The following is a 56,485-nucleotide window of genomic DNA, read 5'->3' as shown; positions in this document are numbered from 1 at the left end:
GCATGCTGCGCCAGCTGGAGGAGGAAGGGCTGATCGCACGCAATTCGGGTCGCGTCACGCTGCTCGACGAACGCGGGCTCGCGCGCGCCGCCAACTATGTCGATCGCTATGAGGGGCTGGACCTCAGCTGGCTCCCGCGGGCGGACTAGGCTCAGGCCCGCGTCCCGCCCCGGGCAGACGGGTCAGACTTCGACCACGCCCAGCTGCCACAGCACGAAGGCATTTTCTTCGGCAGTTTCCTTCAGGCTCTCCCACCGGCCCGACTTGCCGCCATGCCCGGCGCCCATGTTGGTCTTGAGCAACAGCAGATTGTCGTCGGTCTTGGTCGCACGCAGTTTGGCGGCCCATTTCGCCGGTTCCCAATAGGTAACGCGCGGATCGTTGAGCCCGCCCGAGATGAACAGCGGCGGATAGGCCTGCGCCGTGACATTGTCATAAGGCGAATAGGAGCGGATCAGCTCGAACGCAGCCTTGTCCTCGATCGGATTGCCCCATTCGGGCCATTCGCCCGGCGTCAATGGCAGGCTGTCGTCCAGCATTGTGTTGAGCACATCGACGAACGGTACGTCCGCGACCACCGCACCCCACAGCTCGGGATCGGAATTGATCACCGCGCCCATCAGCTCGCCGCCCGCCGATCCGCCGGCGATGGCAATCCCGCCCTGGTGCGTGAAGCCTTGCTCGATCAGCCCCCTTGCCACGTCGACGAAGTCGTTGAACGTGTTGGTCCGCTTGTCCAGCTTCCCGTCGTGATACCATTGCTGGCCCAGATCGTCGCCGCCGCGGATGTGGGCGATAGCAAAGGCGACACCGCGGTCGAGAAACGACATGCGGCTGGTCGAAAAGCCGGGCGGGATCGCGATGCCGTAAGCGCCATAGGCATAGAGGTAGAGCTTGCCCGACCCATCGCGCGGAAAGTCCCTGGGATAGACGATCGAGCATGGCACCTGCGTGCCGTCGCGCGCGACGATCTTCAGCCGCTCGGTCGCATATCTGTTCGCGTCGTAGCCCGACGGTATGATCTGGACCTTCAGCGTCTCCAGCGCGCCAGTGGCCACGTCATAGTCATAGACCGTGCCCGGCGTGACCATCGAATTATAACCGATGCGCAGCTTCTCCATCCGATATTCCGGATTGTCGCCCAGCCCCGCGACATAGCTTGCCTCCGGAAACGCGATCCGCTTGCCTAGCCCGCCGGCATAGGAATGGATCTCGATCTGATCGAGCCCGTCCTCGCGCCCCTCGACCACGAAATAGTCGGCAAAGGTCGTGACGCCGGTCATGTAGAAATGATCCGATGGCGCAATCCGCTCGACCCACTCGCCCGGACGCTCAATGCTCGCGGTCACCAGCCGCCAGTTGGTGTGCGTGTCGTTGGTGTGGATGAACAGCGTGCCGTCATGCTCCTCCACGTCATATTCGCGCCCCGGCTGGCGCGCGGCGACCAGGATCGGCTCCGCCGCCGGATTGTCGGCGGGCAGCAGGCGGACTTCGCTGGTCACATGGTCGCCGGTCGAGATCACCAGCCATTTGCGCGACTGGGTTTCGCCCACACCGACGCGATAACCTTCGTCATCCTCATGATAGAGTTCGACATCCTGGCTGACCGGCTGGCCGAGCCGGTGCCAGCGGGCATTGTCGGTGCGCCACTGCGCGTTCGCCACGCCATAGAGGAAGCCCTTGGAATCGGCCGTCCAGACGAGGTCCGAAAGCACGTCCGAAATCGTGTCGGGCAGCAGTTCGCCAGTGCTCAGGTCCTTGACCCGCACCGTGAACCGCTCGGACCCGTTATCGTCGATGGCATAGGCCAGCAGCCGGTCGTCCGGGCTGATCGAAAGCTCGCCCAGGCGGAAATATTCCCTTCCCTCGGCCAGTTTCGGCTCGTCCAGGATCAGTTCGTCGGCGCCACCTTCGACCGGCCGGCGCCACCAGCGGCGGTACTCGCCCCCGGTCTCGTGGTCGCTCCAGTAAAGATAGGCGCCGTCCTTTTGCGGCACGGTCGCATCGTCTTCCTTGATCCGCCCGCGCATCTCCTGGAACAGCGTGTCGGCCAGCGGCTTCAGCGGCGCCATCACCGCTTCGTAATAGGCGTTCTCCGCCTCAAGATAGGCGAGCACGTCCTTGTCGGTAACGTCAGGATAGCCCGGATCGCGAAGCCAGGCCCAGGGATCCTCGATCCGGACGCCGTGGCGGTCGAAGCTGTAGGGACGGGTCGCGGCGACGGGGGGCTTGGGAAGATCGGTCATCGCGCTGACTTAGCGTTACGCAGGCCCGGCACAAGCCTAGCTCGTGATCGCCCCGCCCAGCCCCAGCCGCTTGCCGCGCGTGATGATCACCCGATCGCCCAGCCTGGCCTGCGCGAACAAGAGCTTTGCAAAGGCCAGCGGCACGCCGATGCAACCATGCGTGGCATAGCGGGCATCGATCTTCGCCGACGCATGGATCGCCACGCCGTCATTGGTCAGCCGCATCATGTAAGGCATCGGCGCGCCATACAGGTTCGAGATGTGGTGCACCTTCTTCTGCGTGATCTTGTGCTGGCCGAGCGGTGTCGGATGGGAGTCCGCGCCATAGAGGATCGCCGTGGCGCCGATCTCGTACCCATCGCGAAACACCGACAAGGTCTGCGCTTCCAGATCGACCGTGATCACGAGCGGGCCGTCGGCAGGCACCCCTTGCGTATCCCAGAAATAGCTGCCGAAGCGGATCGGCCCATCGATCGGCAGCACGCGCTTGACCACCAGCGGTTCGGGGGTGGCGGGGGTCTCCCGCAGCGCAGGCGCAGCAGCGACCTTGCCCGGCGCAGGCTGCGGCAGGGCAGGCGTTCGGGCCGGTCGCGTGCTGACCGGCTGCGCGAGGACGGGCTGCTTGGCGACCGCGTGCGTGGCGGTGGGCGCATCGCGCCCGCCCGACGCGATCAGCGCGCCACCGCTCGCCGCCAGCACGATCGCGGCGGCAATGCCGCTCACTGCCAGTCCGGCACGCGACAGCCTGAAGCGATTCCAGTTCCACATGCGATTGTATCTCGCGCGCACCACTAGCGCTGACCAGCCGTCAATTTCGTCCGTCCCACCCGGGGACATGGCCGGCGCGTGCTAACGAATGCGGTTAGAAGCCGTCTTCCTCCGGAACGGGCTCGCGCCGCCGGCGGTCGCGCTCGGGCGGCGGCTCGTCGAAACCGGGATCGTCCTCCGGCCGCGTCATTTCGAAGCTGCCATCGGGGTTCAACCGCACGCCCAGACCCTGGCCGCCAAAGCTGCCCTCGATCTCGATCGGCCGGTCGATGAAATTGCCGTCACCCTCGTCCAGCACGTCGCTGGCATTGTCGAACGTTTCGACTACCGGCTTGGGTTTTGCCGCGACGCCCAGCGCCTGAGCCATGAAGTCGCGCCACACCCGCGCCGGCGCACCTCCGCCGGCCAGGCCCGGATTGGGCGTATTGTCGTCATTGCCCATCCACACCGCCGTCACGATCCCTTCGGCATAGCCGACGAACAGCGCATCGCGATTGTCCTGCGTCGTGCCGGTCTTGCCAAACGTCTCGACCGACAGCGCCGCGCTGCGCCCCGTGCCCTCGTTCACCGCCGCGGCCATGAGGTCGCGCATCCCCTCCAGTTCGCGCTGGCCCAGCGAACGGCGGATATTGGCGATGCGGTCGAACCAGCCCGGCTCATCGGTCTGCGACAGGCCGCGCGGCACCACCGGCGCATCGCCCTGCGCGATCGCGGCATAGGCGGCGGTCAGTTCGAGCAGCGAGACGGTCGACGTGCCCAGCGCGATCGAAGCCTCGCTCGCGATCGGCGTCGATATGCCAAGGTCGCGCGCCGCGCGGATCACCGCCGCCGGCCCAACCTGCTTGGTCAGCCGCGCCGCCGCGACGTTGCTCGACCGCGCAAATGCCTGGCGCAGCGTGATCTCGCCCAGATAGCGCCCGTCGCTGTTCCTGGGACTCCACTCCCCGATCGTCACCGGCTCGTCCAGCACGGTCGAATCCGGCGTCATGCCACTGCGCAGCGCGGCAAGGTACACGAACAGCTTGAACGTCGATCCCGGTTGCCGCCGCGCCTGAGTCGCGCGGTTGAACGGCGACTTGGCGTAATCCTTCCCGCCGACCATCGCGACGACGCGACCGTCGGGCCGCATCGCGACGATCGCGATTTGCGCCTCGCGCAGCCCGGCATTGCGCACCGCCCGCTCGGCGGCGCGCTGCATCCTTGTCTCCAGCGTGGTCGTGACGGTCCGCTCAGCGGTCAGTTCGCCTTCCATGTCGCGCGCCTGCGGCAGTACCCAGTCGGCGAAATAGGTGCCGGTCGGCAGCGCCTTGCTTTTGCTGAGCCGCAACCGCGCCGGGCCGATGTCCGCCGCCTCGGCCGGAGTCAGCAAGCCCGCATCGACCATCGTGCCGATCACCACCCTCTGCCGCGCCTGCGCGCCCTTGAGGTTCCCCGACGGCGCCAGCCGCGAGGGCGCCTTGACCAGGCCCGCCAGCATCGCCGCCTGACCCGTCGTTAGGTCGATCGCCGGTCGGCTGAAATAGTGCCGGGCGGCCGCATCCAGGCCATACTGGTTGTCGCCGAAATAAACGTTGGAGAGGTAGCGCGACAGAATCTCGTCCTTGGTCAACCACGCCTCCAGCCAGAATGCGATCAACACCTCCTGGAACTTGCGGCCCATGGTGCGCTTGCTGCTCAAGAACGCATTCTTGGCCAGCTGTTGCGTGATCGTGCTGCCGCCCTGCGAACTGCCGCTGGTGAACAGGTTGTGGAAGAAGGCGCGCGCGATGCCGCGCGGATCGATCCCCCAATGCGTGCGGAAGCGGCGGTCCTCGACCGCGATGAACGCATCGACGACATGTTGCGGCAGCCTGGTCGCATCGACCGGCTTGCCCACGATCGCCCCGGTCCGCGCGATCGGCGTGCCCTCCGCCGACAGCAAGGTGATCGACGGTGGCACCGGCGGCTCGAGCGATTTGGAGAGCGGCGCGGTGAAGATCAGCCACGCCACCGCCACGATCAGCAGCACGATCAGCGCGGCAAGCCCGCGGCTGATCCAGCGCCAGCTCAGCCACCAGCGGCGCGGCCGTTTGGGCGGCTCGGGCGGATCGCCGCCACCCATATCGTCGAAGGAAGCATGGGGCGACGCCGGATCGGGCGCGCCAAATCGAGGCGCCATGGGATCGGCGACGGGCGGATAAGGGGTATCGTAGCGCATCGGGGCGTTAACTGTATTAGCCCGATATTACAGCCGGAGCAAGCGCCCGCCGCTTAACCATGAGCCAAAGCGGCGGGCGGGCTGCTCAGTTGTCCCCGATCACTTCTGAGCCGTCACCTTGGGCGCCGCCTCGGCCAGCCCCGGCACGAAGCTCGCCCCTTCCAGCACCTGCAGGCTCGATCCCTTGAAGTCGTCGCCGATCGGTTGCACCCGGCCGCCCAGGCACTTGCCCAGGAAGCCTTCACTGATCCCGAAGAAGCTCAGGCGGTTCTCCGGCCGGACAAAGCCATGCCCCTCGTCGGGATAGTTGATATAGGTGACCGGCAGCTTCTTGGCCTTCATCGCCGCGACGATCTGGTCGCTTTCGGCCTTCACCACGCGGGGATCGTTGCCGCCCTGTCCGATCAGCAGCGGCTTCTTGATCGCGTCGACCCGGCTGATCGGCGACTGCGCCATCATCCGCGTCACGTCCTCGGGCTTACCGGGATCGCCGATATGCTTGTAGAAGGTGCCTTCCAGGATCGGCCGCCAATAGGCCGGGAAGCTTTCCATCAGCGTCTTGAGGTTCGATGGCCCCACGATATCCACGCCGCAGGCAAAGGTGTCGGGGGTAAAGGTCAGGCCCACCAGCGTCGCATAGCCGCCATAGGATCCGCCCATGATCGCGACCTTGTCCTTGGTCGTGACCCCGCCCTTGATCGACCAGTCGACCGCATCGATCAGGTCCTGGTGCATCTTGCCCGACCATTCGCCGATCGCCGAATTGACGAAGCCCTTCCCGAACCCGGTCGAGCCACGATAGTTGACCGACAGCACGGCATAACCGCGATCCGCCAGCCACTGATGCGCACTGTTATAGCCATAGGCGTCGCGCGCCCACGGGCCGCCATGCACGAACAGCACCATCGGCACTGCCTTGTCCGCCTTGCCGTCATTGTTCGCGTCGGCCGCGGCGGGCAGCGTCAGGTAGCTGACCAGCGTCTTGCCGTCGCCGGTCGGAATTTCGACCGGCCACATCGGCCGCAGCTTGTAGACGGCAAGATCGGGCCGCGTGTCGTACAATTTGGTGAGCGACTTGGCCTTGCGGTCATAGATATAGGCGCTCGCCGGCTGTTCGGCCGCGCTCGCCGCGACGATCAGCTTCGATCCGTCATCGGTGGACGAGATGATGCTCACCTCGCCCGGCAGCTTGGACTTGAGGAAATCGAAATCGGCCTTCGCGTCGGCACGCAGCGGGGTCCACTCGTTACGCAGATAATTCACCGAATAGGCGATCGGCTCATAGGTCTGCGGGTCGGTCAGCAGGCCCTGGATATCCGCGCGGTCGCTCGCCGCGATCACGTCGGTCTTCAGGCTCGTGACATCCATCTTGACCAGCGCCGCCTTGTCGCGGCCGCGGCTGTCCACCCAATACAGGGTGCTGCCGTCCTTGTTGAACCCGATCGGGGTGGTGGTCAGCGCATCCTCCACGCCGATCGCGGCGACCTCGGTCCCCTTGCCCTGCGCATCCAGCCGGAACAGCTTCGTGCCCCCGCCCGGCACCTGGCTCATGGCAAAGCGCGGCTTCAGCTGATTGTCGGTGACCCACTGGCCATATCCGGGGTTCTGCATCACCATCTTGCTCGCGCCGGTCCTGTAATTGACCTCGTACAAGTCGAAGAATTGTGGATTGCGGTCGTTCAGGCCGACCAGCACCACGTCGGGCCGGTCCTTGCTCACCCCCTCGATCTGCGCGCGCACCTTGTCGCCCGCCTTGGTGAGCGCGATGTCCGCGCCGGTCGCGATCGCCACCGAATGGATGCGAAAATTCTCGTTCCCGCCGGCATCCTGCTGATAGATGATGTGCTGCGCATCCGGTGCCCAGAAATAGCTTTGCAGGCCGCGCTTGGTTTCCTTGGTCAGCGGCTTGCCGGCGGCCAGGTTTCCAATCGGCGCAACCCACACGTTCATCACGCCGTTCACCGGCGCCAGCCAGCTGACATGCTTGCCGTCCGGGCTGATCTGCCCGCCCGACCGGCTGGGATTGCCGAAGATCTTCGCACGGGGGATCAGGCTGTCGCCCCCTGCCTGTGGCGCCGCCGTCACGCCGGCCGTGCCCATCAATGCCGCGCCCAGCAGCAGTGCGGCGCTCGCTCTGGCAAGCGCGCTCATGTTCCGTTTCATCGTCAGTCCTCCCGTTGAAGTCGTACAGCTATCTCCGTTGGTGTGTTATTACAATAACACGCTTACTCAACGCACCGGCACGAACTCGAGATGATGGAAGTCGTAGCTGAAATCCGCGAGCGGCGAGAGCGCTTTCATCGTGACGCCGGCGACCTTCCCGTCCTTCACGTCGAACGTGACGACCGCATCCTCGCCTGCTCCCGGCTTCATCCGCGTGCGGAACGCGTCGCTCCCCCATGGCTCGAGTTTGCTCGCAAATTGCGGTGTCGGCACGAAATCGATGTGCAGCGCCCCGCCCCGCACGCTGACCACGATGTCGCCATACCAGGCGTCGCGATAGCGCCCGGCATAGCTGGCGAGCGGCAGGGTCGGCTTGCCCGCGGGCGGCGCCTGACCGCCCGCGTTCGAGGCGATCGCATTCTCCTGCGCCAGCTTGTTGCGCGCGACATAGCTTGCCACCCAGTCAAAGGCCGGCGTGACGCCCAGCAACTCGTCCAGGATCGCGTTGCGGATGCCGCTCGACACATTGTCCTCGGTGTTGCTGAACACCGCGACGCCGATGCCCGCCGACGGGATCATCGCGGTTTGCGTCACCTGTCCAGACAGGCCGCCAGAATGGCTGATCAGCCGCTTGCCCCGGTAATCCTGCACCTGCCAGCCCAGCGCATAGCCGGCGATCACCGGGCGCGCCGGGTTCAGCTCGGTGCCGCCATCGCTCGACGACATGATGACTTGCGGCGTCCACATCTCGGCCGCGCTCTGCGCGCTCCACAGCCGCTTGCCGTCAGCCAGCTTGCCCTGCGCCAGCTGCGCCTCAAGCCATTTTGCGATGTCCGTGACACTCGCGTTGATCCCGGCGCCGGCGTCGATCAGCGGCGATTCATCGGGCTGAATGACCTTCAAGGACCCCACCCCGCGCACCGGCGGTCCTAGCCGCGCATGCCGCCCGGCGACATTGGCGGTCTTCAGCAGTTCGAGCGAGGGGACCGCGTCCACCATGCCGAGCGGCGTCAGCAGCCGCGCCTGCACGAAATCGCGCCAGCGCATCCCCGACACGCGCTCGATCAGCACGCCCGCGACGATGTAGAGGATGTTGTCATAGTCGTAGCCGGTCCGAAAACCGCGCACCGGCTTCAGATATTGCAGCCCGCGGATCACCTGCGCCGCGTCCGCGCTTGACCGTGGAAAGTACATGAGGTCGCCGGCACCGAGCGGCAGGCCCGAGCGATGCACCAGCAGGTCGCGCACCGTGAACATCGCGGTCACCGCCGGATCGGCCATCTTGAACTCGGGCAGATGCTTGGTCAGCGCATCGTCCCAGTCCAGCTTCTTTTCCTCGACAAGGCAGGCGATCGCCGCGGCGGTGAACGCCTTGCTGTTCGACGCGATGCCGAACCGCGTGTGCGCGTCGACCGCGCCCGGCTTGCCCAGTGTGCGCACGCCATAACCCTTCAGCCACGGCGCCTGCCCCTTGCGAACGATGGCGACACCGATGCCTGGCGTGTCGAAGGCGCGCATGAACCGCGTGACGATGTCGTCCACTGCCGCATCGATCGGCGCAGCATTCGCCGTCTGCGCCCAGCCCGGCAACGCTAGCGCGCTCGCCCCGCCCACGCCCAGTGCCAGCACATGCCGCCGATCCACCAAACCGCTCATCGCAATCTCCAAGAATGCGAATGGCTTAGTGTCGATCGTGAGATTGTCGAGCGGCGCGCGTCAGGCGAGCAGCTCGATGTCCCAATACAGCCAATCGCGCCACGTCTCGTGCAGGTAATTGGGCGGAAAGCTCCGACCATGCTCCTGCAGCTGCCAGCTGGTCGGCCGGATCGGCGCGACGTGCAGCGGCATTGCGGCCTGGCGCGGCGTGCGCCCGCCCTTTTTCAGATTGCAGGGCGCACAGGCGGTCGCGACATTCTCCCACGTCGTGCGCCCGCCCTGCGCGCGCGGTACCACGTGATCGAAGGTCAGGTCCTTCCCGGTCCCGCAATATTGGCATTCGAACTTGTCGCGCAGGAACAGGTTGAAGCGCGTAAAGGCGGGGAATTGCGAGGGCTTCACATATTGCTTGAGCGCGATCACGCTCGGCAGCTTGATCGCGGCGGTCGGACTTCTCACCTCGCGCTCGTAATGGCTGACGATATCCACTCGATCCAGGAACACCGCCTTGATCGCGGTCTGCCACGGCCACAGGCTCAGCGGATAATAGGACAGCGGCGTATAGTCGGCATTGAGCACAAGGGCGGGACACCCATCGGGATGGCGGATCAGATCGGGATGGTACATGGTCCCCCTCAAGTCCGTATCGTGCCAACGCTCCTCGCCACGAAGCATTACGTCGTCATGACACCATATAGGATGAGTCACGGTCAAGAGCGCGCATGACCATCGTCACCCGATTTGCTCCCAGTCCCACCGGCCGCCTCCACGCCGGCCACGCCTTTTCCGCGATCCAGGCGCACGACTTTGCGCGATCGCGCGGCGGCCGGTTCCTGCTGCGGATCGAGGATATCGACGGCACCCGCTCGCGCCCTGAGCATGTCGAGACGATCCTCGCCGATCTGCGCTGGCTCGGCCTCGCCTGGGACGGGGCGGTGCTGTTCCAGTCGCAACGGCTGCCGATCTACCAGGCCGCGCTCGACGATCTGCGCGCGCGCGGCCTGCTCTATCCCTGTTTCTGCACGCGCGCCGACATCGCCGCCAGCATGACCGCCCCGCACGGGCCGGAAGGCGCGATCTATCCCGGCACGTGCCGCGCGCGCGCCGCGCCCGACCTTGCCAGGCCGCATTGCTGGCGGCTCGACATGGCAGGCGCGCTCGCGGCCGTCGATCAGCCGCTCTTCTTCCACGATTCCCGGCGCGGCCTGGTCGACGCCGACCCGCTCGCGCATGGTGACGTGGTCCTCGCCCGCAAGGACGCGCCTGCCTCTTACCACCTCGCCGTCACGCTCGACGATGCGGCGCAAGGCGTGACCGACGTGGTCCGCGGCGCGGATCTGCTGCCGGCCACGCACGTCCATCGCCTGCTCCAGGCCCTGCTCGGCCTGCCGACGCCGCGCTACCACCACCACGCGCTGCTTGCCGGCACCGATGGCCAGCGCCTGGCCAAGCGCCACGGCGCGCCGACCCTGTCCGCGCTGCGCGAGCGCGGCGTCGATGGCTCTGCCTTTGCCGATGCGCTGCGACAGGGCGAACTGCCGGTTGGATTCGGCGTCACGAGCGCCTAGATAAGCGGCATGCCGCCGCCTGCGCAGCGCAGCCGGGGGCGCATTGGAAAGCCACCATGAAACTGTTCCTCGTCCTGCTCCTGGTCGCCGCGATGATCGCGACCGTGGTCGCCCTCGTCCGGGGCATCGTCGCGTTCCTCAAGGTGACTGAAGCCGATCTGAAGGGCACCGGGCCCAGCCAGGCTGCGCTCAAGTCGAACAAGATGATGCAGCAGCGCATCCTGTTCCAGGGCGTCGCCATCGCCATCGTCGCCCTGCTTCTGCTGCTCGCCAGCACGAGCTGAGCGTGCGGTCGATCGCCCGCGCGGTAGCGGCGGCTGGGCGCTGCTGAAATGGTCAAGCTCAACAGGATCTACACCCGCACCGGCGATGACGGCACGACCGGGCTGGTCGATGGCTCGCGCCTGCCAAAGTGCGACCCGCGCATGGCCGCGATCGGCGATGTCGATGAATTGAACAGCGCGATCGGCGTCGCCATCGCTACCCTGGGCGACGCCGATCCGGCGCGCCTGCTCGCAACGATCCAGAACGACCTGTTCGACCTTGGCGCCGACCTCGCCACCCCGGGCGAGCGCTTCGAGCCGACCGAAATGTCGCTGCGCATCGTACCGGCACAGGTGGCGCGCCTCGAACTCGCCATCGACGCCGCGAACGCGGCGCTGGCCCCGCTCACCAGCTTCATCCTGCCTGGCGGCACGCCAGCCGCTGCCGCGCTGCACCTTGCCCGCGCCATTGCCCGCCGCGCCGAACGCAGCGCCGTCGCCGCCGCGCAAACCGTCGCGCTCAACCCGCAGGCGCTCGCCTATCTCAACCGGCTGTCCGATCTCTTGTTCGTTCTTGCCCGCGAAATGAACCTTTCGCGCAGCGGCGACGTTCTGTGGGTGCCGGGAGCCTCCCGCTAACATAGATCGGTTTGCGCGGCACCGTCCTGCCGCGCTGGGACAACCATGCGAACGGATGTGAGCCTGTCCGTGCGTGAGTCATCGCTGTCGTCGCGGTACCGGCAGGTCCGCGATCTCAGCGTCGCGCTCGTGCGACCCCTGTCGGACGCGGACGCCACCGTCCAGTCGATGGACGACGCCTCGCCGGCCAAATGGCATCTGGCGCACACGAGCTGGTTTTTCGAAACCTTCGTGCTGCGCGACTTCGTCGCCGGTTACCGGCTCCACGACGACCGCTTCCCGTTCCTGTTCAACAGCTATTACGAGGCCGAAGGCCAGCGTCACGCCCGCCCGCGCCGCGGCATGCTCACCCGCCCGACGCTCGATGAAGTGCTCGCCTACCGCGCCGCTGTCGACGCCGCCCTGCTCACCGCCCTGCCTGACCTTCCAGCTTCCGCCCAGGCGCTCGTCGAACTCGGCTGCCATCACGAGGAACAGCATCAGGAACTGCTGCTGACTGACATCCTCCACCTCTTCGCGCAAAATTCCCTGCAAGCGGCGATCTGGCCCGGCGATCCGAAAGTGCCGGTCGCCATGCCCGGTCCGATCCAGTGGATCGAAGGCGCAACGGGGCCGGTCGAGATCGGCGCGACCGCCGACGGCTTCGCGTTCGATTGCGAAGGCCCGCTCCACGCCACGCTGCTCCACCCCCATGCACTCGCCGACCGCACCGTCACGAACGGCGAATGGGCGGCGTTCATCGCCGATGGCGGCTATGCCGACCCGCGCCACTGGCTGTCCGACGGCTGGGCCTGGGTCAAGGCTGAGGGGGTCGCCGCCCCGCTCTATTGGGAACGACAGGCGGGCGTCTGGACCCGCTTCGGCCTCGATGGTCGCCGTCCGCTGGATCCCGCTGCGCCGGTCACGCATGTCAGCTTCTTCGAGGCCGACGCCTATGCCAGCTGGGCCGGCGCGCGCCTGCCGACCGAAGCCGAATGGGAAGCCGCCGCGTCGAGCCACGATCCACGCGCCGGCAACCTGCTCGACGCCGCAGGCCCCATCGAACCGCGCCCGGCGGCCGGCGGCCCGGCCTTTTTTGGCGATGTCTGGGAATGGACCGGCAGCGCCTACCGCCCCTATCCCGGCTTCCGCGCTGCGGAAGGCGCGGTCGGCGAATATAACGGCAAGTTCATGAGCGGGCAGTTCGTCCTGCGCGGCGGCAGTTGCGCAACGCCGCGCGGTCATGTCCGCGCCAGCTATCGCAACTTTTTCTACCCCCATCAGCGCTGGCAATTCACCGGCGTCCGGCTGGCAAGGGACCTTTAGGATGCTGAAACAGGAAGTCGAGGACGGCCAGCATTCGCTCGTCGACCCGCAATTCCGCGCTGATGTCGTCTCTGGCCTGCTCGCCCGCCCACGCGCCATTCCCGCGCGCTGGTTCTACGACCATCGCGGATCCGAACTGTTCGAGGATATCACGCAGCTCCCCGAATATTACCCGACCCGCACCGAAACCGCGCTGCTCGAACGCGTCTGCCCCGACGTCGCGCGCGCGGTCGATCCGGGCAGCGCGGTGGTCGAGTTCGGCTCCGGGTCATCGCTCAAGACGCCGCTGCTGCTGCGCTGCGTCCGCCCGACCGCCTATATCCCGATCGACATTTCCGGCGACTTCCTGCGCGAGTCCGCCGCCACGATCGCCGACGAATTTCCCGATATCTCGGTCGAGCCGCTGGAAGGCGATTTCCTGAAGCCGCTGAAACTCCCGGCCGATGTCAGCGCCCTTGCCAAGCTCGGCTTCTTTCCCGGCTCGACCATCGGCAACATGACCCCGGCGGCGGCCGTCGACCTGCTGCGCGCGATGCGCCAGTCGCTGGGCATTGGCGCTTCGCTGCTGATCGGGATTGACCGGATCAAGGACCCCGCCGTCCTCCTGTCCGCGTATGACGATGCGCAGGGCGTCACCGCCTCGTTCAACTTGAACCTGCTCACCCGCATCAACCGCGAGATCGCCGGCACGATACCCTTGGACGCCTTTCGCCATGTCGCGCGCTGGAACGACGATCTGGCCCGGATCGAGATGCACCTGGAAGCCACCCGCGACGCGACGTTCGACGTCGATGGACGCACGTTCGACATGGCGGCCGGCGAAACCATCCATACCGAGAACAGCCACAAATACGGCTCGCGCGACGCTCGCCTGCTACTCGCCGCCGGCGGCTGGACCGTGACGCGCGAATGGACCGACGATGCGGACTGGTTCGCGCTGTATCTCGCCCAGGCGCGCGACCTTCCCGCCGCGCCATGACCGGCCTAGCCCTTCCGCGATTTGCCCGATAGGGACGCGGTCGAAATCGGGGATAGGAGCCAAGGCATGAAGACGATCGGCGTAATCGGCGCGGGCCAGATGGGCGCGGGAATTGCACAGGTTTCGGCGCAGGCTGGCTATCGCGTCCTGCTCTCCGACGTCGATGTGGCGCGAGCCGAAAAGGGCAAGGCCGGCATCGCTCGCCTGCTCGCGCGAGCCGTGGAAAAGGAAAAGATCACGCAGGCGGCGCATGACGAAGCGCTGGCCAATATCGAATGCGTCGGCGGCACCGATGCCTTCGCCCCTTGCGATCTGGTGATCGAGGCCGCGACCGAGCGCGAAGCCATCAAGCGGCAGATCTTCGAGAATGTCGGCAAGGTGCTGGGCGACACCGCGATCCTCGCCAGCAACACCTCGTCCATCCCGATCACGCGGCTGGCTCAGGCTTCGCACGACCCCGCGCGCTTCATGGGCGTGCACTTCTTCAATCCGGTGCCGGTCATGGGCCTGATCGAGCTGATCCGCGGCCTTGCCACCAGTGATTCGACCGTCGCTGCGGTGGAGGCATTCGGCCAGTCGCTTGGCAAGCGCATCGTCCACGCCAACGACGCGCCCGGTTTCATCGTCAATCGCGTGCTGCTGCCCTTCCTCAACGAAGCGTGTTTCGCGCTGGGTGAGGGCGTGGCGACGATCCCCGACATCGACGCCGCCGTTCAACTCGGCCTCAACCACCCGATGGGCCCGCTGACGCTCGCCGACTTCATCGGCCTCGACACCTGCCTTGAAATCTGCCGCGTGCTGTTCGAGGGGACCGGCGATCCCAAGTTCCGCCCCGCGCCGCTGCTGATCAAATATGTCGAGGCCGGCTGGCTCGGCCGCAAGACGGGGCGCGGCTTCTACGACTATTCGGGGCCGGAGCCCGTGCCGACGCGCTGATCGCGCAAACCGATCAGTGTAACCGGGATTGATCGATTGCGCCGCTCATTGGCTTTGCCCATCTTCGCCAGCGAAGAAGGAGCAAGCCATGATCGTCAAACCCCGCCCTGGGCCTCTGCTCGCCGGCGCCGTGATCGTCAGCCTGGGGCTATGGGCCGCGCTGATCGAAGGCGCCGCAATGCTCGCGCGCAACGTCTGACCTCGCGCCGATCGGGATCGTGCGGGTAGCCAATGGCTGAGCGCGACCGATCGGCCGCTGCCGTTACGGCAGCAGCAAACCCGCCAGCGCCGCGCTCATCAGATTGGCGAGGCTCCCCGCCAGCAGCGCCTTGATCCCCAGCTTCGCAATCATCGGCCGCTGGTTGGGGGCAAGGCTCCCCGTCGCCGCCATCTGGATCGCGATCGAGCTGAAATTGGCAAAGCCGCACAGCGCAAAGGTGATGATCGCCACGCTGCGCTCGCTCAGCCCCGGTGTGTCGCCCAGCGCCAGGAAGGCGACGAACTCGTTCAGCACCATCTTGGTCCCGAACAGCCCGCCCGCTGCGGCGGTCTCGTTCCACGGGATGCCGACCAGGTACATGACGGGGGCAAAGGCCGTGCCGATCACGCCCTGGAAGGTAAGGTCGGGATAGCCGAACAGCCCGCCGATGCCGCCGAGAATCCCGTTGGCCAGCGCGACGAGCGCAACGAACGCCAGCACCATCGCGCCGACCGCGACGGCAATCTTGACGCCGGTTTGCGCGCCCATCGCCGCGGCCATGATGATGTTGGCGGGCTTTTCCTCGTCGATCGCATGCTCGACCGCTCGGATCGCCTGGTCCTCGACCACCGTCTCGCCTTCCAGCGGCAGTTCGGGCTGGGCGTCGCGCGCATCGGGCATGATGATCTTGGCCATCAGCAGGCCGCCGGGTGCCGCCATGAACGATGCCGCCAGCAGATATTCGATGCGGATGCCCATCGCCGCATAGGCCGCCAGGATCGTGCCGGCGACGCCCGCCATGCCGACGCTCATCACCGCGAACAGCTGCGATGGCGTGAGGCTGGCGAGATACGGCCGGATCACCAGCGGCGATTCGCTCTGGCCGACAAAGATGTTCGCGGCCGAGCATAACGATTCGACCTTGCTGACCCCGATCACCTTCTCGATCGCCCCGCCGATCCAGCGCACCAGGAACTGCATGATCTTGAGGTAATAGAGCACCGACACCAGGCTGGCGAAGAAGATGATCACCGGCAGCGCGGCAATGGCAAAGCTCTGCCCGCCGATCTCCGGGCTGGCCAGCGGGCCGAAGATGAAATTGGTGCCCGCTGCGGCATAGCCGAGCAGCGCCGAGACGCCCTTCGACATGCCCTCGATCACCGTACGGCCGGCGGGTACGTACAGCACGAGAAAGGCGATTCCCGCCTGCAGCGCGAATGCCGCGCCGACGACTCGCAGCCGGATCGCCTTGCGATCGGAGGAAAGCAGATAGGCGATGGCGAGGATCGCCAGGATGCCGAAAATACCGATCGGAAAGTTGCTCAACGAAATGCCCCACATGGCCGCGTCTCGCGCGCGGCGTTCGGGAACGCAGCATAGCGTGGCGCACGGCTATCGCTAGGTGCTTCCGTCGCAAGTGAAACTTGGCTAGCAAACGCCATGACCACCCCTGCCTCCGCGCCCCCCGCCGCCTCGCTCTCGCGCTCGCTTTTCTTCCTGTCGATCTTCTACGGCGGCATGGTGTGCATCGCCGGCGTGCTGGGGAACAAGCAGGTGGCGCTCGGCCCGCTCGCGGTCGAATCCGGCATCTTCGCCTTCCTGCTGCTCGTCGCGGTATCGAGCGCGGTGGCCGAGCTTCACGGGCGCCACGTCGCCAATCGGCTGGTTCAGATCGGCTTCGTTCCGCTGATCGCCTCGCTGCTGCTGTCGCTGCTTGTGCTCGCGCTGCCCGCCTCGCCGCAGATGGAGCCGGCGCGGATCGAGGCCTTCGACCTCATGATGAGCGGGACGCCGCGCATCTGGGCCGGCGGTATCTTCGCCTATGGCATCTCACAGATGCTCAACGTCACCATCTTCACCCGGCTCAAGCGCGAGGGGGGCAAGCTGCTGTGGCTGCGCGCGGCGATCGCCGGGGTGCTCAGCCAGATTGTCGACACGTTGATCTTCGTCTCCGTCGCCTTTTATGGCGTATTCCCGATCGGCGAGCTGCTGCTCGGCCAGATGCTCGCCAAGGTCGTGCTGTCCGCCATTCTGGTCCCCGCGCTGATCTACGGCTTCATCGCGCTCGGCCGCCATCTGGACCGAAGCGCCCCCGCGGCCTAAGGGGCCGGGCATGGCCCACGACCACGCCCCCGACCCCCGGATGCTCGCCAAGGCGGAGACGCTGACTGACGCGCTGCCCTATATGCAGCGCTACGCCGGGAAGACCTTCGTCATCAAATATGGCGGCCACGCGATGGGCGATCCCGAACTGGCGCGTGACTTCGCCGAGGACGTCGTGCTGCTCAAGGCCGTCGGCATCAACCCGGTGGTGGTGCATGGCGGCGGCCCGCAGATCGGATCGATGCTGAAGCGGCTCGGCGTCGAATCGCAGTTTGTCGGCGGCCTGCGCGTCACCGATGCCGAAACCGCACGCATTGCCGAGATGGTCCTGGCCGGATCGATCAACAAGGAAATCGCCGCCTGGATCGGCGCGGCCGGCGGCAAGGCGATCGGGATCTCGGGCAAGGATTCGGGCCTCGTCACCGCCAGGAAGGTCGAGCGTAGCGAGGCCGATGCGCTGCAGGGGATCGAGCGTCACGTCGATCTCGGCTTCGTCGGCGAACCGGTTTCGGTCGATGCCAGCGTCCTGACCACCTTGTCCGATCAGGGCTTCATTCCGGTGATCGCGCCGATCGCGCTCGGCGCAGACGGGCACACCTACAATATCAATGCCGACACCATGGCCGGCGCCATTGCCGGCGCGCTCGGTGCCGCGCGCTTCTTCCTGCTGACCGACGTGCCGGGCGTGCTGAGCAAGGACAAGGAATTGCTGACCGACCTCGACCCCGGCCGGATCATGGCCTTGAAGGCAGACGGCACGATCAGCGGCGGCATGATCCCCAAGGTCGAGACGTGCGTCGCCGCGGTCGATGCCGGGGTGGATGCCGCCGTCATCCTTGACGGGCGCGTGCCCCATTCGATGCTGCTGGAAATCTTCACCACCCAGGGCGCGGGGACGCTGGTCCACCGCTAGGGGTGGTATAGTTGCACAACACACCCCATCTTCGCTATTGCTGCCACGTCCGCCTTCACTGACCGCGACCGCCACGGAGACCCCGCTTGATCCTCTTCATTCAGATCCTTCAGGTGCTGATCGACGTCGTGTGGTGGATCATCATCGCGCAGTTCATCCTGTCGATCCTGATCGCGTTCAACGTCATCAACACCTATAACAGCTTCATCGCCTCGCTGTGGCAGGGGCTGGAGCGGCTGACCGAGCCGGTCTATCGCCCGATCCGCCGCATCCTGCCTGATACCAAGCCGCTGGACCTCGCGCCGATGGTCGTCATCATCGGGCTGATGATCCTCGACCGCGCGATCATCCCGGCAATCTACCGCGCCTCGATCGGCGGGCCGATCTAGGCGATGACGGCGCAAATCATCGACGGCAAGGCGTTCGCCGCTGCCCTGCGCGCTCGCGTCGGCGGTGTCGCGACCGCGTTCGAAACGGCCTCGGGCCGCAAGGCGGGTCTGGCCGTGGTGCTGGTCGGCGAAGATCCCGCTTCGGCGGTTTATGTCCGCAGCAAGGGCAAGGCGACGCTCGCCGCCAACATGGCAAGCTTCGAGCACAAGCTGCCGGCCGACACCGCGCAGGCCGATCTGATCGCGCTGGTCGATCGCCTGAACGCCGATCCCGCCGTCGACGGCATCCTCGTCCAGCTGCCGCTGCCGGCGCATTTGGACGAGCAGGCGGTGCTGCTGCGGATCAACCCGAACAAGGATGTCGATGGTTTCCACCCGGTCAATGCCGGACGGCTCGCCACCGGCCTGCCGGGCTTCGTCCCCTGCACCCCGCTTGGCTGCCTGATGCTGCTGCAGGATCAGCTCGGCGACCTGTCAGGCAAGGAAGCAGTGGTCATCGGCCGATCGAACATTGTTGGCAAGCCGATGGCGGCATTGCTCACCGCTGCCAGCTGCACGGTCACGCTCGCCCATTCGCGCACTCGCGATCTGGCCGCCCATGTCAGTCGAGCGGACATCGTCGTCGCAGCCGTCGGCCGCGCCGGGTTCGTCAAGGGCGAATGGCTCAAGCCCGGCGCGACCGTGATCGATGTCGGCATCAATCGCGTCGAGGGCGGGTTGGTCGGCGATGTCGAGTTCGACAGCGCGGCCTGCGTCGCCGGCGCGATCACGCCGGTGCCCGGCGGAGTCGGACCGATGACCATCGCCTGCCTGCTGCGCAACACGCTCGTCGCTGCGCACCGCAATGCCGGCGTGGAACTGGACGAAGCGGCGCTCTGATCCACGCTGGCGGTCGGAAATATCGCGCACCACCGAACAACCCCCTTGTGATGTTGTATCATTTCAGCTAGGGACGCGGCGATCCTGTTCATGCCTGTTCATGGTTGAGTGTTCGATGTCGCGTACCGCCCTTCTGCTTGCCACCTCCATCCTTGCCGTGCCCGCCGTCGCACAGACCGCCCAGCATCAGGAGCGTGACCGCGGCAGTACCAGCGTCGTTCACGCGCAGGATGACCAGGGCATAGTCGTCACCGCGCCGTATGTCGCCGATCTCGACCTGCTCGCGGGCAGTTCGGTGGTGACCGGCGACGTGCTGGTGCGCGACGTGCGCGGCCAGATCGGCGACACGCTGACCCGCGTGCCGGGCGTTTCGGCGACCTCCTTTACCCCGGGCGCCTCGCGCCCCGTATTGCGTGGCTTCCAGGGCGAGCGCGTCCGTGTGCTGAGCGATGGCCTGGGCACGCTCGACGTCTCCAACACGTCCACCGATCACGCGGTCTCGATCGACCCGCTCACGGCCGAGCGGATCGAGGTGCTGCGCGGCCCCGCCGTGCTCCTGTTCGGCAGCCAGGCGATTGGCGGCGCGGTGAACGTCATCGACCGCCGCATCCCCCGCGCGCTGCCGGAGAATGGCTTCCATATCGACGCGGTCGGCACCTATGGTTCGGCGGCGGACGAGCGCAGCGGCGGCGCGGCGCTCGATGTCGCGCTCACGCCGCAGATCGTGCTGCATGTCGATGGCACCTATCGCAAGACCGACGATGTCCGGGTCGGCGGTTTCGTGCTCAGCCGCGACCTTCGCGCCGATCAGCTGCACCGTGCCGAGCACGAGCTTGAGGAAGGTCACGCCGAAGAAGCGGCCGAAGCCACCGCGCTCGCCAACCAGCGCGGCCGACTGCCTAACAGCGGCACGCGCACCTACACCGCCGGCGCCGGCATCTCGCTGATCAACGACGGCGGCAGCCTCGGCTTCTCGGTCGGCTATTACGACACCAACTATGGCGTGCCCGTTCGCCCCTCGGCGGCACACGGCCATGAGGAAGAGGCAGGCGAGGAGGGCCACGAGCATGGCGAAGGCCCGGTCACGATCGGCCTCAAGCAGTGGCGCGCCGACCTGCGCGGAGAAGTGAATGTCGGCGGCGGCTTCCTCGACACGATCCGCCTGCGGGCCGGCTTCTCCGACTATCAGCATATCGAGTTCGAGGGCGACGAGGTCGGCACGACCTTCTTCTCGCAGGGGCTGGAAGGACGGCTCGAACTCGTTCAGGCCGACCGCAACGGCTGGCGCGGCGTCACCGGCTTCCAGGGCTTCACCCGCAAGTTCGAGGCGATCGGCGCCGAAGCCTTCGTGCCCCCCAACCAGACCGCGCAATATGGCCTGTTCACGCTCCAGGAATTGAAGCTCGGCGGCGGTCTCGGGCTTGAGGGCGCGATGCGCTATGAACACACCACCGCGTCATCCAATGCGGTTCGTCTCGGCGTCGCGGAAGACGCAGCCGTCGCGCGCGTCGCCCGCACCTTCGACGCGTTCTCGGGCGCGCTCGGCGTCTCCTACGAGGTGGGTCCCCGCGTAAAGATCGGCATCAACGCCTCGCGCGCCGTCCGCGCGCCGTCGGCCGAGGAGCTGTTCTCGAACGGGCCGCATGTGGCGACCTCAGCCTATGAAGTCGGCGACCCGACCTTCCGCACCGAAAAGAGCTGGGGCGGCGAAGTCTATGCGCGCGGCGCGGTCGGCAGCCTCAAATTCCAGATCGCCGGCTACGCCAACTGGTTCGACGACTATATCTACGAGACCGAGACCGGCCTCGAACTCGATGGCTTGCCCGTGTTCCAGTACCGCCAGGCCGATGCGCGCTATATCGGTGTTGAGGGCGAACTGTCGGCGACGCTCTATCATCGCGGCGACTTCACGGTCGGCGGCAGCGTCGTCGCCGATTATGTTCGCGCGACGCTCGAGGACAGCAGCGCCGTGCCGCGCATCCCGCCGCTGCGCGTGCTCGGCGGACTGGACGTCAGCAAGGGTGCCTTTGGGGGACGCGTTGAGGTCGAACATGTGACCAGGCAGTCGCGCATCGCCGCGTTCGAAACGGCGACGCCGGCCTTCACCATGGTCAACGCCTCGCTCACCTGGCACCCGGTCGGCGAACGCCGCGAGACGGCGATCATCCTGTCCGCCAACAACCTGTTCGACGTCGAGGCGCGCCGGCACGCCTCGTTCACCAAGGATTTCGTGCCGCTTGCCGGCCGCGACATTCGCGTGGCCGCGCGGTTGAGCTTCTAGTTCCCTCAGCCCCCTGAGGGTTGGGCGCTGCCGATCAGACAGCCGGCAGCGCCCAATTCACCTCACCGCGCCCATGTTTGCGCAGAAATGCGTTCGCCTGACTGAACGGTCGCGATCCAAAGAACCCGCCATGCGCCGACAGTGGCGAAGGATGGACCGATTTCAGCACCAGATGATGCGGCGCGATCTGCCCCGCCTTCTTCTGCGCGTGACTGCCCCACAGCATGAACACGGTCGGCCGGTCGCTCGCATTGACGTGCGCGATGACGGCATCGGTGAACCGCTCCCACCCGCGACCCTTGTGCGAGGCGGCCAGGCCCAACTCGACTGTCAAGCAGTTGTTGAGCAGCAGCACGCCCTGCTTCGCCCAATGCTCCAGAAAGCCGTGGCCCGGTGGGTCGATATTGAGGTCGGCCTTCAGCTCCTTGTAGATGTTCTTGAGGCTCGGCGGCACCTTGACCCCGGGCTGGACGGAAAAGCACAGCCCGTGGGCCTGCCCCTCGCCATGATACGGGTCCTGCCCCAGGATGACGACTCGCACCGCCTCCGGCGGGGTCAGGTCGAGCGCGCGGAACCGATCCACCTCCGCCGGGAAGATGCGCTTACCGGCCGCTTCTTCGGCCACCAGGAACGCGCGCAGATCGGCCATGTAGGGGCTGTCGAACTCGCGCTGCAGTGGTTCCAGCCAGCGTTGATGCAGCTTCACGGTCATTGCCTTTCCCTTGCCGCGCGACTGTGCGAACCACGGGCGGTCAGGCAAGGAGAATCGCGATGCCCCTCACCGGAAGCTGTCACTGCGGCGCGGTCGGCTACACCCTCGACGGCGACAAGCCTGACAGCGCAATGGCGTGCAACTGCTCGATCTGCCGGCGCAAGGGCTATCTGCTGCACTTCGCCCCCGCCGCGCAATTCACCGCGCACGCGGCCGAAGATGCAACGACCAGCTATCGGTTCAACCAGCACAGGATCGACCACCTGTTCTGCAAGACGTGCGGCTGCGCACCGTACAGCACGGGCACGGGGCCGGACGGTACCGCCATGGTGGCGATCAACCTGCGCTGCGCCGATGATGTCGATCTGGACGCGCTGACGGTTCAGCAGCATGACGGAGCCAGCGCCTGACCGATGCACATCACGCATGACGCAAACGCCGAGACCGCGCCGGAAATCGCCTTCGACCAGTTCCTGGCCGTCGATATCCGCGTCGGGACGATCCTTGCCGCCGAACCGTTTCCGCAGGCGCGCAAGCCGGCCTACAAGCTCACACTCGATTTCGGCCCGACGATCGGCATCAAGCGTTCGTCGGCGCAGATCACCGAACATTATGCACTCGACGACCTGCCCGGCCGGCAGGTCGCGGCAGTGGTCAACTTCCCGCCGCGGCAGATCGGCCCGATGATGTCGGAAGTGCTGACGCTCGGCTTTCCCGATGCGGATGGCAAGGTCGTGCTGTTCAGCCCGACCGTGCCGGTGCCGAACGGCGGACGCCTGTTCTGACCCGATTTCAGCAAAGCCTCAGGCTTTGCTCATGACGCTCACGGCCCTGCGCGGTCAGGTGGAGCCTCTATCAACGGAGGCTCAAGATGACGACAATCGCCCAGCAATCCCGGCGCAACTGGTGGCGGATCGCACGGTGGAGCGCGGCGGCGGCGCTGCTCTGCGTACCCGCCATCGCCATGCGCTTTCCCGGCAGCGGCTTCGACTGGACGGCAAGCGACTTCGTGGCCATGGGCGTGCTGTTCGCCGCGATCCTCGCCGCCTATGAATTTCTCGCCGCTCGCGCACCCGGCATTGCCTATCGCGCCGCCGCCGTGCTGACCGTGCTCGGCCTGTTCCTGCTCATCTGGCTCAACCTGGCGGTCGGCATCATCGGGCATGAAAACAATGATGCCAATCTGATGTTCGCCGGCGTCATCGCGATCATCGTCGGCGGCGGCTGCATCGCCCGGTTCGGGCCGGCGGGGATGAGCAAGGCATTGTTCGTCGCGGCTGCGCTTCAGGCGGCGATCGGCGTCATCGCGCTCGCGTTCGACCTCGGCGTGGAGGGGCGCGGCTGGCCGCGCGACGTGATCGTGCTCACCGCCTTCTTCACCGGCCTGTGGGCCATCGCGGGAACGCTCTACCGCATGTCGGACGATGCGCGATGACCATCGCCACGATCTTCGATCGCATCCACCGCTCGCCGCGCGTGCTGAGCCGCCTGAAGGCTGAACCCGTCATCCCGGCGCAGGCCGGGATCTCGGGCGAGAAAGGCCGAGCCCGGCCCGGTCCCGACCTGCGCCGGGATAGCGGAAGCGGCGCGACTACGCCGCCCGCCGCGCGCTCACCAGATAGTTGAGGCTCACATCGTCCGACAGGTGGAACCCCGCCATCGGCGAGAAGGACAGGCCGCGCAGGTCGATCGGCTCCAGCCCCGCCCCGCGCAACAGCTCCGTGAGTTCGTCCGGGGTCAGGAACTTCTCGTGATCGTGCGTGCCGCGCGGGATCATGCCGGCGCCTTCGCCCAGCGTGATCATCGCCAGCCGCGACAAGGGCGTGCGGTTGGGCGTGGACAGGATCATCAGCCCGCCCGGTGCCAGCGCGCCGGCCAGCGTCGCGACGAAAGCGGCGGGATCGGTGACATGCTCGATCACCTCCATCGACGTGACCAGGTCGAACTGCCGACCCGCGATCGCCGCCTCCGCCTCGCCCGCGACATAGTCGATCACGAGGCCCGAGGCGGCGGCATGCGCACGCGCCGCACCGATATTCTGCGGCGCCGCATCGATGCCCGTGACTTGCCCGCCCAGCCGCGCGAGCGGTTCGCACAGCAGCCCCGCGCCGCACCCGACATCGACTGCGCTATATCCCTTCAGCGGCGCGAAGCCTTGCGGGTCGGCGTCGAAATGCTGGTCCACCGCCTCGCGGATATATCGCAGCCGCACCGGGTTCAGCCGGTGCAGCATCGCCGAGGATCCCCTTGGGTTCCACCAGTCCGCTGCAAGCTTCCCGAAATGCTCAGCTTCGCGCGGGTCAATCGTTGCTTTGCTTGTCATCGCCATCCCCCCCTCCTATCAGCGCGCCGACACTCACCCAAGAGGGGCAGGACACCAATGGCACGCATCGTGATGAAGTTCGGTGGCACGTCGATGGCGGGCATCGAGCGGATTCGCAACGTCGCCAATCGCGTGAAGACGGAATGGGAGGCGGGCAACCAGGTTGCCGTCGTCGTCTCGGCAATGTCGGGAGAGACCGACCGGCTTGTCGGCTTCTGCAAGGAAGCCTCGCCGCTCTACGACCTGCGCGAATATGATGTGGTCGTCTCGTCCGGCGAACAGGTCACCAGCGGGTTGCTCGCCATTGCGCTTCAGGCGATCGGCGTGCCGGCGCGCTCGTGGCTCGGTTGGCAGCTGCCGATCCACACCAGCAACGCATATGCCAGCGCGCGGATCGGCACGATCGATACCGTGGCGCTGAACGCCAGCCTCGCCGACGGCCATGTCGCGGTGATCCCCGGCTTTCAGGGGCTGAGCGAGGAGAACCGCGTCACCACGCTCGGTCGCGGCGGATCGGACACCAGCGCGGTGGCGGTCGCGGCGGCGATGAACGCCGATCGCTGCGACATCTACACCGATGTCGACGGCGTCTACACCACCGATCCGCGCATCGTCCCGCGCGCGCGCAAGCTCAGCAAGGTGACGTATGAGGAGATGCTTGAGCTGGCGAGCGTCGGGGCCAAGGTGCTCCAGACCCGCTCGGTCGGCCTGGCGATGAAGGAGGGCGTGCGCGTGCGCGTGCTGTCCTCGCTTGAGGACAATCGCGACGAAAACGGCCATCGCGGCACGATGATCGTCGGCGAAGAGGAGATCAACGACGTGGAACGCCAGCTCATCACCGGCATCGCCGCCGATCGCAACGAGGCAAAGGTCACGCTGACCAACGTGCCCGACCGTCCGGGCGCCGTGGGGCACATCTTCACCCCGCTGGCAGAGGCGGGGATCAACGTCGACATGATCGTGCAGAATATCGCGCACGCCACCGGATCGACCGACGTGACCTTCACCGTGCCGCGCGCCGAACTGGCCCGCGCGCTCGACGTGCTGCAGCGGAACAAGGCGCGGATCGGCTATGACGATCTGGTCCACGATACCAAGGTCGCGAAGATCAGCGTTGTCGGCGTCGGCATGCGCAGCCACGCCGGCGTCGCCGCGACGATGTTCGAGACGCTTGGCGAGCGGCGCATCAACATCCTCGCCATCACGACCAGCGAGATCAAGGTGAGCGTGCTGATCCACGAGGACGAAACCGAACTCGCCGTCCGCGTGCTCCACACCGCCTATGGCCTCGACGCGCCCGAAGCGGACGCAGCCTGACGCGGCGCTTGCCTAAGACCGCCGCGCGCGGCTAGGCCCGGCCGATGAGCATCGGTGAAGAGCGGCTGGCACGCCGCATGGCGCGCGGCGTCGAGTTTCTGGGCAGCAAGACCGCGATCCTGTGCGGCGCGATGTCGTGGGTGAGCGAGCGCAACCTCGTTTCGGCAATCTCCAACGCGGGGGGATTTGGCCTGATCGCGTGCGGCGCGATGACGCCCGAACTGCTCGATGCCGAAATTGCCGGCACGAAGGCGCTGACCGATCAGCCATTCGGCGTCAATCTCATCACCATGCACCCGCAGCTGTTCGACCTGATCGCGGTGTGCGCCAAGCACGACGTCACGCATATCGTGCTGGCCGGTGGCCTGCCGCCGGCCGGGTCGCTCGACGCGATCAAGGGCAATGGCGCCAAGCTGATCTGCTTCGCTCCCGCGCTCAGCCTCGCCAAGAAGCTGATCCGCTCCGGCGTCGACGCGCTGGTGGTCGAGGGGATGGAGGCCGGCGGCCATATCGGCCCGGTTTCCACCAGCGTGCTGGCGCAGGAAATCCTGCCCGAGGTCGCGGCGCAAGTGCCGGTGTTCGTCGCCGGCGGCATCGGGCGCGGCGAGGCGATCGCCGGCTATCTCGACATGGGCGCCGCCGGCGTTCAGCTCGGCACGCGCTTCGCCTGCGCCACCGAGAGCATCGCGCACGCCAATTTCAAGAAAGCCTTCTTCCGCGCCAGCGCTCGTGATGCCGTGGCCAGCGTGCAGATCGATCCGCGCCTGCCGGTCATCCCCGTCCGGGCGCTCAAGAATGCCGGCAGCGAACTGTTCACCGCCAAGCAGCGCGAAGTCGCGCAGGCGCTCGACGAAGGCACCGTCGCGATGGCCGAGGCACAGCTGCAGATCGAACATTACTGGGCCGGGGCGCTCCGCCGCGCGGTGATCGATGGCGATGTCGACAACGGCTCGCTGATGGCCGGCCAGTCGGTCGGCATGGTGACCCGTGAGGAACCGGTCGCCGACATCATCGTCCAGCTGATGGCCGAGGCCGCACAGGCGCTGGAAAAAAGCGCCGCCTGACGATTGCCAGAGCTTCAGCCACGTTGTGGCGCGGCTCTCCGCAATCTGTTAGCCCTGCGTCATGACCCTTTCCGCCGCCGCGTCCGCTCGTGAAATCCTGACCCGGTTGCACGACGTGATGGCGTCGCGATCGGCGGCGCAGGCCAAGCTCAACTCCGTCGTCAACATCATCGGCGAGGCGCTGCATAGCGAGGTCTGCTCGATCTACCTGCTGCGCGAAGGGGTGCTGGAACTGTTCGCCACGCGCGGCCTGGCGCAAGAGGCGGTGCACGTCACCAAGCTGGCGCTGGGCGAGGGACTGGTCGGCACGATCGCCGAGGATGTCGAGACGCTGAACCTCGACGAAGCTGCCGCCCATCCCGACTTCGCCTATCGGCCCGAAACGGGCGAGGAGGCGTTTCACAGCTTCGCCGGCGTGCCGATTATCCGCAAGGAGCGCGCGGTCGGCGTGCTCGCCGTGCAGCATGCCGAGTCGCGCAAATATGAAGGCGTCGAGATCGAGGCGCTGCAAACCGTCGCGATGGTGCTGTCCGAACTCATCGCCAACGCCGGCTTGGTCGACGAGGCCGGCGGCGGGTCGGCGCGCGTGCAATCGACCGCAACCGCGCGCGTCACGGGGTTCAAGCTGGTCGACGGCATGGCGGTGGGCGCCGCCGTCTTCCACCAGCCGCGCATCACCATCGAGCACACGGTGGCCGAGGATACCGAGGCCGAGCGCCACCGCGTCTATGCCGCGTTCGACAAGATGCGCGAACAGATCGACCGCATGACCAGCCAGGCCGAATTCGGTGTCGGCGGCGAGCATGAGGAGATCCTCGAGACCTACAAGATGTTCGCCTATGACGAGGGCTGGGGCCGTCGCATCAACGAGGCGATCGATTCAGGCCTGACCGCCGAAGCCGCGATCGAGCGGGTGCAGCAGCGCACGCGGATGCGGATGCGCGAGATCGACGACCCGCTGCTGCGCGATCGCATGCACGATCTTGAGGATCTGTCCAACCGGTTGCTGCGTATCGTCTCCGGCCAGCTTGGCACCGCCGCGCAAATGGGATTGCGACAGGATTCGATCCTGATCGCGCGCAATCTCGGCCCGGCCGAGCTGCTCGAATATGACCGGCGGCGTCTGAAGGGCGTGGTGCTCGAGGAAGGCTCGCTCACCGCGCACGTCACCATCGTCGCGCGCGCAATGGGCGTGCCGGTGCTGGGCCGCGTCAAGGATATCCGCCGCCTGATCGCGGAAGGCGACCGCCTGCTGCTCGACGTGAGTGAGGACACGCTGGTCATCCGCCCGACTTCGGCGATGGAGGAAGCGTTCGAGGCGAAGCTGCTGGTCACGCAGAAGCGCCGCGCGGCGTTCGCAGCGCTCAAGGGCGAAGTGCCGGTCACGAAGGACGGCCAGCGCATCACCGTGATGGTCAATGCCGGGCTGCGCGACGATGTGGCGGCGCTCGACCTCACCGGCGCCGACGGCATCGGGCTGTTCCGCACCGAATTTCAGTTCCTCATCTCCGCGACCCTGCCCCAGCGCGAGGGGCAGCGGCGGCTCTATCGCGACGTGCTGGACGCCGCCGGCGACCGCCCGGTCACCTTCCGCACGGTCGATATCGGCGGCGACAAGGCGCTTCCCTATCTCGACCATGACGAGAATGGCGACGAGGAAAATCCCGCGATGGGCTGGCGCGCGCTGCGCCTCGCGCTCGATCGCGAAGGCCTGATGAAGGTTCAGGCGCGTGCTCTGCTCGAAGCGGCCGCCGGGCGCACGCTCAGTGTCATGTTCCCGATGGTCTCCGAACCCTGGGAGTTCGACGAGGCGCGCACCCTGTTCGAAAGCCAGCGCACCTGGCTGGAAGCGCGCGGACACAAATTGCCGCTCCACGTCCGCTACGGGGCGATGCTCGAAGTACCCGCGCTTGCCGAGGTCCTCGACATCCTGCTGCCCAAGCTCGACTTCCTGTCGATCGGCACCAACGATCTCACGCAATTCCTGTTCGCCGCCGACCGCGCACATCCACGGCTGGCCGTCCGCTACGACTGGCTCAGCCCCTCGATCCTGCGCTTCCTGCGCCGCGTGACGGCCGAGGCAAATGCCGCCGGCGTGCCGATCGCGGTGTGCGGCGAAATGGGCGGACGGCCGCTCGAGGCGATGGCGCTGATCGGGCTCGGCATCGACCGCCTGTCGATCACGCCTGCAGCGGTCGGTCCGATCAAGGCGATGGTCCGCTCGCTCGATCGCGCGGCGGTGACGCAGGCGATGGCGCAACTGCTCGCCAAGCCGCCCGCGAACCTGCGCTCGGCCTTGCGCGACTGGGCCGAAGCGCAGCAGGTCGAGCTTGCCTGAACTTGCCCGATTTCGGCCTGAGCGAATTCGTCCGGCGAGCGCGTAACACCGTCCGGCCCGCCGCATTTTAGCCGGGCCGGCGTTGACACCGCGCAGGCAGTATCGGACACCCCTCGCGCGGCTCGAACACCCCCAGTCTCCCGGAGCGAATTGATGGACGGCGAACCCGGCGACAACGCGACGCTTCTACCCGCAAAGGTGGGCGACAGGCTGCGCGAAGCGCGCATGGCGCACGGCATGGCGCTGTCCGAAATCGCCGCGCGCACGCGCGTGCCGCTGCGACATCTGGAGGCGATCGAGACGTCGGACTATTCCGGTCTCCCCTCGCCCACCTATGCCGTCGGCTTCGTGCGCGCCTATGCCCGCGCGGTCGGCGCGGACGAGGTGGCGCTCGCCCGCGCGCTGCGCGCCGAAACCGCCAGCAGCTTTGCCGAACGCCCGGTCTACGAGCGCTACGACCCGCAGGACCCGGTGCGCGAGCCGTCGAGCGCTCTTGTCTGGATCGGCGGCATCGTTGCGGCCTTGCTCGTGATCGGCGTCGGCATCTGGTACGGCACCGACTGGTTCAGGGGCGGCAGTGACGCGCCGCCCGAGCCACAGCCGACCGCTTCGGCCAGCGCCGCGCCCAGTGCCGCCACCACCCCGACGCCGGCGGGCGGCCAGGTCACGCTCACTGCGACCGAGCCGGTATGGCTGCGCATCTATGACGCGACCGGCACGCGCCTGTTCGAAAAGGAGATGGCGGCGGGCGAGCGTTATGACGTGCCCGCCGACGCCAATGGGCCGATGATCAATGTCGGCCGGCCGGAATCGCTTCAGGTCAGCGTCAACGGCTCGAACGTCGCGCCGCTCGGCCCGGCCGGGCGCGCGGTGAAGGACGTGCCGATCAGCGCGGCCGCCCTGCTCGCCCGCGCAACCGCCGCCGCGCCGCCTTCACCAGCCGCGAACCCGTCGCCGACGCCGCGCCCCGCCGCAACCGCGACGCCGCCAAGCCGCCCGGCGCCGGCGCTTCCGCCCGCCTTTGCGAATAACGTCGCCGAACCGTAAAGCGTGGCGACAGGATCGATGTGAGATGTATATGGCGTTCAGTAACTTCGCGCCTGTGGGGGGTGTTGCAATGCGTTTGATGGCAACCATGGCGGCTGTGGCCGCGCTTGCGGCGGCATCGCTGCCGGTCGCGGCGCAGACCGGACGATCGAGCGCGCAGCTCGGCGTCGAGGGTCGCGTCGATCGGCTCGAGCGTGAGATGCGCGCGGTGCAGCGCAAGGTATTTCCCGGCGGCGCAGGCCAGACGGTCGAACCGCAGATCACCGCACCGCAGCAGCCCAGCACCGTACCCGGCGTCCCTGCCGGCAGCGCCGTCACCGACCTCACCGCTCGCGTTGCCGCGCTTGAATCCAGCGTCCAGTCGCTGACCGGGCAGGTCGAGCAATCGCAGTTCAAGCTGCGCCAGCTCGAGGATGCGTTCACCGCATATAAGCGCTCGACCGACGCCCGGCTCAAGGCGCTGGAAGACACGAACTCGGCCGTGAGCAACGAAGCTGCCGGCGCCGCGACCGGATCGACCCGCCCGCCGGCGGCTCGTCCTGCGCAGGGCGGCCCGGTAATCCCCGCCTCCGTGCCCGTGGCCGGGGTCGAGCGCCCGAGCTCCAGCGATCCGGCCGAGGATGGCTATGTCTATGGCTTCCGCCTGTGGCAGGCCAAGCAATATGACGCCGCCGTGGCCGAGCTGCGCCAGGTTGTGCAGAAATACCCCAGCCATCGCCGCGCGAGCTATGCGCAGAACCTGCTTGGCCGCGCATTGCTCGACCAGGGCAAGCCGGCAATGGCCGCGACCGCCTTCTTCGAAGGCTATCAGAAGATGCCGAACGGCGACCGCGCGCCGGACTCGCTCTATTATCTCGCGCAGGCGCTGGTGAAGATGAAGAAGCCGGCGAGCGAGGTGTGCAAGGTCTATGACGAGCTTCAGCAAGTCTATGGCGATCGCCTCTCGGCAGGGTTGAAGATGGATGTCGCGACCGGCCGCTCCGCCAGCAAGTGCAAGTGAGCTGACGGCTCCGGTTGCCCGGCCGGACGCCGGGCTGGTCGACCGGTTTCGTGCCGATCTCGACCGCCTTCACCGCCGCGCGACCGGCGAAGCGCTCGGCGACGCGATCGGCGACGCGATCGGTGACGCGATCCGTGACAGGAGCCTCGCTCTGGCGGTCTCGGGTGGCAGCGACAGCATGGCGATGCTGCTGCTCGCCGCCGCCGCCTTTCCCGGCCGGATCGTCGCTGCCACGGTCGACCACCGCCTGCGCGCCGATGCCGCGGCCGAAGCCGCGCTGGTCGCGGCGCTGTGCGCGCGGCTCGACGTGCCGCATGCGACGCTGACGCCGCTTGATCCGATCGCTGGCAGCAGCCTCCAGAAACAGGCACGTGCCGCCCGCTATACCGCGCTCGAACGCTGGATGGCCGGCCAGGGCGTCGGCATCCTGCTCACCGCCCATCACGCCGACGATCAGGCCGAAACGCTGCTGATGCGCCTGAACCGCGCCTCGGGCATTACCGGGCTCAGCGGCATTCGCCCGTACCGACACAGCCGAGCCACGCTTATCCTGCGCCCGCTGCTCCGCTGGCGGCGTCGTGAGTTGCGCGACGTGGCGCAGGCGGCGGGGATCGTCTGGGCCGAGGACCCGAGCAATATCGACCCGCGCCACGATCGCACCCGCTATCGCGCTTTCCTCACTGACCAGTCGCTGCTCTCTGCCGGCGCGCTCGCGGCGGCGGCTGCGCATATCGAGGAAACCGACGCCGCGCTTGCCACATTGGTGGAGGGGATCGCCGCCGAACGCTGGTCGCCCGCCAAGGGCAAGCTCGACGCCGCCGGCCTGCCGCGCGAGGTTCAGCGCCGGCTCGTGCGGCACGCCATCGCCGACGCTCGCGAGCGGCACGATGTGACCGCCCCGCCCTTTTCCGCGGCAAGCAATGTCGAGGCGCTGCTCGACGCGCTGGACGCCGGCCGCGCCGCAACTCAGGCCGGCATCCTCGTCACGCCCAGGCGCAACATCTGGCACCTCACCCTCGCCCCGGCGCGTCGATCACACTGATCGAAGCTGTTCCGTTGCCATTAACCTGCGAGTGCCTATCTTAGCTTCGACTCATTGCACCTGCTGGAAATCGATGAACGACGATAACAAGCCGAACGGTCCGAAGCACGACGGCCCCGACAACAACGGCAATCCGTGGATGAAGAGCCTGCTGATCTGGGTGGGCATCCTCGCGGCGCTGGCGCTGTTCGTCACGCTGTTCAACGGCGGCACGGCGCAAGCGCCGGGCGCGACCGTCCCCTATTCGCAGTTCCTCGACAAGGTCGAGGCTGGCGAGGTCAAGGACGTCAGCATCAGCCCGACGGTCATCACCGGCACCTATACCAACGATGCGAAGTTCCGCACCAACGCGATTCCCGACCCGCAGCTCGTCCCCGTGCTGCGCGAAAAGGGCGTGACGATCAGCGCGCGGCCCGAGGAACAGCCCTCCGTCTGGCTCTATATCCTCTACAACTCGCTGCCCTTCCTGCTCTTCCTCGGCATCGCCTTCTTCGTGCTGCGCCAGATGCAGAAGAACAGCGGATCGGGCGCGATGGGCTTCGGCAAGTCGCGCGCAAAGCTGCTGACTCAAAAGGAAGGCAAGGTCACGTTCGACGACGTCGCCGGCATCGACGAAGCGCGCGAGGAGCTGGAGGAAGTCGTCGAGTTCCTGAAGGATCCGACCAAGTTTGCCAAGCTCGGCGGCAAGATCCCGAAGGGCGCGCTGCTGGTCGGCTCGCCCGGCACCGGCAAGACGCTGCTCGCCCGCGCGATCGCGGGTGAAGCGGGCGTGCCGTTCTTCACCATCTCGGGCTCGGACTTCGTCGAGATGTTCGTCGGCGTCGGCGCCAGCCGCGTGCGCGACATGTTCGAACAGGCCAAGAAGAGCGCGCCGTGCATCGTCTTCATCGACGAAATCGACGCGGTCGGCCGTCATCGCGGCGCGGGCCTGGGCAACGGCAATGACGAGCGCGAACAGACGCTGAACCAGCTGCTGGTCGAGATGGACGGCTTCGAGGCGAACGAAGGCATCATCATCGTCGCGGCGACCAACCGTCCCGACGTGCTCGATCCCGCGCTGCTGCGTCCGGGCCGCTTCGACCGCCAGGTCGTCGTGCCGCGCCCGGACATCGAAGGCCGCGTCAAGATCCTGCAGGTCCATATGAAGAAGGTGCCGCTGGCCCCGGACGTCGACGCGCGCACCATCGCGCGCGGTACGCCGGGCTTCTCGGGCGCCGATCTCGCCAACCTCGTCAACGAAGCTGCCCTGATGGCCGCGCGCAAGAGCAAGCGCCTGGTCGCGATGCAGGAGTTCGAGGAGGCCAAGGACAAGGTCATGATGGGCGCGGAACGCCGTTCCATGGTGATGACCGAGGACGAGAAGCGCATGACCGCCTATCACGAGGCCGGCCACGCGATCGTGTCCCTGCACGAACCCGCATCGGATCCGATCCACAAGGCGACAATCATCCCGCGCGGCCGTGCGCTGGGCATGGTCATGCGCCTGCCGGAACGCGACAGCTATTCCTATCACCGTGACAAGATGTACGCGAACCTCGCCGTCGCGATGGGCGGCCGCGTCGCCGAGGAAGTGATCTTCGGCTATGACAAGGTCTCGTCGGGCGCGTCGGGCGACATTCAGTACGCCACGGGCCTCGCCCGCGACATGGTCACCAAATGGGGCATGTCGGACAAGGTCGGCCCGGTCGAATATGCCCAGCCCGAGGGCGAATCCTTCCTCGGCTATTCGTCGTCGCAACCGCGTCACATGTCGAACGAGACCCAGCAGCTGATCGACCACGAGATCCGCGCCACGGTCGAGGGCGGGCTCAAGCGCGCGCGCGACGTGCTGACCGAGCATATCAACCAGCTGCACACGCTGGCCGGCGCGCTGCTCGAATATGAAACGCTCTCGGGCGAGGAAATCAAGAAGCTGCTCGCGGACGGCGATATCGGCCGACAGGACCCCGGCACGACGTCGCGACCGATCGCGGCGGCCGGTGCGGCGATCCCGCGCACGCGACGCCCGAAGGGGCCATTCGGAAACCCGGCACCGCAAGGCGCCTGAGCCGGTCAGTCCTTCGTTGAATACCCTGCGGCCCGCTCGATGAGAGCGGGCCGCTTCGTTTTGGTCGCCGCCGCTTGGCATCCGCCGCCCAAGCCGCGCCATAATCGCAGGCTATCGCCGCTCGAACGGGAGAGCTGCCATGCGTAAACTGATGCTGATCGCTGCCTTGCTCGCGCTGCCGGCGACGGCTCAGGCGATGACCGTGGCCCAATTCCTGGCCAAGGTGAACGGCCTCAAGGCGAAGGGCATCTTCGCGATGGGGTCGCCGGACATCAAGCTGCTGACTAACGAGATGAAGGGCGTCGCCGCCGACTATCGGGCCGAAATCGAGTCCGCCCGCGCCGCCGGTCGCGTGCCGCACAGCTGCCCGCCCGCCAAGGGCCAGGCAAAGCTCGGCAGCAAGGACATTCTCGCCGAATTTGAAGCGATACCCCTCCCACAGCGCGGGATGAGCACCAAAACCGCCTTCTACGCGATGATGAAGAAACGCTATCCGTGCCGTTGACGGTCGCGTTGCGCTGAACCGCTACCCGACCAGGCCCAGCCCCAGCAGCAACAGCCCGAACAACAGCACGACCAGCGTGATGAGGTGCAGCAGCACGAAGGTGCGCAGCGCCGCGTTCCACCCGCGCAGGCGATAGGCGCCCTTCATCTGGAAGAAGATGTGGATCGGCGGCACGATCAGGCCGACCGTCGCCAGCCATCCCATGCTCACGCCCACCGCGCCGGCGATCGTCAGGACGATGAACAATAGCGACATGAACGCCAGCGAGTAGGTCACGAACACCGCATGGTCATACCCATGGTACCGCCGCCGCCACGCGAACAGCAGCCAAACGAACGGGATCGACAACGGGATCAGCGCCCAGCTGAATTTATAGCTGTTGGCCTGCAGCTTGTAGAGCGCAAGTCCCGGGTTCTTGTTCGCCTTCTCGATCCCCTTGTCCAACCGGTGCCAGCCGGTCGTGAACTTGTCCCCGATCAGTCGCGTGTTGTTGAGCGAGACCGGCACCGCTTCCAGCTTCTTCAACTCGTCGTTCAGCCCCGCGATGCGCTTGTCCAGCTTGGCCGCGCGTTCGCTCCCCGGCTCGGCCTTCGCGCGATCGGACTGGGCGTCGGTCAACGCATCCTTCGTCTGCTCGAGCGCAAAGCTTAGTCCGCTGCGGAACTGCTCGGTCGTCCCGACTTCGGCCGGGGGCGAGACGCCCATGATCTGCAGCACCGCGAACATCGTGAAGACCGAAAACAGGAACATCGCCATCGGCGAGACGAAATGCGCCCGCTCGCCATGGATATATCGTCGCGTCAACTCGCCCGGCCGCAGGACCAGCATCGGCAGCGTGCGCCACAGCTTCCCCTCGAAATGGACGACGCCATGCAGCAGTTCGTGCCCGATCGCGCCGATCGTGCGATGCACATGGCCGACCTGTCCGCAGCGATGGCAATGCGGCCCGACCAGGCTGGTGCCGCAGTTCAGGCACAATCCACCATGCTCGCCATGGCCGTCGCCCCGCGTTTCCCCGTGCCGCCGCTCCACAGCGCGGCCCAGCAAGGCCCCGCTGACGATCTCGCCCGCTGCGTCGAATTCCCCCATGAAGCCACGCTATCAGCTTGGCAAAGCGCAGGCGATAGGGACTTTCGCGCAACAGCGTGATAGCGGGCGGGCATGGACCAGACGCCCGACAGCAGCCCCGAGACCCTGATCGCCGATATGGGCCGGCGTGCCCGTGCCGCCGCCGGATCGCTCGCCGGGCTGCCAACCACGGCCAAGGCCGACGGATTGCGCGCCGCCGCCGCCGCGATGCGCACGCAGGCGGACGCCATCCTCGCCGCGAACGCGCTGGACGTCGCGGCGGGCGAGGCGAACGGCCTGTCCGGCGCGCTGCTCGACCGGCTGCGGCTCGATCCTGCCCGTCTCGAAGGCGCAGCGGCGGGGGTCGAGGCGGTCGCCGCATTGCCCGATCCGGTGGGTGAGACGATCAGCGCCAGCGAGCGGCCCAACGGCTTGAAGCTCGCCCGCGTGCGCGTGCCGATCGGCGTCATCGGCATCATCTATGAAAGCCGTCCCAACGTCACCGCTGACGCGGCGGCGCTGTGCGTGATGAGCGGCAATGCCGCGATCCTGCGCGGCGGGTCGGAAGCCGCGCACAGCAATCGGGCGATCCACGCCGCCTTCGCCGCCGGGCTGGCACAGGCCGGCCTGCCGGCCGACTCGGTTCAGCTCGTACCGATCACCGATCGCGCCGCCGTGGGCGCGATGCTCAAGGCCGAAGGGCTGATCGACATGGTCGTGCCGCGCGGCGGCAAGAGCCTGGTCGCGCGCGTTCAGGCCGAGGCGCGCGTCCCCGTGCTCGCGCATCTCGATGGGATCAACCACAGCTATATCGACGGCGCGGCCGATCCGGCGATGGCGCTTGATCTTGCGGTGAATGCCAAGCTGCGCCGGACCGGCATCTGCGGCGCGACCGAAACGCTCCTGATCGACCGTGCCTTTGCCGATCCGGCGCCGATCCTGGCGGCATTGCTCGACAAGGGCTGCGAACTGCGCGGCGATGCGGAAATCCGCGCACTCGACCCGCGCATCGTGCCCGCCACCGATGCGGATTGGGACACCGAATATCTCGATGCGATTCTCTCGGTGAAGCGAGTCGACGGCGTGGAGGACGCGATGGCGCACATCGCCGCGCATGGCTCGCACCATACCGATGCGATCGTCACGCAGGACGCCGCCACCGCCGAACGCTTCCTCAATGGCGTCGACAGCGCGATCGTCATGTGGAACGCCTCGACCCAGTTCGCCGATGGCGGCGAGTTCGGGCTTGGCGCCGAAATCGGCATCGCCACCGGCCGCCTCCACGCGCGCGGCCCAGTCGCGCTTGAGGGGCTGACGACCTACAAATGGGTGGTGCGCGGGACGGGCCAGACGCGGCCTTGAGCGCATTGGCTTGAAACGCATCGGCCTCCTTGGCGGGTCGTTCAACCCGGCGCATCGCGGGCACCGCGCGATCTCGCTCCATGCCTTGCGCGCGCTGCAGCTGGACGAGGTGTGGTGGCTCGTCTCGCCCGGCAATCCGCTAAAGCCGGTCGAGGGCATGGCGCCGCTCGCCGCGCGGCTCGCCTCTGCGCGACGGGTCGCGCGGCACGCGCCGATCCGTCCCACCGCGATCGAACAGCAGCTGAAGACCCGCTACACGCTGGACACGCTGACCAAGCTGACGCGCCGCTACCCCAAAAATCGCTTCGTTTGGCTGATGGGCGCCGACAATCTCGCGCAGTTCGACCGCTGGAAAGGCTGGCGTACCATCGCGCGGCAAGTTCCGATTGCGGTGGTCGCTCGCCCGGGCTATGATGCACGCGCCCATGCAAGTCCTGCAATGGGTTGGCTGCGGCGCTATGTGCGGCCCGCAGGCCAGGCGAAGAACTGGACGAAGTGGAGTTTGCCGGCCCTGGTGCTGTTGCGCTTCCGCCCTGATCCGACTTCGGCGACCCGGCTTCGCGCCGCCGACCCTGCCTGGCACCGGCGTTACGCGCCGTCCTCAACAAACAGCACATCGCTGACCAAGGAGCCCTCTTGAACGCATCCCCCGACGTGTCGCAGACGCCTTCCGCCGCAAGCGGCGTGCGTGACGACGCGAACGCGCTGCACGCGCTGATCCTGGCCTCGCTCGACGACGATCAGGCGGTCGAAACCGTCTCGATCCCGCTCGCCGGCAAGAGCAGCATCGCCGACTACATGGTGGTGGCGAGCGGTCGCTCGACGCGCCAGGTCGCGTCGATGGCGCAGAAGCTGGCCGAGAAGATCAAGGCCGAGTTCGGTCAGAGTCCGCGGATCGAGGGGTTGCCCACGGCCGACTGGGTGCTGATCGACGCGGGCGACGTGATCGTCCACCTGTTTCGCCCCGAAGTGCGCAGCTTCTACAATCTGGAACGGATGTGGGCGTTCGGGGACGGGCCGGGCGGCACGGCGTAAGATCCATGGTGGTGGCCCTCACCCTTCCGGTGCCTGCGGCACCTCCCTCCCTCTCCCATCGGGAGAGGGAAGGGGCCCGCCGCCGCAGGCGGTGGGAAGGGTGAGGGCGACCCAGCTCCAAGCCTGAACCCATGCTCCTCCACATCGTCGCGCGCGGGCGCATCGGCCGCGGGCCGGAGGCCGACCTTGTCGCGCGCTACATGAAGCGCGTGACCTGGCCGCACCGGATCACCGAGCTGCCCGATACCGGCGGCAAGCTGCCCGATCTCGCGCCGGGCACGCGCCGCGTGCTGCTTGACGAGTTGGGCGAGAATCTGCCCTCGCGCGTCCTCGCCGCCAAGCTCGGCGCGTGGCGCGACGATGGCGTGCGCGAATGCCGATTCATGATCGGCGCGGCCGACGGGTTCGGCGATGCCGAGCGGGCGCAGGCCGACCTGCTGCTCTCCTTCGGTCGCGCGACCTGGCCGCACCTCATGGCGCGCGCCATGCTGGCCGAACAATTGTGGCGCGCGACCAGCATCCTGGCCAACCACCCCTATCACCGCGAGGGTTAGCGGTGCGCCGGCCGATCCTTGCCGCCGCCGCCGCCCTGCTTGCCGCGGCAGGCGCAACCGCGCTGCTCGCCCAGTCCCCCGATCTTGTTGATCAGCGCGCTCGCCTGGCCATCGCCAACCGCGCGGCGCAGGCGGCCGATGCACGGGCGCAGGCGCTGCAACGCGCCGCCGCCGCCGAGCGCGACGAAGCGCGCCGCGCCGGCACGCGCGAAGCGGCCGTCGCTGCCAGCATCCAGGCGGCTGAGGCACAGATCGCCGCCGCCCGCGCGCGCATTGCCATCGTCGATCGCATGCTCGCGCAACAGCGCGTTCGCCTTGCCGAGCAGCAAGGCCCGATCGCGCGGCTCGTCGCCGCGCTTCAATCGCTCGCGCGTCGCCCGGCGCTGCTCGGTCTCGTCCAGCCGGGCTCGACGTCCGATATCGTGCATGTCCGCGCCGCGCTCGGCGCCGTCGCGCCGGTGGTGCGCGCCCGCGCCGACGGCGTGCGCGGCGAGATCGATCGGACCCGCCGCCTGCGCGAAGGGGCGCAGCTTGCCGAGCAGAGCCTGCGCGACGCCCGCACCCGGCTCGAGGACGAACGGCTCGCGCTGGTGAAGTTGGAGGCGGAGCATCGCCTGCGCTCGGCCGATTACCGCCGCACCGCCATGGTCGAATCCGATCGCGCGCTGGCGCTGGGCGAACAGGCGCGCGATCTGGTCGATCTCATGGATTCGCTGGGCCAGGCCGCCCAGACCCGCGCCGCGCTCGAGGCGCTACCCGGCCCGCTCCCGCGTCCCGGCGGCGAGGACGAAGCCGCCGCCGCCGCGCCGCGCCGCAGCGCGCAACCGCCTTATCGCCTGCCGGTCGCCGGCCAGATCGTCACCGGCCTCGGCGAAGTCTCGGCCGAAGGCGTGCGCTCGCGCGGGCTCACCCTCGCGACCTGGCCTGGCGCACAGGTCGTCGCGCCGACCGGCGGGCGCGTCGTCTATGCCGGCCGTTTCCGCCGCTACGGCAACATCGTCATCCTCGACCATGGCGGCGGATGGACTTCGCTCGTCACCGGGCTTGATCGCCTCGCCGTGCGCGTCGGCGACGTGCTGATCCAGGGCAGCCCGCTCGGCCGCGCACCCCAGGCTGCCGAATCGCCGCGCATCGCGGTTGAACTGCGCCGCCAGGGCCGCCCGGTCGATCTCGCGCAACTGCTGGATTGACCGGGCGGGCGTCAGATCACGCCCTGGGCAAGCATTGCGTCGGCGACCTTGACGAAACCGGCAATATTCGCGCCGTTCACATAGCTGACCGTGCCGTCGGGCCGCGCGCCATAGTTCAGGCACGCGCGATGGATGCCGCGCATGATCTCCAGCAGGCGCGCATCCACTTCCTCGCGCGGCCAAGACAGACGCATCGCGTTCTGGCTCATCTCCAGGCCAGAGGTTGCGACGCCACCGGCGTTACTTGCCTTGCCCGGCCCGAACAGCGCGCCCGCAGCCTCGAACGCCGCGATCGCTTCGGCCGTGGCGGGCATGTTGGCGCCTTCGGCCACGCACATCACGCCATTGGCGATCAACATCCGTGCGTCCGCGCCGCTCAGCTCGTTCTGCGTCGCGCACGGCAGCGCGACATCGCATGCCACGCTCCATGGCTTGGTACTCGCCTCGAACCGCGCGCCGGTGCGCTGCGCATAGTCGCTGACGCGGCCATAATGGTGATTCTTGACGTCCTGCAGCTCGGCAAGCTTGTCGGGGGTGAAGCCCTCATCATCGATGATCGTCCCGCTCGAATCGGAAACGGTGACGACGATTGCGCCCAGTTCCATCGCCTTTTCGACGGCATATTGCGCGACATTGCCCGACCCCGACACCGCCACGCGAAGTCCTTCGATCGAGCGGCCGCTGTGAAGCAGCATTTCCTGCGCGAAATAGACGGTGCCATAGCCGGTCGCCTCGGGACGGATCAGCGAGCCGCCAAAGCTCAGCCCCTTGCCCGTGAACACGCAGTCGGCGCGGTTCGTGAGCTTCTTGATCATGCCGGCCATGAAACCGACTTCGCGTGCGCCGACGCCGATGTCGCCCGCCGGCACGTCGGTGTCGGACCCCACATGGCGGAACAGCTCGCTCGCGAAAGCCTGGCAGAATCGCATGACTTCGCCCGGGCTCTTCCCCTTGGGGTCGAAGTCGCTGCCCCCCTTGCCACCGCCCATCGGCAGGGTGGTCAGCGCGTTCTTGAACGTCTGTTCGAACGCCAGGAACTTGAGCACCGACAGGTCGACGGTCGGGTGGAAGCGAATGCCACCCTTGTAAGGGCCGATCGCCGAATTGTGCTGGATGCGATAGCCGCGATTGACCTGAGTCTCGCCGCGATCGTCGACCCACGCCACGCGAAAGATGATGATCCGCTCGGGCTCGACCAGTCGCTCGAGCAGTCCGTGCTCGGTATAACGGCGGTGCTGTTGCACATGGGGCCAGATGCTGTGCAGCACCTCGCGAACGGCCTGCAGATATTCATTCTGGCCCGGGTTCCGCCGGGCGATGGCATCAAAATGGTCGTCGAACGTTGCGGTCACTGAACTTTCTCCTGCGCCGGCTCGGTAGGGAAGGCAGGGCGCAGAATGCAAGAAAGTTTCACTGCGGGTGGCGCAGCTGAGCTAATCGTGCGCAGCCGTCCCGCAAGGGCGGACTTGCGCTTGTCGCTTTGCGGCACCGCCAATCCAGTCTATCCTGGGGGCAAACCCTGGAAAGTCGCGTCATGGTCCGTCCCTTCCTGCAAGTCACCGCCGCCGTCGGCGCGCTCGCGCTCGTGCCCATCACGACCGGCGCGATGGCGAATGTCGAAACCTCCAGCTACCGCGAGCTCGACGCGTTCATGGACGTGTACCAGCGGGTGAAGGCCGACTATGTCGAGAAGGTCGACGACAAGACGCTGATGAAGGGCGCGATCGACGGCATGCTTGCCGCGCTCGATCCGCACAGCTCCTATGTCGATGCCGCCGCGTTCGACAATCTGCGCCTCCAGACAGAGGGCAATTATGGCGGCCTCGGCCTTACCGTCACGATGGAGGACGGCGCGGTAAAGGTCGTCACCCCGACCGAGGATACCCCCGCCTGGCGCGCGGGCATCAAGGCCGGCGACTATATCACGCATATCGACGACAAGCTGCTTTACGGCGGCACACTGGACGAAGCGACCACCCAGATGCGCGGCGCGCCGGGGACGAAGATCACGCTGCGCCTCGTGCGGCGCGGGCGTGAAAAACCGATCGATGTCACCCTGACGCGCGAGACCATCGTGCAAAAGGCGGTGAAGTGGGAGGTCAAGGACGGCATCGGCATCCTCAACATCAACACCTTCAGCGCGACGACCGCGGCGGACATGAAGGCGGGCATCGCCGCGATCGAGCGCCAGCTCGGCGGCAAGCCCAAGGGCTATGTCATCGACCTGCGCGCCAATGGCGGCGGCCTGCTCAATCAGGCGATCGAGGTGACCGACGCCTTCCTCGCGCATGGCGAGATCGTCAGCCAACGCGGGCGCGACAAGTCCGATATCGAACGCTGGTATGCCAAGTCTGACGACCTGGCGCGCGGCCTGCCGCTGGTCGTGCTGGTCGATGCCGGCACCGCCTCGGCGAGCGAGATCGTCGCCGGTGCGCTGCAGGACCATCACCGCGCGCTGGTGCTGGGCGAAAAGACCTTCGGCAAGGGGTCGGTGCAGACGCTGCTTCAGCTTGGCCCGCGCACCGCGCTGCGGCTCACCACCGCCCGCTACTACACCCCGTCGGGCCGCTCGGTGCAGGAAGGCGGGATCGACCCCGACCTGCCCGTGCCGCAGCTCAGCGATCCCGACTACAAGACGCGCCCGACCTTCCGGGAGGCCGATCTGCGCCGCCACCTGATCAACGAGGCGAAGGTCGACAATTCGGTGCTGGAAGAGGACGACAAGACCGATCCGCGCTTCACTGCAACGCCCGAGCAGCTGAAGAAGCAGGGGATCGAGGACTTCCAGCTGCACTATGCGCTGCAGACGATCGCGCGCACCGCCGCGCCCGTCCGCATCGCGGCCGGCGGCGTGAAGAGCGGCGGGCGGCGCTGACCTTGCGCACGCCACGCCCGGCACACCGCACCGCGCAATGGCTGGCGCTGCTGCTCCCGCTCGCGCTGATGGCGGGCGCGCTCGGCAGCCAGTATCTGGGCGGACTCTATCCGTGCGAGATGTGCATGTGGCAGCGCTGGCCGCATTATGCCGCGATCCTCGTCGCGCTCGGCTCGTTCGTGGTTCGGCCGGCGCGCGTGCCGCTCGTCTGGCTTGCGGCGCTGCTCATCGCGATCAGCGGGGCGATCGGCGCCTTTCATGCCGGGGTCGAATATGGCTGGTGGGAAGGGCTGACGCGCTGCGCCACCACCATGGGCGGCGGCGCGGTCACGCTCGATTCCATCATGAACGCGCCGCTGATCCGCTGTGACGTCGCGCCGTGGAGCTGGCTCGGCATCTCGCTCGCCGGCTGGAACGCGATCCTTTCGCTCGGTGGCGCGTTGGTGATCGCAATCTTGATGTCGAAGAGTAAGCGGCGATGAAGTGGAAGCCGGGCGACCCGCGCCCCGATACGGCGGCAATGATCCGCGTCGATCAGGCGGGCGAATATGGCGCGACTCGCATCTATGGCGGGCAGCTTGCCGTGATGGGCGACCGCAGCGACGCCGCGCGCGCGATTGCCGGCATGGCCAATCAGGAGGAACGGCACCGCCGCTTCTTCGACGCGCTGATGATCGACCGCGGCGTACGGCCGACCGCCCTGCAACCGCTGTGGAAGGTCGGCGGCCATGCCCTGGGCGCAGTCACGGCGGCGATCGGCCCTGCGGCGGCGATGGCCTGTACCGTGGCGGTCGAAACCGAGATCGACCGGCACTATGCCGATCAGCTGGCGCAGCTGTCCGATGCCGACCCCGTGCTGGCGGACGCCGTGCGCGATTTCCAGGCCGAGGAACTGGAACATCGCGACGCGGCGCTGGCGGCGGGTGCAGAGACGGCGATCGCCTATCCGCTGCTTTCGGGCGCGATCCGGCTGGTTTGCCGCGCGGCGATCCAGCTGTCGAAACGGATTTGAGGAGGAAGCCCATGAAGACCACCTTGCTGGCCCTCGCCGGGATCACTGCGCTGCCGCTGCTGGCGATCGGCGTGCCGGGCTTCGCGCAGAACGCGCCGCAGGACGGCGTGCTCGTCATCTATGGCGACGACAAATGCCCGACCAATGCCGATGGCGACGAGATCGTGGTGTGCGTCCGCCGCCCGGCCGAGGAACGCTATCGCATCCCCAAGGATCTGCGCGATCAGGAAGTGAAGCGCGAGAATGAAAGCTGGGCCGTGCGCCAGCAGGATACGATGACCGTCGGCAACACCGGCATCGGCAGTTGCACCACCGTCGGCCCGGGCGGCGGCATCGGCTGCGGCGCACAGGAACTGCGCCGCGGCAAGGCCGAGGCGCGCCAGCGCAAGGAAGCCGAAAAGGTGCTGCCCGAATAAGCCGCGTGCCGGGGACGCGGACCGCTGCCGCCGCCGCTCTTGTCCAACCCCTGTTCCCCTGCGAAAGCAGGGGCCCAGGGTTGCGCGAGACACCGCAATCGACGCTGGGTCCCCGCGCTTGCAGGGGCTGATCCTCGACGCGGAGTAGCGCAAGATTAGCAACCTAGGGTCAGCTCGCCGCACCACCGCCGCGCTGCTTCTCGCGCTGGTCTGGCTGTCTTGCGCCTGGTTCGGATCCTGGCCGTTTAACCCCAACAATGCGACCCGGATGTTCGCCGCCATCGCCATTGCCGAAACCGGCGACGCGCGCATCGACGCGTTCGCCGACATGACGATCGACAAGGCCCGGTTCGACGGTCACTTCTACCTCGACAAGGCGCCGGGCATGACGCTGATGGCAGTCCCCGCCGTCGCGCTCGGCAATGCACTCACCGACATCCGGTCCAGCGACGTGCAGCGCGTGTTCGAAGGAGCCGGCCTCAGCCGGTATTTGACGCTACGCCAGCGTCTCGTCACGGCCGGCCTCGTCGCGCTGCTTACCGCGCTCGCGTCCGTCGCGTTGCTCGACCTGGTCGGCCGCGCCACGGGCAGCCGCGGCGCCGGCCTGTTCGCCGCGCTCGCCTATGCGCTCGGCGGCCCGGTCTGGGGCTGGTCCACCACCCTGTTCGGCCACGCGCCCGTCGCCGCCTTGCTTGTCCTTGCCACCTGGGCGGTCTGGCGCGGCACGGGCACAGCCGCCCGCCCCGCCCGCCATGCCGCGCTCGCCGGCGCGCTGCTCGGCTGGGCGCTGGTCATTGAATATAGCGCGCTGCTCACCGCGCTCCCGATCGCCTTATGGGCACTCTGGCGCAGCCGCCACTTGCCGGCCGCCGACAAGCGCCGCTGCTACCTGGTCGCCGCCGCCGCCGGAACCGCCGCCCTTCTCCCGCTGATCGGCTATAATCTCCTCGCCTTCGGCACGCCGTTCCGCCTCGGCTATTCGGGCGTGGTGGGGTTCGAAGGGATGCAGCAGGGGCTGTTCGGCCTCACCTATCCAAAGCTCGATGTGCTCTACGGAATCACGTTCGGCAGCCGCCGCGGCATGCTGTGGGTCGCGCCCGTCATGCTGCTCGCCCCATTCGGTTTCTGGACGCTGATGCGCAACCCGGCGACGCGCGACCTCGGCCTGCTCGCGCTCGCCGTCACGCTGGTCGCCTTTCTCTACAACGCCTCCTACGCCTATTGGGATGGCGGCAACTCGACCGGCCCGCGCCACGCCGTCCCGGCGCTCGGCTTTCTCGCCATCGCGTCCGGCGCGCTATGGGCCAGCGCCGACCGCTGGGAACGCGCGCTTGCCGCCCTGCTCCTCGCCGCCAGCATCGCGATCAGCCTCGTCATCGCCGCGACCGAGATCATGGCCCCGACCGACTATCAGGACCCGCTGCGCGACCTCATCTGGACGCGCCTGTTCCTGAATGGCCAGCTGCGCACGCTGCCCAGCGAGTTCTGGGGCTGGCAGCCATGGTCCGGCCTGCACCTCTACCTCGCGCTCGCCTCCCTGCTGTGCGTCGCGATCCTCTGGTCGCTTCGTCGCGAAAGGCGGTTGCGCCAGCATTGCTGAAGGGCGGTGCCGGCCCGCGTCAGCGATCAAAAGCTAAGCCTTTGACTCGACACGGGAAGCACCAGAACATATATTGAACGAATGGCCCAGCTCGACCTGCGCGAAAAGCTCGAAATCCTCGCGGACGCCGCGAAATACGACGCCTCCTGCGCGTCCTCAGGCACCGCCAAGCGCAAGTCCGCGGGTGGCAAGGGCATTGGCTCGACGGAGGGAATGGGGATCTGCCACGCCTATGCCCCCGACGGCCGCTGCATCAGCCTGCTCAAGATCCTGCTGACCAACAGCTGCATCTTCGACTGCCATTATTGCATCAACCGCAAAAGCTCGAACGTCCGCCGCGCGCGCTTCACCGCGCAGGAGGTCGTGAAGCTCACGCTCGACTTCTACCGCCGCAATTATATCGAGGGGCTGTTCCTCTCCTCCGGCATCATCCGCTCCTCCAACTACACGATGGAGCAGATCGTCGAGGTCGCGCGCTCCCTGCGTGAGGATCATGATTTCCGCGGCTATATCCACTTGAAGACGATCCCCGACGCCGATCCCGAATTGCTGCGCCAGGCCGGCCTTCATGCCGATCGCCTCTCGATCAATGTCGAGCTGCCCACCGTCGCCGGCCTCGCCCGCCTCGCTCCCGAAAAGTCCGCGCCCCGCATCGAAGGGGCGATGCGCGGCCTTCGGCAGGAGATCGAGGACAAGTCGGACGCTGCAAAGCGCTACCGCTCCGCCCCCAAATTCGCGCCCGCGGGTCAGTCGACTCAGATGATCGTCGGCGCCGATGCGGCAACCGACCGCGACATCGTTCAGCGCGCCTCCGGCCTCTACGGCCGGTTCAACCTGCGCCGCGTCTATTATTCGGCGTTCAGCCCGATCCCGGACGCCAGCGCCGTGCTCCCGCTGCAACGCCCGCCGCTGATGCGCGAACATCGGCTCTATCAATCCGACTGGCTGATGCGCTTCTACGACTATGGCCCGGACGAAGTCGCCGACGCCGCCGATCCCGCGACCGGCATGATGCCGCTCGACATCGATCCCAAGCTCTCCTGGGCATTGAAGCATCGTCATCGCTTTCCCGTCGACGTCAATCGCGCCCCGCGTGAGATGCTGCTGCGCGTGCCGGGTCTGGGGGTAAAGGCGGTGGACAAGATCATCCTCGCGCGGCGCTGGCGGCGGCTGAGCCTCGCCGATGTCGGTCGTCTCACGGTCTCGGTCGCCAAGCTGCGGCCCTTCCTGATCGCCGACGATTGGCGGCCGGTCACCCTGTCCGATCGCGCCGACCTTCGCCCGATCGTCGCGCCGAAGAAGGAACAGCTCGAGCTCTTCGCCGCTTGAGAATGAGTCGCGTCTGAAACAAGCGCAGCGCGCGGCGGTTGAGCGGGCAAAGGAGACCCTTCATGGCCGACGACCGCATCTTCCGGGACCTGAAAGCCGATCACGACCGCCACCGCGACCTGTTCGCCCGCATCGCGTCGAGCGACCCCGATGGCGAGGAGCGCGCGACCCTGTTCGAGGAGCTGCGCGTCGAGCTTCAGGCCCATGCCGCCGCGGAAGAGGAATCGCTCTACGCCACCATGCTCGCCAACCCGGACCTGCGCGACGAGGCGCGGCATTCGGTGTCGGAGCACAAGGAGATCGACGATTTCCTGGGCGAACTGGTCGAGGGCGATCCGTCGAGCGACGAATGGGCCAAGACCTTCAAGGACCTGCGCCACCGCTACCTCCACCATATCGACGAGGAGGAGGAAGAGATGTTCCCCGCCGCGTCCAAGGATTTGGACGAGGAAACCAAGTCGCGGATCGCCGCGGTGTTCGAGAAGCGCAAGCCCAAGGAGGTGGAGCGCGCCGAGGAAGAGCTGCCCGGGGATGCGCGGGAGTAGATGCGGTCCGTCGCGTTAGCTGCGCCGGATGATTTCGAGGGCTGGCGCGACGCCGCCCGTGCGCTGGCGGCCGCGCGGGTGCCACCGGGCGACATCGTCTGGCAGGTCGGTGAGGCCCCCGCCGACCTGTTCGGCGATGAGGGCGTGCTGACAGGCGGCGGCGAACAACTTCGCGTTCCCCGCCGCTTCGTCGAACTCGCCCGCGAAGTAATCCTGCATGGCGACCCGGAACGCTTCGCGCTGCTCTACACGCTGCTAACCCGCGCGCTCGCCAACGGCCATGTGATCGAAGACGGCGCCGACCCGCTCGTCCGCCGGCTCGAAACCATGGCCAAGGCGGTGCGCCGCGACATCCACAAGATGCGCGCGTTCCTGCGTTTCCGTGAAGTGCCGCACCAGCCCGCTCCCCCACCCCGCCACCCATCGGCAGGATATTCTGAAATGGGTGGCGGGGTGGGGGAGCGGGCTGGTGCGGCCGACTCCACATATGTCGCCTGGTTCGAGCCCGAGCACCACATCGTCCGCGCCAATGCGCGCTTCTTCGTCGACCGCTTCAACTCAATGCGCTGGTCGATCCTGACGCCCGAAGTGTCGTTGCATTGGGACGGCGCGACGCTGAGCGAAGGCCCCGGCGCGACCAAGGAAGACGCGCCGCAGGACGACCCAACCGAAGCGGTGTGGAAGACCTATTACGCCTCGATCTTCAATCCCGCGCGGCTGAAGACCGGGGCGATGCTCAAGGAAATGCCGCGCAAATACTGGAAGAACATGCCCGAGACCGCGCTGGTGGGCGAACTCATCAAGGGCGCACGGGCGCGAGAGGTGGCGATGGTCGAACAGGCGCGAACCGCACCGCCGCGTGCAACGGGCAGCAACAGCCAGTCCGCCTGGGCGGCGCTACGCGAAGAGGCGGCGCACTGCACGCGCTGCCACCTTTATGAGCACGCCACGCAAACCGTGTTCGGCGAGGGGCCGGTCGATGCCGCGCTGATGCTGGTCGGCGAACAGCCTGGCGATCAGGAGGATCTGGCCGGCCGTCCCTTTATCGGCCCCGCTGGCCAAGTGCTCGACCGTGCGCTGGCCGAGGCCGGGATCGATCGCGGCAAGGCTTATCTCACCAACGCGGTCAAGCACTTCAAGTTCGAGCAACGCGGCAAGCGCCGCATCCACGCCAAGCCGGACGCCGGCGAGATCAGCGCCTGCCGCTGGTGGATCGAGCAGGAGCGGCTGATCGTCCGTCCCCAGGTCACCATCGCGCTCGGCGCCACCGCCGCGCGCTCGCTGCTCGGGCGCACCGTCACCATCTCACGCGAACGCGGGTCGCCGATCGACTTGCCCGACGGTGGTGGCGAAGCCTGGATCACCGTTCATCCCAGCTTCCTGCTGCGCATCCCGGAAGAGGCGCGCAAGGCGCAGGAATATGAAGCCTTCGTCGCCGATCTGAAGGCCGCCGCCGCCCGGCTGCGCGCGTTCAATCCCGCTTCTTGAGCTTCGCCAGCGCCGCAAAGGGTCCGGTCGGGTTCTCGTCCTCGCTCAGCACACCCGCTTCGCGCAGCGCGGCCTCGGCGTTGGCACTGCGCGGAAATGGATCAAGCGCCAGCGCCAGCGTCTCCGCCGCCGCCTCGCCCAGGTCGATCGCGCCGCCGGTATAGAACACCGTGTCGCACTCGTCCTCGTTCAGCTCGACCTCGTCGCCCGTTTCCCCCGGCTCGGGCAGGAAGCGCAGGTCGAACGCCTCGTCGATCCGCGCCGGCACCGGCTCGCCCGTCACGCTGCAAGCCTGCACCACCGCGCCGGTCAGCGTGCCGCGCGCCAACACGCCCGCCGCATCGCGCCGCACGCCGAACTCTGCCTCCAGCCGCTCGATCGCGATCAGGCCGAACCGCTTGGCCAGCGCCGCCCGCTCGCCTTCGTCCGCGCTCAGCGCAACGCGCTTCTCGCCCTCGCCGATCGCGTCCAGCCGGATGGGCCGCGAAAACTCCGGGGTCATGCCGAGAGCCTGCCGGCCATCAGCGCGTCCAGCTCGACCTTCGCCAGTTCGCCATGCAGCGCGCGCAGCCTTGCGGCGACATGCGTAACCGCCGCCTCGCCCGGGTCCACCCCGCGATACAGGTTGCGCACCAGCGCATCCTCCAGGCTCGCTGCGCCGTTCAGCCCCTCGCGATACGCGGCCAGCCGCCCGCCGACCAGGCCCATGATCTTGCCGACGCGCTTGCCGACGATCACGTCGCCGACGCCGAACTGGCGCAGCTGCCCGTCCATGTCCTCGACGAAACATTCGGTCAGCCGCGCCGATGCCGCCGCCGCGGCGGGCGTGGGTTCGGCCTCCAGCCGCAGCATGACCAGCGCCAGCACGCTCGCGATCATGTCGAACCGCCCGTCAACGGTGTCGGGCACCGCGCCCGCGACATACCAGTCCGGCTCGCGCCCGATGCCGACGACCGCCGTATAGAGCGCCGCGGCGGGGTTCGCCGCCTTGCGCCCGGCCAATCGCTGCCACAATCCCATCGTAAAGCTCCACTTGCCCGGTTATGCGACCCCGCTTGTTCAACCGGGCTTGGCCGCATATTGAGGCGATTGGCGCGCGATGCAATGCGCGGGCCGACGAGTCTGATGGGCTGCGCGCAGCGTGTCCGTGCCGGAGAGTGCCAACATGAGTTCCGCCCGTTTCCTTGTCATCGCGCTCGCGGGCACCGCCCTGCTCGGCGCCGGCGCGTGCGCCCCGCTGCGCAGCTATCAGGGCTATGTCGTCGATGCCGATCTTGTGAACTCGGTGCAGGTGGGCGTGGACAATCGCCAGTCGGTGCTGGCGACGCTCGGCAAGCCGACGCTGACCAGCCAGTTCAACGACGGCGAATGGTATTATGTCGGCCGCGACAGCCGCAACTATGCGTTCAACGATCCCAAGGCGCGCAGCCAGACCACGTTGCGCATCCGCTTCGACGCCGCCGGCAACGTCGCCGAGATCACGCGCACGGGGGTCGAGCAGATCGCCTCGATCAATCCGTCGAACAAGACTACCCCGACGCTCGGCCGCAAGCGCGGCTTCTTTGAGGATCTGTTCGGCAATATCGGCACCGTCGGCGCGCCCGGCACCGGCGGACCCGGCGGCAACGGGCCGTAACGGGCATCCACGATTCCCATCCCGGCGAAGGCCGGGATCTCGTGCGACTCTTATCCCCAACGCCCCTTCAGCAACTTCTCAGCTTTCATTTCGCTGACAGACCCATTCCCGCCGCGTTCAGTCGCGCGGGGCTAGAGGATGTCTCACGCCGGGAGAGACCCGGTGCGACTCGAAGGAGGAGCAAGATGAAGAAGAAACTGATCCTGGCCGCGCTGATGGCCGCCGTCGCCACCCCCGCGATGGTGCCCGCCGCCTCGGCCCAGACCACGCGCGAAGTGCGCCGCGATCGCGAGCAACTGCGCGAGGAGCAGCGCGAACTGCGTCAGGCGCAGCGTTATGGCGACCGCCGCGACGTCCGCCGCGAGCAGCGCGACGTGCGTGAGGCCCGCCGCGACGTGCGCGATTCGGTCCAGGACCGCAACCGCGCCTGGGGCCGTGACGACTGGCGCGGCTGGCGCGACCGCAACCGCGGCGTCTATGCCCGCGGCAACTGGCGCGCGCCGTTCCGCTATTACGGCTTCCGCGAAGGCGTTCGCATCGCGCCGCAATATTATGGCAGCCGCTATTACATCAACGATCCGTGGCGCTACCGCCTGCCCCGGACCGCGCCGACCCAGCGCTGGGTGCGTCACTATGACGACGTGCTGCTGGTCGACGTCCGCCGCGGCCAGGTGATCCGCGTGATCCGCAACTTCTTCTGGTAAGCGCCTCTGTCCGGTTCGGCCCGTGCCGAGCCGGACTTCGCACCGGCCAGACTGCACAAAAAAGTGCCGCGCCGGCGGGTACGCTGCCGGCGCGGCTAAACCGAAGCCGGTCCCGAAAGGGATGGGACCAGAACACCGCAACGCGCGCGAGTCGGTAAAGTTCGATTCACCACGCGCTGCGGCGGGCGCCGGGCGCACTTCCTGCCGATCTGTGGCTCTGTGGCAACTTCTGGTGAGCCACAGGTCGGCGGGATGCGTCCGGCGTTTCGCGTTACGAGGCGTACCGGCCCGCTCCCCCGGCCGGGTATCCAATCGCAGGTTATTCTACGGGTGGCCGCGTGGGGGAGCGGGGCGGTTCGGCCATCGGCGCCGACCGATCCGGATCATCTCACCGTGAACAGCACCTGGTCCACCGCGCGCCCACTCGGTGCGACCAGCCGCAACCGGTGCCGCCCCGGCCCGGCCAGCACCATCGGCCGCGCATCCGCCGCGCCCAGTTCGCGGCCGTCCAACTCCAGCCGGTGCCCGGTCACTTCGCCCGCCACGGCGATCATCATGCGTTGCCGATCGATCGGAATATCGGGATCGATCGCATAGACGCTGCCCGATACGGGGCTGACGATCTTCGCGCGCCGCGCCAGCGCGGGTGCCGCCGCGACCCGGCTCATCCCCGTGCCGGCCAGAAAATATTCGCGGCGGGGCTGTTCGATTCCGGCCTCGAACCGCACCTGCCGCGCCTCGATCCCGCGCGGCATCGCCGGCGCCCGGCCTGGCCGCGCGGCATGCAGCGCCATCATCACGTCGCGCCACACCGGTGCCGCGCCGCTCGTGCCCGATACCGCGCGCATCGGATCGCCCTCCAGATTGCCGACCCACACGCCGACCGTGAACCGGTCCGAAAAGCCGATGCACCAATTGTCGCGCATCGCCTTTGACGTGCCCGTCTTCACCGCCGCCCAGAACGGCAGGCGCAGCGCCGATTCCATCCCGAACGTGCCGGCACGCGCATTGGGATCGGCCAGCATGTCGGCGACCAGCCACGCAGCCTGCGGCGTCGTCGTCGCCCGCGCCGCCTCGTTCGCGGCGCCCTTGCGGACCTGCAACGGACTCCACCGCCCGCCCAGCGCCAGGCTGCGATACGCCGCGACCTGCTCGATCAACGTCACCTCGGCCGACCCCAGCGCCAGGCTATAGCCATAATAGTCGCCATCCTGGGTTAGCCCGCGATAGCCGGTGTCCCACAACCGGTCGCGGAACGGCTCGACTCCGGTCAGCAACAGCGTGCGCACCGCGGGCACGTTCAACGATCCCGCCAGCGCCGCGCGCGCGCTCACCGGGCCCTTGAAGGCGCGGTCGTAATTCTGCGGCACGTACAGCCCCGACGCCGTATCCAGCTGCACCGGCGAATCATCCAGGATCGATGCCGGCGTCAGATACCCCTTCTCCAGCCCGAGCGCGTAAAGGAACGGCTTCAGCGTCGATCCCGCCTGGCGATAGCTTGCCGCCCCGTCGACGAAGGGCGCGGTCGACGCCCCGCCGATCCCGCCGACCCAGGCCAGGATCTCGCCGGTTGCGTTTTCGGCCACCACCACCGCCCCGTCGCGCGCACGCGTCCCCCCCAGCCCCTGCAACTGCCGCCGCAGCGCGCGGATGGCGAGCCGCTGCACATTCGCGTCGATCGTCGTCGCGACCTTGAGGCCGGGTTGAGCCAGCAGCCTGTTCGCCAGATGCGGCGCCAGCCCCGGATCGAGCGCCAGGCTGCGCGCCGGCCCCAGCATCGACGCCGCCGCCGCGGCAAACCGGATGCAGTCCTTCTCCCGCGCCAGCGCACATGCCCGCCGCGCGACCTCTTCGGCACCAGCGCGCGGGTTGGGCAACAGCGCCGCCAGCATCAGCCCGTCGTCGCGAGTCAGCGCGGCGGGCGTCTTGCCCAGCAGGCCCAGTGCCGCCGCGCCGATCCCCTGCGCCTCGCCGCGAAACCCGGCCAGGTTCAGGTACGCTTCCAGGATCTCGTCCTTCGACCATGCCCGCTCCAGCGCGGCGCCCGCGCGCATCTGGCGCAGCTTGTCCAGCCACCCGCGCGCGCCCGGCATGGCGAGGTCGGGCGCCAGATAGGCCGCGACCTGCATCGACAGCGTCGACGCCCCGCGCGTCCGCTCGCCCTCCACTCTGTCGCGCAGCGATCCGGCGACCGACCACCAGTCGATCCCGTGGTGCGCGCGAAAGCGCTTGTCCTCCGCCGCGACCAGCGCCGTCACCGCATCGGGCGCCACCTTGTCGAGCGGCACCCACGCCAGCCGCCGCGCCGCGAAGTCCACGCGCGAACTGTCGAGCAGCCGCCCGTCGCGATCGTACAGCCACGCTTCGGACGGCTTCCACGCGGCGATCGTCGCGAGATGCGAAGGCAGCGGCGGCGGCAGCGTCGCATAGTTCGCCGCCGCGTAGAGTGCCGCGAGCAACAGCACGCCCGCCATCGCGACCCGCGGGCCGCGCCACCACGCTCGATGCGTCGGGGCCTCGATGCACGTCCACAGCGAACGCAGCATCGTCAAGGACGCGAAACGCCCCATCCGTCCAATCTTCGTCATCCCGGCCTTGTGCCGGTATCCACCGCGCCACAAGTGATCGCCAGGCGGGGGTGACGGCCCGTATCGTCGCTCTTCACCGCTGCGCCACCACCATCGGCGCATTGGGCACCGCCGCGCGGATTTCCGGCGAGTACATCGCCTCGACCCGCGATGGCGGCAGCTGCAAGCGCCCCGCCGCATTCAGCCGCATCGTATAGCTCACCACATGCGTGCCGCGCGGCAGCCACGCGAAATAGCCGCGCCACGCGTCGCGGCCACGCTCGACATAGCTCGGCTGTGCGCCGTCGCCCGCTCCGCCCTCGGCCAGCATCTCCGACTGACCGCCCAGCGCCCCGATCACCGTCGCGCCGGCCGGCACCGGATCGGCCACCACCACCCAGTTGCGGTCGGCGCTCGCCGTCACGGTCAGCGTCACGCGGACCACGTCGCCCCGCGTCAGCACGCCCCTGGTCCTGGCCTGAACCACCTCGGTCTTCTTCGCCAGCGTATAGCCAGCGCTCAGCGCCTCGCGCAGCGGCCCCGCCGCCTTCACCTGCACCATGGCCCACGGCCCCGCCCCGCCCGTCTGGCCGAGCGTCAGCGGCGACGGGGCACTCGGCAGCGCGAACACGAACGTTCGCGCCGGATCGGGCAACGGCCACGCGCGCGATACGCTCTGCCCGCCCAGCGTGCCGGTGGTGATCCCCGCCACCGCGCTCGCCGGATAGAGCGCGGCAAAGCGCCGCGCCGCGACCACGCCCCAGGCATTGGCCGTCGTCGTGTCCCAACGCCCGCGTTGCTGGCGCAGCGCCGCGCCGACCATCATCTTCGGCCCCTCGCCGACAAAGCCCGGCCGCCCCAGCACCGCCGCCAGCGCCTTCATCACCGCTTCGTCGCCCGACGCCATCAGCCACCATGGCGAATTCGCCTTGTCAGACAGGTCGATCCGCGTCCCTTCATAGACCAGCCGCGTCTTCAGCACGTCCTCCGCCGCCGCGCGCAACTGCGGACCATTGGCCAGCCCCGGCACCCTGCCCATCGCCGCGATATAGTCTGCCAGCGTCGAGGTCGGCATGTCCTGCGGCGTCATGCCGATCTGTCCCAGCATCGCGCTCGTCGCCGCGCCCTGTCGCGCCAGCGCCGCGAACGCCGCCACCTTCTGCAGCCGCACATCGCCATAATCCTCGTGCCGCAGCCGCCCGTCGAGCACCGCCTTCAGCGCCTCGATCATCCGCGCGCGCGGCCCCTCCGGGATCGGCAACCCCGCCTCGGCGGCGATCGACAGCACATAGGCGGTCAGCGCCTCCGACCCCTTCAAATTGTCGGAGGGAAAATATTTGAGCAGCCCGTCGCCATCCAGATAGACCGGCATCTCCCCGGCGAGCGTATTCCACATGCCGCTGTCACCCAGCACCACCGCCTTCGACATGCGCTGCTCGAAACAGCCATAGGGATAGGCCGCCATGTAATCGCGCACCCCCTGCAGGGGCGGCGTCAGCGTATCGGTCAGCTGCACGGTAACGCTGCCGAACCCGGCCAGCGCCCCCGCCGGCGGCGCGATCGACACAGAGCCGCCCTCAGAACCATCAGCACCCACCCGCACCAGCGACGCCGCCCAGGTCTCGACCGGCACGGCCGGCGCGATGTCCTGCGCCACGGTGATCGCGTCGCTCGCCTTGCCGCTCGCGTCCCTGGCCGTCACCTTCCACTGCAGCTTGTCGATCCCGCGCGGCGCGGTCAGGTTCCACGCGATCGGCACCGCGCCGCCCGCCGGGATCTCCACCGTCAGGTCGCGCCCCCGCGCCACGCGCGGCGAGAGTTCGACGCTTGCCGTCACCGTCATCGCCCGGGCCGATCCGTTGCGCAGCGTGAACCCGGCCGAAAAGACGTCGCCGTCGCGCACCAGCGGCGGAAGCCCTGCGAAGATGCTCAGGTCCTGCGCGCTGCGGATGCTCGCCTCGCCCATCCCGAACGCCTGGCCCTTTGCGTCCAGCGCGATCGCGACCAGCCTGAACGCGGTCAGCGCGTCCGACAGCGGCACATCCACCCGTGCCGCGCCCTGCGCATCCAGCGGCACCTTGCCCCGCCACAACAGCACTGGCTGGAAGGGCATCGCATGGGCGTGTCGGTGAAGGCCGATCGCGACCGCTATGCCGCGCGCGATGTCGCGAAGGTGGCGTTGCAGGTGAAGAACCCGGACGGATCGGCCGCGCCCGACGCCGATG

At 67.7% G+C, this 56,485-nt stretch carries 54 protein-coding genes (1 of these 54 cut by a window edge); 39 read left to right on the top strand and 15 right to left on the bottom strand.

The window, feature by feature from the left end; all coding sequences use genetic code 11:
• Positions 1–149, top strand: partial view of a Crp/Fnr family transcriptional regulator gene (locus tag BFL28_RS08405; RefSeq protein ID WP_069320136.1) — the end only. The gene continues 604 nt to the left of window position 1, outside the view; the window shows 149 of its 753 coding nt (coding positions 605–753); the start codon falls outside the window, past its left edge; its stop codon occupies positions 147–149.
• A 33-nt stretch (positions 150–182) separates the two neighbouring features.
• On the opposite strand, the gene BFL28_RS08400 is transcribed toward BFL28_RS08405, so the two are convergent.
• The 6 genes from BFL28_RS08400 to BFL28_RS08375 form a co-directional block, all read right to left on the bottom strand.
• The gene (locus BFL28_RS08400) at positions 183–2,246 is read right to left on the bottom strand and encodes a S9 family peptidase (RefSeq protein ID WP_069320135.1); all 2,064 of its coding nucleotides are present in this window, start codon (positions 2,244–2,246) and stop codon (positions 183–185) included.
• Positions 2,247–2,282: 36 nt separating this feature from the next.
• Positions 2,283–3,014, bottom strand: a complete 732-nt coding sequence (locus BFL28_RS21095) for a L,D-transpeptidase family protein (protein ID WP_173655710.1) — start codon at positions 3,012–3,014, stop codon at positions 2,283–2,285.
• A gap of 94 nt (positions 3,015–3,108) precedes the next feature.
• Complete coding sequence (locus tag BFL28_RS08390) at positions 3,109–5,211, bottom strand: transglycosylase domain-containing protein (RefSeq protein WP_069320134.1); 2,103 nt, start codon at positions 5,209–5,211, stop codon at positions 3,109–3,111.
• 99 nt (positions 5,212–5,310) lie between these two features.
• Positions 5,311–7,374 (bottom strand): S9 family peptidase, encoded by a 2,064-nt coding sequence (locus BFL28_RS08385; RefSeq protein WP_069320133.1) that lies wholly within the window; start codon positions 7,372–7,374, stop codon positions 5,311–5,313.
• A 66-nt stretch (positions 7,375–7,440) separates the two neighbouring features.
• Positions 7,441–9,030: a serine hydrolase gene (locus BFL28_RS08380; protein ID WP_069320132.1), complete on the bottom strand. Its 1,590-nt coding sequence runs from the start codon at positions 9,028–9,030 to the stop codon at positions 7,441–7,443.
• Positions 9,031–9,090: 60 nt separating this feature from the next.
• Positions 9,091–9,657, bottom strand: a complete 567-nt coding sequence (locus tag BFL28_RS08375) for an HNH endonuclease (protein WP_069320131.1) — start codon at positions 9,655–9,657, stop codon at positions 9,091–9,093.
• 95 nt (positions 9,658–9,752) lie between these two features.
• Here BFL28_RS08375 and gluQRS point away from each other — a divergent pair, with 95 nt between their 5' ends.
• The 6 genes from gluQRS (at position 9,753) to BFL28_RS08345 (ending at position 14,720) form a co-directional block, all read left to right on the top strand.
• On the top strand, positions 9,753–10,598 hold the full coding sequence (gene gluQRS, locus BFL28_RS08370; protein WP_069320130.1) for a tRNA glutamyl-Q(34) synthetase GluQRS: 846 nt from the start codon (positions 9,753–9,755) through the stop codon (positions 10,596–10,598).
• Positions 10,599–10,654: 56 nt separating this feature from the next.
• A complete protein-coding gene (locus BFL28_RS08365; RefSeq protein ID WP_069320129.1) occupies positions 10,655–10,882 on the top strand; it encodes a twin transmembrane helix small protein in 228 nt (75 codons plus the stop codon).
• Positions 10,883–10,930: 48 nt separating this feature from the next.
• Positions 10,931–11,500: a cob(I)yrinic acid a,c-diamide adenosyltransferase gene (locus BFL28_RS21235; protein ID WP_069320128.1), complete on the top strand. Its 570-nt coding sequence runs from the start codon at positions 10,931–10,933 to the stop codon at positions 11,498–11,500.
• A gap of 45 nt (positions 11,501–11,545) precedes the next feature.
• On the top strand, positions 11,546–12,805 hold the full coding sequence (gene egtB / locus BFL28_RS08355) for an ergothioneine biosynthesis protein EgtB (RefSeq protein ID WP_069320127.1): 1,260 nt from the start codon (positions 11,546–11,548) through the stop codon (positions 12,803–12,805).
• A gap of 1 nt (position 12,806) precedes the next feature.
• Positions 12,807–13,784 (top strand): L-histidine N(alpha)-methyltransferase, encoded by a 978-nt coding sequence (egtD, locus tag BFL28_RS08350; protein ID WP_069320126.1) that lies wholly within the window; start codon positions 12,807–12,809, stop codon positions 13,782–13,784.
• A gap of 66 nt (positions 13,785–13,850) precedes the next feature.
• The gene (locus BFL28_RS08345) at positions 13,851–14,720 is read left to right on the top strand and encodes a 3-hydroxybutyryl-CoA dehydrogenase (protein ID WP_069320125.1); all 870 of its coding nucleotides are present in this window, start codon (positions 13,851–13,853) and stop codon (positions 14,718–14,720) included.
• Between the two features lie 262 nt (positions 14,721–14,982).
• On the opposite strand, the gene BFL28_RS08340 is transcribed toward BFL28_RS08345, so the two are convergent.
• A complete protein-coding gene (locus BFL28_RS08340; RefSeq protein WP_069320124.1) occupies positions 14,983–16,260 on the bottom strand; it encodes a NupC/NupG family nucleoside CNT transporter in 1,278 nt (425 codons plus the stop codon).
• A 99-nt stretch (positions 16,261–16,359) separates the two neighbouring features.
• On the opposite strand from BFL28_RS08340, the gene BFL28_RS08335 reads away from it, so the two are divergent.
• The 5 genes from BFL28_RS08335 to BFL28_RS08315 all read left to right on the top strand — a co-directional run bounded on the left by BFL28_RS08335 (position 16,360) and on the right by BFL28_RS08315 (position 21,484).
• Entirely contained in the window at positions 16,360–17,022 is a 663-nt protein-coding gene (locus BFL28_RS08335; RefSeq protein ID WP_069320123.1) for a queuosine precursor transporter, read from the top strand.
• Positions 17,023–17,032: 10 nt separating this feature from the next.
• The gene (gene argB, locus BFL28_RS08330) at positions 17,033–17,935 is read left to right on the top strand and encodes an acetylglutamate kinase (protein WP_069320122.1); all 903 of its coding nucleotides are present in this window, start codon (positions 17,033–17,035) and stop codon (positions 17,933–17,935) included.
• 86 nt (positions 17,936–18,021) lie between these two features.
• A complete protein-coding gene (locus tag BFL28_RS08325; protein WP_069320121.1) occupies positions 18,022–18,324 on the top strand; it encodes a YggT family protein in 303 nt (100 codons plus the stop codon).
• Positions 18,325–18,327: 3 nt separating this feature from the next.
• A complete protein-coding gene (gene folD / locus BFL28_RS08320; protein ID WP_069320120.1) occupies positions 18,328–19,203 on the top strand; it encodes a bifunctional methylenetetrahydrofolate dehydrogenase/methenyltetrahydrofolate cyclohydrolase FolD in 876 nt (291 codons plus the stop codon).
• A gap of 115 nt (positions 19,204–19,318) precedes the next feature.
• Entirely contained in the window at positions 19,319–21,484 is a 2,166-nt protein-coding gene (locus BFL28_RS08315) for a TonB-dependent receptor (RefSeq protein ID WP_069320119.1), read from the top strand.
• A gap of 34 nt (positions 21,485–21,518) precedes the next feature.
• Here the strand turns inward: BFL28_RS08315 and ung are convergent, their stop codons facing one another.
• Entirely contained in the window at positions 21,519–22,196 is a 678-nt protein-coding gene (gene ung, locus BFL28_RS08310; protein ID WP_069320118.1) for a uracil-DNA glycosylase, read from the bottom strand.
• Positions 22,197–22,255: 59 nt separating this feature from the next.
• On the opposite strand from ung, the gene BFL28_RS08305 reads away from it, so the two are divergent.
• From BFL28_RS08305 to BFL28_RS08290, 4 genes are all read left to right on the top strand, one after another.
• Positions 22,256–22,606 carry a GFA family protein gene (locus tag BFL28_RS08305; protein WP_069320117.1) on the top strand — a complete coding sequence of 117 codons (351 nt, stop codon included), beginning with the start codon at positions 22,256–22,258 and terminating at the stop codon, positions 22,604–22,606.
• A gap of 3 nt (positions 22,607–22,609) precedes the next feature.
• Positions 22,610–22,981 (top strand): tRNA-binding protein, encoded by a 372-nt coding sequence (locus BFL28_RS08300; RefSeq protein ID WP_069320116.1) that lies wholly within the window; start codon positions 22,610–22,612, stop codon positions 22,979–22,981.
• An 86-nt stretch (positions 22,982–23,067) separates the two neighbouring features.
• Entirely contained in the window at positions 23,068–23,631 is a 564-nt protein-coding gene (locus BFL28_RS08295) for a hypothetical protein (protein ID WP_069320115.1), read from the top strand.
• Positions 23,628–23,822, top strand: coding sequence for a hypothetical protein (locus tag BFL28_RS08290; protein ID WP_069320114.1), 195 nt, complete (start codon positions 23,628–23,630; stop codon positions 23,820–23,822). Before BFL28_RS08295 ends, BFL28_RS08290 begins: the two co-directional genes overlap by 4 nt.
• On the opposite strand, the gene ubiG is transcribed toward BFL28_RS08290, so the two are convergent.
• Entirely contained in the window at positions 23,788–24,525 is a 738-nt protein-coding gene (gene ubiG, locus BFL28_RS08285; RefSeq protein ID WP_069320113.1) for a bifunctional 2-polyprenyl-6-hydroxyphenol methylase/3-demethylubiquinol 3-O-methyltransferase UbiG, read from the bottom strand. The genes BFL28_RS08290 and ubiG overlap by 35 nt on opposite strands.
• Before the next feature lie 51 nt (positions 24,526–24,576).
• On the opposite strand from ubiG, the gene BFL28_RS08280 reads away from it, so the two are divergent.
• From BFL28_RS08280 to BFL28_RS08245, 8 genes are all read left to right on the top strand, one after another.
• Positions 24,577–25,836 carry an aspartate kinase gene (locus BFL28_RS08280; RefSeq protein ID WP_069320112.1) on the top strand — a complete coding sequence of 420 codons (1,260 nt, stop codon included), beginning with the start codon at positions 24,577–24,579 and terminating at the stop codon, positions 25,834–25,836.
• A 44-nt stretch (positions 25,837–25,880) separates the two neighbouring features.
• Positions 25,881–26,900, top strand: a complete 1,020-nt coding sequence (locus BFL28_RS08275) for an NAD(P)H-dependent flavin oxidoreductase (protein WP_069320111.1) — start codon at positions 25,881–25,883, stop codon at positions 26,898–26,900.
• Positions 26,901–26,961: 61 nt separating this feature from the next.
• On the top strand, positions 26,962–29,238 hold the full coding sequence (gene ptsP / locus BFL28_RS08270; RefSeq protein WP_069320110.1) for a phosphoenolpyruvate--protein phosphotransferase: 2,277 nt from the start codon (positions 26,962–26,964) through the stop codon (positions 29,236–29,238).
• A gap of 153 nt (positions 29,239–29,391) precedes the next feature.
• Positions 29,392–30,285 (top strand): helix-turn-helix domain-containing protein, encoded by an 894-nt coding sequence (locus tag BFL28_RS08265; protein ID WP_069320109.1) that lies wholly within the window; start codon positions 29,392–29,394, stop codon positions 30,283–30,285.
• A gap of 88 nt (positions 30,286–30,373) precedes the next feature.
• Positions 30,374–31,285, top strand: a complete 912-nt coding sequence (locus BFL28_RS08260) for a tetratricopeptide repeat protein (RefSeq protein WP_338152246.1) — start codon at positions 30,374–30,376, stop codon at positions 31,283–31,285.
• On the top strand, positions 31,248–32,327 hold the full coding sequence (gene tilS, locus BFL28_RS08255; RefSeq protein WP_079247027.1) for a tRNA lysidine(34) synthetase TilS: 1,080 nt from the start codon (positions 31,248–31,250) through the stop codon (positions 32,325–32,327). The genes BFL28_RS08260 and tilS overlap by 38 nt, the downstream gene beginning before the upstream one ends.
• Before the next feature lie 73 nt (positions 32,328–32,400).
• Positions 32,401–34,374 (top strand): ATP-dependent zinc metalloprotease FtsH, encoded by a 1,974-nt coding sequence (ftsH, locus tag BFL28_RS08250; RefSeq protein ID WP_069320107.1) that lies wholly within the window; start codon positions 32,401–32,403, stop codon positions 34,372–34,374.
• A gap of 139 nt (positions 34,375–34,513) precedes the next feature.
• Complete coding sequence (locus BFL28_RS08245) at positions 34,514–34,879, top strand: hypothetical protein (protein ID WP_079247026.1); 366 nt, start codon at positions 34,514–34,516, stop codon at positions 34,877–34,879.
• Positions 34,880–34,900: 21 nt separating this feature from the next.
• Here BFL28_RS08245 and BFL28_RS08240 read toward each other — a convergent pair whose 3' ends face one another.
• Positions 34,901–35,968, bottom strand: a complete 1,068-nt coding sequence (locus tag BFL28_RS08240; protein ID WP_069320106.1) for a DUF3667 domain-containing protein — start codon at positions 35,966–35,968, stop codon at positions 34,901–34,903.
• Positions 35,969–36,040: 72 nt separating this feature from the next.
• Between BFL28_RS08240 and BFL28_RS08235 the strand changes: the two genes are divergently transcribed.
• The 5 genes from BFL28_RS08235 to BFL28_RS08215 all read left to right on the top strand — a co-directional run bounded on the left by BFL28_RS08235 (position 36,041) and on the right by BFL28_RS08215 (position 40,088).
• Entirely contained in the window at positions 36,041–37,309 is a 1,269-nt protein-coding gene (locus BFL28_RS08235; RefSeq protein WP_069320105.1) for a glutamate-5-semialdehyde dehydrogenase, read from the top strand.
• A 10-nt stretch (positions 37,310–37,319) separates the two neighbouring features.
• On the top strand, positions 37,320–37,949 hold the full coding sequence (locus tag BFL28_RS08230; RefSeq protein ID WP_069320104.1) for a nicotinate-nucleotide adenylyltransferase: 630 nt from the start codon (positions 37,320–37,322) through the stop codon (positions 37,947–37,949).
• A gap of 14 nt (positions 37,950–37,963) precedes the next feature.
• Positions 37,964–38,344 carry a ribosome silencing factor gene (gene rsfS / locus BFL28_RS08225; protein ID WP_173655711.1) on the top strand — a complete coding sequence of 127 codons (381 nt, stop codon included), beginning with the start codon at positions 37,964–37,966 and terminating at the stop codon, positions 38,342–38,344.
• A gap of 131 nt (positions 38,345–38,475) precedes the next feature.
• A complete protein-coding gene (locus tag BFL28_RS08220) occupies positions 38,476–38,898 on the top strand; it encodes a 23S rRNA (pseudouridine(1915)-N(3))-methyltransferase RlmH (protein WP_069320103.1) in 423 nt (140 codons plus the stop codon).
• Positions 38,899–38,900: 2 nt separating this feature from the next.
• A complete protein-coding gene (locus BFL28_RS08215) occupies positions 38,901–40,088 on the top strand; it encodes a murein hydrolase activator EnvC family protein (protein ID WP_069320102.1) in 1,188 nt (395 codons plus the stop codon).
• 11 nt (positions 40,089–40,099) lie between these two features.
• Here the strand turns inward: BFL28_RS08215 and gdhA are convergent, their stop codons facing one another.
• Positions 40,100–41,440, bottom strand: coding sequence for an NADP-specific glutamate dehydrogenase (gene gdhA, locus BFL28_RS08210; protein WP_069320101.1), 1,341 nt, complete (start codon positions 41,438–41,440; stop codon positions 40,100–40,102).
• 182 nt (positions 41,441–41,622) lie between these two features.
• Here gdhA and BFL28_RS08205 point away from each other — a divergent pair, with 182 nt between their 5' ends.
• The 8 genes from BFL28_RS08205 (at position 41,623) to BFL28_RS08170 (ending at position 49,353) form a co-directional block, all read left to right on the top strand.
• Positions 41,623–42,963, top strand: a complete 1,341-nt coding sequence (locus BFL28_RS08205; protein ID WP_069320100.1) for a S41 family peptidase — start codon at positions 41,623–41,625, stop codon at positions 42,961–42,963.
• A 2-nt stretch (positions 42,964–42,965) separates the two neighbouring features.
• A complete protein-coding gene (locus BFL28_RS08200; protein ID WP_277620999.1) occupies positions 42,966–43,445 on the top strand; it encodes a disulfide bond formation protein B in 480 nt (159 codons plus the stop codon).
• Entirely contained in the window at positions 43,442–43,975 is a 534-nt protein-coding gene (locus tag BFL28_RS08195) for a demethoxyubiquinone hydroxylase family protein (RefSeq protein WP_069320099.1), read from the top strand. The genes BFL28_RS08200 and BFL28_RS08195 overlap by 4 nt, the downstream gene beginning before the upstream one ends.
• Before the next feature lie 11 nt (positions 43,976–43,986).
• Positions 43,987–44,391 (top strand): hypothetical protein, encoded by a 405-nt coding sequence (locus tag BFL28_RS08190; protein ID WP_069320098.1) that lies wholly within the window; start codon positions 43,987–43,989, stop codon positions 44,389–44,391.
• Between the two features lie 268 nt (positions 44,392–44,659).
• The gene (locus BFL28_RS08185) at positions 44,660–45,991 is read left to right on the top strand and encodes a hypothetical protein (protein WP_241527268.1); all 1,332 of its coding nucleotides are present in this window, start codon (positions 44,660–44,662) and stop codon (positions 45,989–45,991) included.
• Positions 45,992–46,072: 81 nt separating this feature from the next.
• Entirely contained in the window at positions 46,073–47,320 is a 1,248-nt protein-coding gene (locus tag BFL28_RS08180) for a putative DNA modification/repair radical SAM protein (protein ID WP_069320096.1), read from the top strand.
• Positions 47,321–47,382: 62 nt separating this feature from the next.
• Positions 47,383–47,865: a hemerythrin domain-containing protein gene (locus BFL28_RS08175; protein ID WP_069320095.1), complete on the top strand. Its 483-nt coding sequence runs from the start codon at positions 47,383–47,385 to the stop codon at positions 47,863–47,865.
• Complete coding sequence (locus BFL28_RS08170; protein WP_069320094.1) at positions 47,866–49,353, top strand: UdgX family uracil-DNA binding protein; 1,488 nt, start codon at positions 47,866–47,868, stop codon at positions 49,351–49,353. It begins immediately after the preceding gene.
• Here BFL28_RS08170 and BFL28_RS08165 read toward each other — a convergent pair.
• On the bottom strand, positions 49,337–49,855 hold the full coding sequence (locus BFL28_RS08165; protein ID WP_069320093.1) for a DUF177 domain-containing protein: 519 nt from the start codon (positions 49,853–49,855) through the stop codon (positions 49,337–49,339). The two genes, BFL28_RS08170 and BFL28_RS08165, sit on opposite strands and share 17 nt — an antisense overlap.
• Complete coding sequence (locus BFL28_RS08160) at positions 49,852–50,373, bottom strand: ubiquinol-cytochrome C chaperone family protein (protein WP_069320092.1); 522 nt, start codon at positions 50,371–50,373, stop codon at positions 49,852–49,854. The genes BFL28_RS08165 and BFL28_RS08160 overlap by 4 nt, the downstream gene beginning before the upstream one ends.
• A gap of 145 nt (positions 50,374–50,518) precedes the next feature.
• Between BFL28_RS08160 and BFL28_RS08155 the strand changes: the two genes are divergently transcribed.
• Positions 50,519–50,989 (top strand): outer membrane protein assembly factor BamE, encoded by a 471-nt coding sequence (locus BFL28_RS08155; RefSeq protein ID WP_069320142.1) that lies wholly within the window; start codon positions 50,519–50,521, stop codon positions 50,987–50,989.
• 185 nt (positions 50,990–51,174) lie between these two features.
• Complete coding sequence (locus BFL28_RS08150) at positions 51,175–51,693, top strand: RcnB family protein (protein ID WP_069320091.1); 519 nt, start codon at positions 51,175–51,177, stop codon at positions 51,691–51,693.
• A gap of 383 nt (positions 51,694–52,076) precedes the next feature.
• Here BFL28_RS08150 and pbpC read toward each other — a convergent pair whose 3' ends face one another.
• Together pbpC and BFL28_RS08140 are read right to left on the bottom strand one after the other, a co-directional pair.
• A complete protein-coding gene (gene pbpC / locus BFL28_RS08145) occupies positions 52,077–54,167 on the bottom strand; it encodes a penicillin-binding protein 1C (RefSeq protein WP_069320141.1) in 2,091 nt (696 codons plus the stop codon).
• Between the two features lie 187 nt (positions 54,168–54,354).
• On the bottom strand, positions 54,355–56,373 hold the full coding sequence (locus BFL28_RS08140) for an alpha-2-macroglobulin family protein (RefSeq protein WP_069320090.1): 2,019 nt from the start codon (positions 56,371–56,373) through the stop codon (positions 54,355–54,357).
• Positions 56,374–56,485 lie beyond the last annotated feature (112 nt).

This window comes from Sphingomonas turrisvirgatae (assembly GCF_001721295.1).
Lineage (GTDB): Bacteria > Pseudomonadota > Alphaproteobacteria > Sphingomonadales > Sphingomonadaceae > Sphingomonas > Sphingomonas turrisvirgatae.
The sequence above is the reverse complement of the archived record's forward strand: the minus strand, read 5'-3'. Positions and strand labels throughout refer to the sequence as shown.

Excerpts from the sequence above, each read along its gene's own strand:
- BFL28_RS08300 (WP_069320116.1), top strand. The coding sequence starts at position 22,610 with ATGCACATCACGCATGACGCAAACGCCGAGACCGCGCCGGAAATCGCC.
- BFL28_RS08185 (WP_241527268.1), top strand. The coding sequence starts at position 44,660 with ATGTTCGCCGCCATCGCCATTGCCGAAACCGGCGACGCGCGCATCGAC.
- argB (WP_069320122.1), top strand. The coding sequence starts at position 17,033 with ATGGCCCACGACCACGCCCCCGACCCCCGGATGCTCGCCAAGGCGGAG.
- BFL28_RS08195 (WP_069320099.1), top strand. The coding sequence starts at position 43,442 with ATGAAGTGGAAGCCGGGCGACCCGCGCCCCGATACGGCGGCAATGATC.
- BFL28_RS08245 (WP_079247026.1), top strand. The coding sequence starts at position 34,514 with ATGCGTAAACTGATGCTGATCGCTGCCTTGCTCGCGCTGCCGGCGACG.
- BFL28_RS08340 (WP_069320124.1), bottom strand. The coding sequence starts at position 16,260 with ATGTGGGGCATTTCGTTGAGCAACTTTCCGATCGGTATTTTCGGCATC.
- ptsP (WP_069320110.1), top strand. The coding sequence starts at position 26,962 with ATGACCCTTTCCGCCGCCGCGTCCGCTCGTGAAATCCTGACCCGGTTG.
- BFL28_RS08165 (WP_069320093.1), bottom strand. The coding sequence starts at position 49,855 with ATGACCCCGGAGTTTTCGCGGCCCATCCGGCTGGACGCGATCGGCGAG.
- BFL28_RS08305 (WP_069320117.1), top strand. The coding sequence starts at position 22,256 with ATGCCCCTCACCGGAAGCTGTCACTGCGGCGCGGTCGGCTACACCCTC.
- BFL28_RS08335 (WP_069320123.1), top strand. The coding sequence starts at position 16,360 with ATGACCACCCCTGCCTCCGCGCCCCCCGCCGCCTCGCTCTCGCGCTCG.
- BFL28_RS08345 (WP_069320125.1), top strand. The coding sequence starts at position 13,851 with ATGAAGACGATCGGCGTAATCGGCGCGGGCCAGATGGGCGCGGGAATT.
- BFL28_RS08265 (WP_069320109.1), top strand. The coding sequence starts at position 29,392 with ATGGACGGCGAACCCGGCGACAACGCGACGCTTCTACCCGCAAAGGTG.
- BFL28_RS08235 (WP_069320105.1), top strand. The coding sequence starts at position 36,041 with ATGGACCAGACGCCCGACAGCAGCCCCGAGACCCTGATCGCCGATATG.
- BFL28_RS08260 (WP_338152246.1), top strand. The coding sequence starts at position 30,374 with ATGGCGGCTGTGGCCGCGCTTGCGGCGGCATCGCTGCCGGTCGCGGCG.
- ung (WP_069320118.1), bottom strand. The coding sequence starts at position 22,196 with ATGACCGTGAAGCTGCATCAACGCTGGCTGGAACCACTGCAGCGCGAG.
- ftsH (WP_069320107.1), top strand. The coding sequence starts at position 32,401 with ATGAACGACGATAACAAGCCGAACGGTCCGAAGCACGACGGCCCCGAC.
- BFL28_RS08400 (WP_069320135.1), bottom strand. The coding sequence starts at position 2,246 with ATGACCGATCTTCCCAAGCCCCCCGTCGCCGCGACCCGTCCCTACAGC.
- gluQRS (WP_069320130.1), top strand. The coding sequence starts at position 9,753 with ATGACCATCGTCACCCGATTTGCTCCCAGTCCCACCGGCCGCCTCCAC.
- BFL28_RS08315 (WP_069320119.1), top strand. The coding sequence starts at position 19,319 with ATGTCGCGTACCGCCCTTCTGCTTGCCACCTCCATCCTTGCCGTGCCC.
- BFL28_RS08160 (WP_069320092.1), bottom strand. The coding sequence starts at position 50,373 with ATGGGATTGTGGCAGCGATTGGCCGGGCGCAAGGCGGCGAACCCCGCC.
- BFL28_RS08175 (WP_069320095.1), top strand. The coding sequence starts at position 47,383 with ATGGCCGACGACCGCATCTTCCGGGACCTGAAAGCCGATCACGACCGC.
- BFL28_RS08170 (WP_069320094.1), top strand. The coding sequence starts at position 47,866 with ATGCGGTCCGTCGCGTTAGCTGCGCCGGATGATTTCGAGGGCTGGCGC.
- egtB (WP_069320127.1), top strand. The coding sequence starts at position 11,546 with ATGCGAACGGATGTGAGCCTGTCCGTGCGTGAGTCATCGCTGTCGTCG.
- BFL28_RS08220 (WP_069320103.1), top strand. The coding sequence starts at position 38,476 with ATGCTCCTCCACATCGTCGCGCGCGGGCGCATCGGCCGCGGGCCGGAG.
- BFL28_RS21095 (WP_173655710.1), bottom strand. The coding sequence starts at position 3,014 with ATGTGGAACTGGAATCGCTTCAGGCTGTCGCGTGCCGGACTGGCAGTG.
- BFL28_RS08240 (WP_069320106.1), bottom strand. The coding sequence starts at position 35,968 with ATGGGGGAATTCGACGCAGCGGGCGAGATCGTCAGCGGGGCCTTGCTG.
- BFL28_RS08150 (WP_069320091.1), top strand. The coding sequence starts at position 51,175 with ATGAAGAAGAAACTGATCCTGGCCGCGCTGATGGCCGCCGTCGCCACC.
- BFL28_RS08375 (WP_069320131.1), bottom strand. The coding sequence starts at position 9,657 with ATGTACCATCCCGATCTGATCCGCCATCCCGATGGGTGTCCCGCCCTT.
- BFL28_RS08155 (WP_069320142.1), top strand. The coding sequence starts at position 50,519 with ATGAGTTCCGCCCGTTTCCTTGTCATCGCGCTCGCGGGCACCGCCCTG.
- BFL28_RS08180 (WP_069320096.1), top strand. The coding sequence starts at position 46,073 with ATGGCCCAGCTCGACCTGCGCGAAAAGCTCGAAATCCTCGCGGACGCC.
- pbpC (WP_069320141.1), bottom strand. The coding sequence starts at position 54,167 with ATGGCGGGCGTGCTGTTGCTCGCGGCACTCTACGCGGCGGCGAACTAT.
- egtD (WP_069320126.1), top strand. The coding sequence starts at position 12,807 with ATGCTGAAACAGGAAGTCGAGGACGGCCAGCATTCGCTCGTCGACCCG.
- BFL28_RS08385 (WP_069320133.1), bottom strand. The coding sequence starts at position 7,374 with ATGAAACGGAACATGAGCGCGCTTGCCAGAGCGAGCGCCGCACTGCTG.
- tilS (WP_079247027.1), top strand. The coding sequence starts at position 31,248 with ATGTCGCGACCGGCCGCTCCGCCAGCAAGTGCAAGTGAGCTGACGGCT.
- BFL28_RS08390 (WP_069320134.1), bottom strand. The coding sequence starts at position 5,211 with ATGCGCTACGATACCCCTTATCCGCCCGTCGCCGATCCCATGGCGCCT.
- BFL28_RS08205 (WP_069320100.1), top strand. The coding sequence starts at position 41,623 with ATGGTCCGTCCCTTCCTGCAAGTCACCGCCGCCGTCGGCGCGCTCGCG.
- BFL28_RS21235 (WP_069320128.1), top strand. The coding sequence starts at position 10,931 with ATGGTCAAGCTCAACAGGATCTACACCCGCACCGGCGATGACGGCACG.
- BFL28_RS08140 (WP_069320090.1), bottom strand. The coding sequence starts at position 56,373 with ATGCCCTTCCAGCCAGTGCTGTTGTGGCGGGGCAAGGTGCCGCTGGAT.
- folD (WP_069320120.1), top strand. The coding sequence starts at position 18,328 with ATGACGGCGCAAATCATCGACGGCAAGGCGTTCGCCGCTGCCCTGCGC.
- BFL28_RS08275 (WP_069320111.1), top strand. The coding sequence starts at position 25,881 with ATGAGCATCGGTGAAGAGCGGCTGGCACGCCGCATGGCGCGCGGCGTC.
- BFL28_RS08295 (WP_069320115.1), top strand. The coding sequence starts at position 23,068 with ATGACGACAATCGCCCAGCAATCCCGGCGCAACTGGTGGCGGATCGCA.
- BFL28_RS08290 (WP_069320114.1), top strand. The coding sequence starts at position 23,628 with ATGACCATCGCCACGATCTTCGATCGCATCCACCGCTCGCCGCGCGTG.
- BFL28_RS08280 (WP_069320112.1), top strand. The coding sequence starts at position 24,577 with ATGGCACGCATCGTGATGAAGTTCGGTGGCACGTCGATGGCGGGCATC.
- BFL28_RS08380 (WP_069320132.1), bottom strand. The coding sequence starts at position 9,030 with ATGAGCGGTTTGGTGGATCGGCGGCATGTGCTGGCACTGGGCGTGGGC.
- ubiG (WP_069320113.1), bottom strand. The coding sequence starts at position 24,525 with ATGGCGATGACAAGCAAAGCAACGATTGACCCGCGCGAAGCTGAGCAT.
- BFL28_RS08190 (WP_069320098.1), top strand. The coding sequence starts at position 43,987 with ATGAAGACCACCTTGCTGGCCCTCGCCGGGATCACTGCGCTGCCGCTG.
- BFL28_RS08365 (WP_069320129.1), top strand. The coding sequence starts at position 10,655 with ATGAAACTGTTCCTCGTCCTGCTCCTGGTCGCCGCGATGATCGCGACC.